The following is a 56,737-nucleotide window of genomic DNA, read 5'->3' as shown; positions in this document are numbered from 1 at the left end:
AAGCCATTAATCGTTTTTAATAAATCTCTTCCTCTAAAAGCGCAGCGCCTCTTACCCTCTTTGTGAATTAATCATTCTACGGGCTTTGCCCGTCACGCAAGCAAGCTTGGTGTCTACAAGTAAAACCCATATCTACCCTTAGCGGTAGACGAAGAGCTTGCTCACGTGAAAAGCGCAGCTTTTAAATGCTTAAATAAAACACTACTCACAAAGAGAAGCGAATGAGGAGTAAATGAGAAGACATAAAAACATAAACCTTTTTAGAACTATCTATTCCTCTAAAGCGCAGCGCCTCTTATCCTCTTTGTGAATAAATCACTTTACGGGCTTTGCTCATCACGCAAGCAAGCTTCGCGTTTACATTGATAGACTCAATGTAGACGTTATTTTTTATGCAGCGCTTCTATTCGTGCAAGTAAGCTTGATGTATCGTATCGGCCGCCACCAAGTGCTTGTACATCAGCGTAGTACTGATCAACCGTTGCGGTCATCGGTAACGTCGCACCGTTGTTTTTAGCTTCATCAAGCGCGATACCTAAATCTTTACGCATCCAATCTACCGCAAAACCAAACTCGTACTCTCCTGCCCACATTGTTTTGTAGCGGTTTTCCATTTGCCACGACCCCGCAGCCCCTTTTGAAATGGTTTCAATTACTTTTTCACCATCAAGGCCTGCTTGCTTGGCAAAATGTAGGCCTTCTGATAGGCCTTGCACTACGCCGGCAATACAAATTTGATTAACCATTTTACATAACTGCCCTGCGCCCACATCGCCTAATAACTGGCTAAAACGGCTATAGGATGCCATTACGGGTTGCACTTTAGTAAAAACAGCTTCGTTTCCGCCTGCCATAACTGTAAGCACGCCGTTTTCAGCACCAGCTTGCCCGCCTGATACGGGTGCGTCTATAAAATCGATATTTTTCAAGGCTGCTTTTGCTGCTACTTCACGCGCTACTTCAGCTGAGGTTGTTGTATGATCAACTAATACAGTGTGTGGTAACATGCCGGCTAAAACACCGTCGTCGCCATATACTACAGAGCGTAAATCGTTATCGTTCCCAACACACATAAACACTATATCGGCTTCACTTACCGCTTCACGTGGAGTGGGCGCAAAGCAACCTGTGTATTGTTCTGTCCACATTTGAGCCTTAGCTGTAGTACGGTTATATACACACACATTAAAGCCAGATTTTGCTAAATGCCCTGCCATAGGGTAACCCATTACCCCTAAACCTATAAATGCAACATTGATTGACATAAAAGTGCCTTATTTTACTGATAACTTAGAAACTAGGCCCCGATTATGTCAATCGGATGGTGAAAAAGCGAATGAAAGTCTTTATAAAATTTCCACAAACTGGAAATTAAGTAGGTAACCTATGGATAGCATTTATCAATTTAACGCACCACTTTATAACAGTGAAAGTTTCCCCCTTAGCCAATTAAAAGGTAAAACCATACTTATTGTAAATACAGCCAGTAAGTGTAACTTTTCTATGCAGTTAAGTGCTCTTGAAAAACTTTATCAAGAATACAAAAAAAGCGGATTTACAACATTGGCGTTTCCGTGCAATCAATTTGGTCAAAATGAACCGCTTGATAATTTAGCCATTAAAGACTTTTACCAAGCGCAATTTAATGTCTCGTTTGAGGTGTTTGGAAAAGTGATGGTCAACGGACCTGAAGCGCACCCGCTTTTTAATTATTTAAAAGCGCACACACGTGGTATTTCACAAAACCGCGCCGTAAAGTGGAACTTTACTAAATTTTTAATTAATTGTGATGGGCAGCTGGTTGCACGTTACGCTCCACGCACCAAGCCCGAAACACTTAAACAGGTCATTGAGGCAAACTTACCTAGCGCGGTGAGCGCTAATAATTTAAATAACGCTAAAATAATACCCAACTTTAATGCATTAAAAGGTGCTTAATTATTCTAAATCAATAAACCGGTGGTTACTCAAGCATGCTTTATTAAACTAGTTTAAGGTTATGTATAATACCAATGCACAATAATACTTAATTATTTTTGGGGCTAAACGTGTTGCTATCTGCGTTAAAAAACTCTCATTTACGACTACATGAATGCAGAAGGTAGAGCAATGCAGGAGCAATTGCCGAGAACAACTAAATAGCGAATTTTTTGCCTTGCTATCAACACGTTTATCCATCCTCAAAATAGATCACTTAATTATGCGGTTTGGTATAAAAAAGCCTAGATGTGAGCCGTTCAAACTAAACTCTAAGCGCTTATAAGATTTATCGTAAAACAAAAAAAGCCCAGCAGTGCTGGGCTTAAGGTCACTTTAGGAGTAGTTAATTAAATGACACTGTAATGATGTTAGAACATACATTTTCAGTTACACATAATTGGTAATCGTACGATGGTAATGTAGCACCACGTACATAATCACGGTAACGGCCGTTGTCTGATGTGGTATCAACCAGCTCACCGTTACGGTATACGCTTAACGACTCAGCGCCCACACGCTCCCAGCTTAAATCTACACGCATGGTATCAAGGCGAGATTTATTAGCGCGCTTAAGTGTAAGCTCAAGCTCTACATCACTTACAACAACCGTTTGAGTTGAAGTATTAGTGTTGCCTTCACTGTCTGTTACCGTTAGTTCAACATCGTAATTACCTGATGCTGCATATACATGCATTGGGTTTTGATCTGATGATGTTGCACCATCACCAAAATCCCAACTCCACTGTGTAATATCGTTATTTGCATCCGTACTTGTATCTGTAAAGTTAACGGTTAAGCCTTGTGTTTCTACATCAAAGCCCGCACGCGGTGGTTGTGGGCTAACTTCGCCAATAGCGCTTAATGTAAGAGACCAAGTATTAATTGTACCTGTATCAGCTGCTGCGGTATCTTCTACGTGTAGCGTCCAATCACCTGTTGCCACTTCACCGTTAAAAGACTCAGACGTAAAGCTTCTTACTATGTCGTCGTTTGAGCCGCCTACATTGCTTTGTAGTGTTACCTGTGTACCTTGTGCTGATACTAACTTAACCACTAAGTCGCCTGAGTAAGTGTGCGTAATATCAACATTAGCGGTTGTACCAAATACAGTTAAATCATCAGGTACATTAATTACTGACACAGCGCCCACTGGCGAGTTATCAGGAATATCAACACTTGCGTTACTGCTGTAAGTAAAGTCGTTTAAGCCAACAGGTTGAACCATTAACTTAACTGATTGCTCTTTAACAATGTCACCCGCTGTTGCAGTCACTGTTAGCTCGTATTCACCCCACTGTGTATCAGTGTCAGTTTCAACGTTAAGCATTACATCATCACCAGGGCGCGCCGTGCTAGCCGACAAATAAGCACCACCTAATGCTGATGATAGTTCAAGTGTTACTTCCTCATCCCACTCGGCAATTGAACCAATAGTAAATGTGTAATTTGTAGCTTGTCCCGCTACAATTTGTTGCGTAAGTGGATTGGCTGAAATTTTAAAGCCAGGTGTAGGGTCTGCATCAATAAGTGCTTGATTCACATTAAGACGAGTACCTGCCACCGTTACACCTTGTAGTGCCGCATTTGCATCACCAGAGCTCATTAGTAACTCTTTAAGCTCTTGCGTGTTTAGTTCTGGGTTAATAGATAACACTAACGCGGCAGCACCTGCAACATGAGGCGTCGCCATTGATGTGCCAGAATAAGATGCGTAGCTCTCACCTGGTGTGGTCGATAAAATAGCACTACCAGGGGCGCCCATATCAACGCTTGTTAAACCATAATGTGAGAACCATGAAATATTATCGGTTTGATCCGTACTTGCAACCGATAATACACTTGCGTTTTCGTAGTTAGAAGGATAATGAGGGTTAACATCGTTATCTATTGTGTCGTTACCCGCTGCGGCTACAAACAGTAAATCGGCCGCTTCGCTTGATGCAATTGCATCTGCTAGAGCTTGGCTATAACCACCACCGCCCCAGCTATTATTTAATACGCGTAAGTTAACACCGGCATTTTTAAGTCCTACCATGTAGTCAATACACTTAATAGCGTCTGATGTTGAACCACTACCTGCAGCATCTAAAAACTTACAACCTACAAGTGATACTTCGTGGTTAACGCCCACAACACCTGTTGCATTATTACCGCTTGCGCCAATGGTGCCAGATACGTGAGTACCATGGCCTTCATCATCCATAGGGTCACCACTGTTGGTAATTGCATTAATACCGTGCACGTCATCTACAAAGCCGTTACCGTCATTATCGATTCCATCTCCTGGTATTTCACTGCTATTTACCCACATATTGCTCGCTAAATCACTGTGACTATAGTCAATACCTGTATCAATTATACCTACTACAACATCGCGGCTACCCGTCGAAATATCCCACGCTTCTACTGCATCAATATCAGCATCGGCAGTACCCCCTGTTTGACCATCGTTATTCAAGCCCCATAACTCGTCAAAACGTGGGTCATCAGGGGTAGCTGCAATACTTACTTGATAATCAGGCTCAACGTATTCAATAGCTTGATGTGATTTTAATCGAGCGATTGCTTCTTTAGTACTCATGCCTGAAATTTTAAACTTAGCTAAACGCCCAGAAAGTAAAGACTTATAGTTATCATCAATTTCATCTGCGTTTACATCTGAAATTTTTGCTTTCACTAACGAGCGGGCTTGTTTACGCATTTGTGCGGATGCATTTTTTTTGTATTTAACAATTAAGGCATCGCTACTTGCTACAACAGGCTGTTTAACACCTGCATCAGGTAGTTTTGCAGCAGCTAAGCAAGGAAGTAAAGCAAGAGTGATAATAGATAATTTTGTTTTCATTGTTCTATCCATAGTTAGTTTAACTTAGTGGTACTAAGTAAGTTTACTTACAACTTCAAATACAAGAGGATCACGTGGCATAGAACTAGAAGACTAAGAAATATGAATTTACACAAGCCAAAAAATAACAAACAACTAAAAATCAACATTTTTAACCAGACTGATTAACAAAAAAACATGCAACACAGCCATTTTTATGAAATAACTCATCGCGTTTTTACCTTTTTAAGGACCAAACATTTTTACTAGTTTTCCTTTCTTTTTTTGTTCCTATATGAATACTTCTTTATAAAACCATGAAATTTAACAAAAATAAAATTGGTAAAAAAAGATGATTTAAGTCTATTGTCAGGAGGAATACAGTGAAGGTGTTCTTACAAAAAAGTTTATTCGCATTATGTTTAATAAAGATGACAGGATTAAATTCCTTTATTTGTAATAACAAACGATTTACAAAATCAAATTAAAGAGTGGATCACACCATTATTTCAGCACGGCATGCTGAGCGAAAATATCTTATTAAAATTTATAACACTTAAGGTATTTGATTTTACTATTTCAAGGAGAATAAATAATGAAGTTGAATAAAACACTTTTAAGCTGCGCTGTTGCATTAGCAGTGGGTACTAGCTTTGCTTCACATGCAGATACACAAAATAAATCAATATCAAGCTCACAGCTAAGTACACAAGTTTCTACTGAGAACTTAGAAAACAGCTTAACCCTAAGTCAGACTTCAAATGAAAATAACGCACTTCTTTATCAAGAGGGTGACAGCAACACCATGGTTGTTATTACTACAGGTAACAATAATGAAACTGAAGTTGTACAAAACCAATTTGGTAATTACGCCGAAGTAACCACAACTGGCGATAACAATATACAGGTGTACTCGCAAGATGGCGTTGCTAATGGCTTTATCTCCGAGGTAACAGGTAACAACAACATGTTATTTGTTAGTCAATTTGGCCAAGGCTTTTTTGTAAATAACGAAGCGATTAACATTGTAACTGGTGATGACAACCTTATTGATGTAGAGCAAGGCAACGGCGGCCACTGGTTCTACAACATGGATATGCAAGGTAATGCAAATGAAATTAGCGCTTTGCAAGAGGGTGAATGGCATGAAGCAGAAATCACTATGCTTACTGGCGACGAAAACACTTTAAGTCTAGAACAAGATGGCTTTTGGAATACCTTTAAAGTAAGTAGCTTACAAGGTAATGAAAACGAGCTTGATGTTGAGCAAAGCGGCGACCGAAATGCTGTAACATTTAGCGATATCTCTGGTGATGCTAATGAGATTGACGTTGAGCAAGATGGCTTAACAAATGCAGTAACGTTTGCAGCTGTTGTAGGTGATGATAACCAAATAGATTTAGATCAAGAAGGTTCGCTTAATACTATTGAGTCAAACTTATTTGAAGGTGCAAACAACGAAGTAACAGCAACGCAAAATGGTGCTGAAAACTTAATGACAGCCGATTTAATTGGTGACAATAATGAGCTAACTTCACTCCAAAGCGGTGACTTGAACGAATCTTACATGGGTGTAATTGGCTCTGATAATGAGTTTTCAACCACTCAAGTTGGCGACTTAAACTCGGTTCACCTTGCTAATTTTAACGGCACAGGTAACGATGTTGATTTAGTTCAATCTGGTGATGAAAATACCATGCTGGTGCAATCGTCGTATCCTGATGTATCGCTTACATCAAACGATAACGATATTGATATTTCACAAACGGGTACTCAAAACGAAGCGGTTGTAACACTTGCGGGTATTTTAGATAGCAACGATAACCAAATCGATATTGCGCAAGATGGTATGTTAAACCTAGTTGATATGATGGTTGAAGGCAGTAGCCATAGTATTGATATTTCACAAGAAGGTGAAGGTAACTGGGTAGGTGGCGTTGGTCAATCAGCCTTTTTAGTGGGCGGTGAAAACGTGTCATTTACAGTCACTCAGGTAGGTAACGACAACCTTGTGGAAGGTTCAGTTATTGGCTACGACAGCACGGTATCTGTTACACAAATTGGTGATGGCAACACTGCAACAATTACACAAATGTAATTATTGAGGTGGGGAGATTAGCCCTCCCCATTTTATTATGAAAATAAATATTCACTTACGTTACTTCCTACTTAGCTTTTTACTTCTTTTTTCTTCGCTCAGTGCTGCCGAGCAAGAACTGGAAATAGATGGCTTACTACTTGATAGAAGCATTAGCCGTTTTGGCCATCAATTTTATTACGAATTTTCGAATTACTGGCGAGACCTCCCCTCCACTGCCGGTTTTAATATAGAAATAAAAGAAACGGTAATACCAAAAGCGGGCACAAAGCTTTCGCTAATTATGAATAATGAACTCGTATATGTAACCTATTTAGGACGTAGATTAGCGCCCCTCGACGAACGCGTTGAGCAAGCTGTTTACACTGTAATAGAAGCGATGGCACGCTCAAATATGACTACATCGTCACCCGACATGGCAGTAAATGGATGGTAAAATGAAAAAAATAGCACTTATAATAATAACAACACTTAGTTTTTCAGCCTCGGCAACTGAAATAATTTATACCCCAATCAACCCAAGCTTTGGTGGTAACCCACTCAATGCCACAATGCTGCTTAGTAAAGCACAAGCGCAAAACAAGCACAAAGCCCCAACTGTTGAAAAAGGCTATGCAGAGCAGTTTCAGGAAACGCTCGAGCGCACTTACTTAAACCAAATGGTACGTGAAATTACTGATATGGCATTTGGGGAAGATGTTGAAAACAGTATTTTTGATCAAGACTCAATATTTATGAGTGGAGACTATCAAATAGAAGTAATAACCAGCACAACAGATACTATAACTGTAAAAATAACCAATATATTAGATGACTCAGTGGTGATCATTGAAGTACCGAGGTTCGGATAATGCATAAACTAATAATAACACTAACGCTTTTAAGCTTAACCGGTTGTGCTGGCATGAGTAATTTAATTCCGCCTTCACAACAAGTTGCTACAACACTTGAACCAACAGAAATATTTAGTGATTTAAAAAACTTACCTAAACCCGTAGGCAGTATCCCTGTGTCTGTGTATTCGTTTAGAGACCAAACAGGCCAATATAAGCCACAAACTAATGTAAGCTCGTTTTCAACAGCGGTTACACAAGGTGCTAACTCTATTTTAGTGCAAGCTTTGCACGAATCTGATTGGTTTACGCCGGTTGAACGCGAAGGCTTACAGAATATTTTAACCGAGCGAAAAATTATTCGAGCTGGTAAATCTGACAATCCTAACCAACCAGATTTACCGCCGCTAACCACCGCTAAAATAATTTTAGAAGGCGGTATTATTAGCTACGATACCAACGTAAAAACGGGCGGTTTAGGCATGGAATATTTTGGTATTGGGGCTTCAGAGCTTTACCGAGAAGATGCCATCTCTATCTATTTACGTGCAGTTGATGTTCGCACCGGCCAAGTTCTATTGAGCGTTGCCACCAGCAAAAAAGTGCTAAGCCAAGAAATGCGTGCAGGCTTTTTTAGGTATGTAAGTTACAAACGACTGGCTGAAGCCGAGGCGGGCTTTAGTGATAATGAGCCAATGAGTATATGTGTGACCCAAGCTATTGAAAAAGCACTCACAGACTTAATTACAAAAGGCATTGATAGAGGGTTATGGGCCAAAAAAGCAGCCTAAATTTAAAGACTAAAAAGGCTACATGATGTAGCCTTTTTATATAAAACACTTTTTGCTTAAACCTAAACTAAAAATATTAAATCGGTTTAACTACTTAGCCATAGGTAATAAAACCGATATATAACGCTGAGCCCAATTTGCCAATTCTACACGGTTGCGCGAATTGGTTTTTTTAAAGGCACTGTACAAATGTGTTTTAACGGTGTGATCACTTATATTAAGCTTATCAGCAATGGCATTATTGCTTGCCCCTTGGGCAATTAAGTGAATAACCGATTTTTCGCGCTTAGTAAGATGCGCATAATCCCCTTTTTTTAGGGTTATATCTTCTTGTAAGCTATTAAACGAAGAGGCCACAGAAAGAATATCTGAAAATGCTTTAGATATAACTTTGCGCGTAAACCACAATTCACCAGACGTTATTCTTACAAGCCCTTTAAATATATCTTCTGGCGCATCTGATTTATAAAACACGCCATTAAAATGATTGAGCAATAAGTTTTTTTCACATACTGCACTGGGCTCTACATTAAATAACACCACTTTGTGCTTTTTAGCTAAGCAAATTAAATCAGCAGGTAGTAAATCTAACCAGTTATTTTTAGCGCCATCTATTAAAAATAAATCAAACCTCTCCCTTTGCTCATTTTTAGGGATAGCGTCATCCATTTTTATATCACCAAAAATGGCTTGCATGGTTTTTAATATGGTCGTGTAGCTTTCGCAGTGAAAAGAAGATTGAAACGTAGTTTTTATAAAAACGGAGTGTGGCTGTAGCATAAATTTCTTCCTTGAAACGTTTATTCCACATTACCGAATTTATAAACAACTTTCAATGCGATTTTGGTATTATTACCACAAAGAAAAGATACGCATTAATTATATTAAACCAATATTTACAATAAGTTAGCTTAATAAAGTGATTGTTTTTTCATATAACACACTGCTCTGATCAGTCCTCACATAACGTATAAAAGCGTGAAGTAACCCCGTTAGTCCAACCAAAGCCCTGCTGAACAACGTATTCCCCTCCCCCTGCCTTTAATTGCGGCATACACACATTGTATTTTTCAAGTAGGCAATGATTAAGTGAAAAATCGTTTTCTACCATCGTTAACCAGTTTTGCATTATACGCTTACTGATACTGCTAAAACCGTAATTATTAAGTCCTTTGACGGCAAACCACTGCAGCGGCGCCCACCCATTAGGACTATCCCATTGCTGTGATGTAGAGGTAACGGTAGTAACTATGCCACCGGCCTTTAAAAAGTCTTGGCTTAGTCGCTCGGCTACATGTTGAGCTTGTTGCTCAGACGCTAAGTTAAAAAATAATGCAGTACTTGCAGCAGCGCTTAACACCTTGGATTGACTCGCTTTGCAATGATTATAATCAACAAAAAAGTGAGCTTGCTCACTCCACATGTATTTATTAATCAGTGAGCGGCGAGCTGTTGCGTAGTCGCTAAACAAATCGGCTTGTTGGCTATTACCTAGCAGCTTATTAAACTTACTAAGCTGTTTTTCTAGGTTGTAAAGTAAACAATTAAGATCAATGGGTAGTATATCGGTCGTTTGTATAGAGCTAAGTGAATTAGGCTCAGCTAGCCAGCGGGAACTAAAGTCCCAGCCTGATTCACACGCTGCACGTATATGCCTATAAAAGTCAGGCTTTCTATGGTCAGCTAAACCCGCTGCGAGGACTAGATCTTCTCTAAGAGATTCAGCCCTAGGAGTTGCCTCATCATCCCAATAACGATTTAGCTTGCCGCCGCATGGCATTTTTACAACTCGCCTTAGTGCCGGTTTCTCGTTAGTAAGCTCTTCTGCACCTTGCATCCAAAACGCATACTCTTTTTGAAGCGCAATAACACACCTTTCAAGCCATGCCACATTATTGGATTTACTGTGTTCGTGCTGCCATAGCAATTCAACCATTAGGGCTAAAATAGGTGGCTGCGAACGCGATAAATAGTAACTGCGGTTGCCATTTGGAATGCACCCATAATCATTTATAAGGTCGATAAAGTTTTGTAGCATATCTTCTACAATCTCGTGTTTATTAGCATCTATTAAGCCAAGCGCTGTAAAGTAGCTATCCCAGTAGTATATCTCCTGAAAACGCCCACCTGGCACAATGTAGCTATGCTTTAATGCTAATAAAGAGTCGGCTTTAGGTTTATCAGCCTCCCGCCTCAAACCATGCCATAAAGAGTTGATGTAGTGTTTAACGCTTGAAGTATCTGGCTCACTTTGCATACGTAGTAAGGGCGTTGTAATAAAGTGCTCATTTACAAACTCTTTTAATTGAGCATGGTTAAGCGGTGCTACTTGCTCATAGTGTTTACATGCACTTTGCCAGCTGGTTCGTGCGGTTGCATCTGCAAATGTTTTACAGTCATCAAAAATATGTTGGGTCTGTACATCTTTAAATAACTGGCTTTCAAAAAAATTCATAACAATCCTAAATCAATTATATGCGGGCAACGTGCTGAGAAATGGCGCGGGTGCGCTGTTTAAAAATAATCACGCTTATAAAAATTAAGCTAATAGGTATTAACGAGAAGTAAAATGCGTACTGACCGCTAAAATGCTCAAATACATAACCTGTGATCATTGAACCAGTTGTGCCTCCAAGTGCTGAAAACACAACAATTAACCCTGTCATAGCTGCATGTTGGTGCTTTTCTAAAGCACTAAGCATTACCGAATTTAACACTGGATAAATTGGCGCCATAAAAAAACCAATAAGGGGCAAAACAAAGGCGGCCAGCGGTGCGTCAAATAAACGAGTAATTGCTGTATTAGGTAGGTTTTCAGTTAGGGGTAACGTTATAATAATAAGTAATGCCATAGCGACTAAGCATCCACACAGCACAAAAAACCAATTGATGTGCTTAAGCACCTGCCCCGCAACTAAACGACCAAGCGCTAACGCCGCTGCAAAAATACTCGCTAACTGAATACTTATAGCCACAGGCAATTGCAAAACTTGGTTATTAAAAGTGGGCAGCCAAGTACCTACCCCTTGTTCAATTAGGACGTATAAAAATGCACTTATAATAAAAATAAGTACCAGGGGCTGATACGTTAACTTAAGCATAGCGATAAAGTCACTTAAGCTCGAACTGCTTTTGTTGCTTTGTAGCGCAGGTTTTATAGGTGCAGCTATAACGCTTAAAATCACAACTAAAGTAAGTGCAGCCAACGCGTAATATACATTTAGCCACGCACTAGGCTCGCCGGGGTTTATAAATGCAGTAAAAATCCAATAGCCGCTTAACACACCCACCATAAAAATACCCTCTATGGTGTTTAATAACGACGAATGGCTATTAGCATCGTCGGTTACTTGGCCAATAATTGAATAAACAGATACCTTGACTACCGCAAAACCACAGCCTATCACTGCAAATAGCAGTTTAAACATATAAAATTCGCTAATCATTGCAGTGCTTAAGCACGCTAATGCAACAACAGCTAAAGCGCCTAGCATTGCGAGCTTATAACCTAATCTAGGAATGAACGAAGCAACTGCAAAAGACATTATCGCAATTGATAAGTCTTTAAACCCTTCTAAAACAGACGCCTCAGTTTTGCTAACGCCCAGTGTATTTATTGCCTGCAAAATGACTGTTCCTACGCTATTTAATAATATTGCGAAAATAAAATAGCTTGCAGCAATTGCGAGTGTAATTTTTGTTTTACTCATAGCTTGCCTTACTTATAGCGCAGTACGCCATAACAATTAAAGCTAACACCTTTAGGTAATTAGCGTGTGTGTTTGTGTCAGTGAACATTGAGTTTAGTGTAGAATAAAAATCAATGCAATCGTTTGCATTTTAAGTTTTTTAAATTAATTTCTATTAGTCATACTTCAGCGCTTACTCGATTGGCGAGTTATTAGCTCTATATCAATAACTTGAGATTCAACTTTTTCACCCATAAATTGTTGAATAAGCTTTTTAACTAAAAGTTCAGCCGCTATTTGTGTATTTTGTTTAATTGTTGAAAGCGAGGGATGGCTAATATCTGCCATTGCTATATCGTCAAAACCAACCAATGCAACATCGTTAGGAATACTGACATAGCGCTCTTTTAATGCCTTCATTGCACCTAAGGCAACCATGTCGCTACAGGCCATAATTGCATCAAAGTAGAGCCCTTTTTCGCGTAAAAGACTATTAATTTCTTGATACGCTGAGCTACTAGTAATATCAATAGAAACAACGTGTTGCTCTAGTTTATGTGTAGATAGCGCAGCCGCATAGCCACGGTGTCTTTCGCTAATTTCGCCGTGTTCTGGGTCGCCTAAAAATAAAATATTTTTTGCACCGTGCTCGATTAAGTGTGCAGTGGCTTGCATTCCACCTAGGTAGTTATCACTGCCTACAATAGGGTAATTACTGGGGGTTTTAGGATCTCCCCACACAACCAAAGGGATCCCCGCTTTAGCAGCCGCCTCTATATTACGCTGATCTTTACCTTGCCCAACGACAATAATGCCATCGGCCCTTCGGCCATTAATAAAATAATTGGCCCAATCATGCTGTGCCATTATTGAATTAGACAATAAAAGCTCTAAACCTTGTTGATTAAGTGCAAGGTTAATTTCGCTAACCACTTTAAGTAAGAACGGATCGCTAATCGATTGTTCGGTTTGTTCATCTAAGTTAATGATAACAGCAACAACATTTGTTTTTTGAGTGCGTAAGCGGCTTGCAGCGGTGTTTAAACTAAAATTATGCTCTTTGGCAAGTTGTTTTAATTTATCGCGTGTTTCTTGTTTTATTAAAGGGTTATCATTTAATGCACGCGAAACCGTAGAGGTAGATACCCCTGCCAGCTTTGCTAGATCAGCTAATTTTATTTTTTTGTTATCCATGAAAACCCTAAGCCGCGTTGTATTAACTAATGTTTAGTGTAACTGACTGACAATATAGCATTATTAATTTTCTCTGGCTTGCCTCACTGGCTAAAAAAACCATACCTCGAGTATTGCGCTCAATATTCACACAATTAAATTCATAAATAATTTACAAATAAATATTGCAAACGTTTGCATTAATCTTTATGGTTTCACCATATACAGCCTGTTTACATAAAAACGTTATGTGCAGGCAGTAAAAAACACACTGTTTAACACACTAAAAACGGGATCACACATGACATTCAATAAAGCAAAAAGTACATTAGCGTGCGCTATAACTTTAGCCTTGGGCTCTCACAGCACCTTTGCACAAGAGCAAGCAGCAGAAACTAAGGTTGAGCGTATTGTTGTTTCGGGCACACCTACAGGCGTTGGCATCAGAAAAATTGATGCAGGCTACGCTGTTACAAATATCGATAGCCAACAAATTATTAAGCTTTCACCAAAAAGCACTGCCGACCTGTTTAAAGCAGTACCCGGTGTTTGGGTTGAAAGCTCAGGGGGTGAATCGGGCGCTAATGTATTTGTACGTGGTTTTCCTGGCGGTGGTGACGCGCCATTTTTAACCTTAAGCATTGAAGGGTCACCTGTTTACCCAGCTCCTACATTATCGTTTTTAGAAAATTCCTCACTATTTAGAATTGATGAAACCATTGAAACTATGGAAGCTTTACGGGGCGGACCAAACCCTGTTTTATCAAACGGCCAACCCGGTTTAACAACTAACTTTAGGCTAAAACGTGGCAGTGAAGACACCGAAGGCTTATTTAAATACACCACATCAGATTACGACTTACAACGTGTAGATGCTGTTATTAGTGGTGAAATTACTGACGATTTATACTTTATGGTTGGCGGATACGTAAAAAGCTCACCGGGTATCCGTGATGCAGGCTTTACCTCTGAGAAAGGCAGCCAATTTACCATTAATATTACTAAAGATTTAGATAACGGCGAGCTTAACTTTTATACCCGCCAAACAGATGACCATGGTGCATGGTACTTACCTACCCCTCTTAATATAGAAGGGATTGACGCAGAGTATACGCAACTTGGTACGTTAAACCGCCAAGCCACTATATTCACAGGCCCTGACGCACAATCACACGATATAGACTTAGGTGATGGCCGAGGTTGGGATGGCCATGTTACAGGCGGTAGCATTAAGCTAGAGCTTGATAATGGCTGGCAACTTTCTGACCGATTTAATATAACTAAAGGAGATGCCAATACATACGGGTTAGTGCCAAGTGGCTCGGCAACCACGGTTAGCGCAGTTGCCGATAATGGCCAAACCGCGTTTGGCGCAGTAAGTAATACTGAGTACACAAGCGATACCCCAATACAACAACTTGGCCGTTGGGTTGTACTTAAAGAAATTAGCTCATTTACTAACGATTTAGCTTTTTCAAAGCAATTTGATGATTTATCAGCCACTTTTGGTTACTACACAGCTACTACATCTGCAAACGATTGGTGGAGCTTAGGTAATACGGCTTACCACGTATTAGAAGCAGGTGGCGAGTCGCTAACTGGCATTGAATGTAATCAAAGTACTGATGGCTGTGATTTTAACTACGATATAAGCTCAACAGGTGATGCGCGCACCCATGCATTTTATGTAACAGCTCAATACAAATTTGCTGAAGACTTTACCTTAGATGCCGGCGTGCGCCACGAAAGCCATGAAGTAGAATACAGTGTTGATGAAGGCCTTGATGGCATTATTACCAAAGCAGTTAACTATGATGAAAGTAAAACATCATGGACTACGGGTATAAATTATTCAATAAACGATGACATGGGTGTATTTGCACGTGTAAACCGTGGTTATAAAATGCCTTACTTTGATGACTTTAGAGATAACTTTAGCGCTTATGAAAGCGGCGAAAAGCTAATTAAAGAAGTAACCCAAGGCGAATTTGGTTACAAGCTAATTTCTGACTCTACAGACTTTTACGCCACTTTGTTTGTTAATGAAGTAAAAGGCGATACATTTGTACGCCGCCCAGGTGTACCTGCAGAAATTTTAACAAACGAAGCGTACGGTGTTGAGCTGGATTATAACTTTAATCATCAGTCGGGTTTTTCGGTTAATTTAAATACCACATTACAAGAAACTGAAATAACCCAAAGCCCTACCAATGAAGGGAATGAGTCTCAACGTCAACCAAAATGGCAAGTGCGTATCACACCTAGCTACGACTTTGAGCTACAAGGTATGTATGCCACATTATATGGCACACTGTCGGCTGTTGATAATCGCTTTGGTAACAACGAAAACACGGTGACTCTTGATGGCTACGAAAAAGTAGACTTAGGTTTAATTTTAGAACCTATGGAAGGCATAAAACTACAACTGGCCATTGATAACTTAACAGATGAGCAAGGTATAACAGAGGGCGACCCGCGTAATGCCGATGCCCCAAATGGCCGCTATATCATGCCACGTACTACGCGCTTTAGTGTAAGTTATGCGTTTTAAATACACTTAATGATAAAGGGAGCTTAGCTCCCTTTATTTAATTTTTTCTTTAAGGTTATTAAGCGCTTCTACCGAAAAACCCCTGTCGTAAAAATGTAAAATTTTACCTTTACTGTCTATTAAAATAACGCGTGTATTATTAGGGTTATTATTACCTGTAAATTTTTGCACAGCTTCGCCATCTTCATAAATAGTGATTACCCCGCCCCAAAGCTCTTTAGGTATACCCTTGCGCATACCGCTGTCTATAAATGTACTAAACATACGCGGGGCCATACCTGCTATGGTAGGCAGTTCGTAAGTGGATAATGTAACCCCTGTCATGTCTAAGCCAATTAACCAACGATCTATGTCAAATTGGCTATCTTGTTTATAGCCAATGAGTAACAAGGTTTTATCGGCTTTAAAATCACTAGGTATGGTTACGCTTTTCTCATCTAGGCTTTGGCCGCTAATGGTAGGAAACTGCTTACCGGTAATTTTCTGATTTGGGTATTGGGCTGAGCACGCACTAAGCATTAACACCATCAATCCGCTGGCTATTATTTTGATCATTTTAAAACCTTACACTGTTATAAATAACATACTGATACGTGTATGAAGTAAAACACGTTTAAACCGTCTGTAATTTTAAATACGCTTTAAACTCTCGAAGTGCCATGGGCTTGGCATATTTCCAGCCTTGGCCGTAGTGTACGCCCGCTTGTTTTAGTATGGCTTCTTGTTCATTGGTCTCTATGCCTTCTGCCACACAGGTGTAGTTAAATTTACGCACCAAGGCCATAATATTGGGGATCATTGATGCCTTTAAGCCTTCTGTTGCTATATCTTGTACAAAGGTGCGGTCAATTTTAAGTTGATGGAAGCTCAAATTTTGTAGATTTTTTAAGTTAGAATAACCCGTACCAAAATCATCTATCGATAAATTAAAACCCGCCTCAACCAAATTTTTAAAATGAGTATGGGCAACGGTTGAGTCTAAATATTCATCTTCTGTTATTTCTAAGCAAATAATAAACCGCGAATCAGTGAGTGCCGGTATATCTTTTAAAAGTGCAATATTGCCTGTTTCAACATCGCACGGAAAAATATTAATAGACACTTTAAAATGGCGCGGTAATGCCTCAACGGTTGTGAGTTCGCAAAGTACTTTTTCAATCATGGCTTGGGTAAAGCGCCACGTTAAATTTGTTTTTCGGATAATAGGAATAAATTGATCAGGGAACAAAACCCCGTATTTGTCTTCAAAGCGAGCCAATGCCTCACAGCCAACAACGTTACCAGTGTGCAAACAAATAATAGGTTGGTAAGTCCAATAAAATGAGCCTTTTTTCAATCCCTTGCGAACGCGCGTCACTGTCGACCGCCTAGCCGCTAAGCTATAATCAATCAACAACCCGCTCGATACACCCGCTAACGATATAAGAATAAGCGAAATAATTAATAAAAATTGATTATTAGCAAAAAATTGACTCCAAGGCAGTTGCACGGCCGCGCAGTATCCTGGATTGTGGGTGCTGCATTTTATAACTGACTCATAAGCTAAAAAGGCATTCGTTTTGACTTGCTTGTAAGTACCTTCAACGCCACCTAAATGAAATATGTTATCGCTGTTTTTGTAAAGCACTTCCCACTGAGTAGACACAATCACTTTATCGTTAAAGGCACGGCTATCAATAATTAAATTATAGTTCCCTTGCCTAACTATAATGACCTCCATTGCTCGGTCACTGAACAAAAGCAGATATAATTGCGGCTCGTACCTTACTCTTACAGGCTTATTGTCGTTAGAGTCAGCTCGGATATAGTCGGGCGGGTTATCTGGGATAGTTTTGGCTAATTTGCCTGCTCCAGTTGTACACAAAAGTTCATCATTTTTAAAAAAACCAATGTCTATCACGTACTGTGCATCAAATAAAGCGCGACGCATTTCAATAAGGTTATCACTATTACAGCTATCAGCACTTAGGCTATTTAAATGTGATAAAATTTTACTTCGCTCATTCACGGCCGCATCTATATGTTTAACAATATAATTTGAATCGCGCGCTAACTGCCTACCAAGCTTTTGTGCAGCAAAATAAAGTAATGTGCTAGCACATACCGCAAAAACGACGATACCGCTTACTGCAGCAATTAACGACCTACGTTGATATTGTTTCATAACGCCTTTTAAAATAAGCAGTGAGTGATTCAGGTGCCATAATAATTGCATACCTGAGCATAAAAGCAATTAAGCTTGTAAAATAATTAAAGCCCCTTGCGCTTTAATTTATTGATTTGTTTAAACTATAACTATAATTTAGAAATTACGCGATTTAGCCGCTCGCAAAGCTGCTTATGGCCTTGGTAATTTAAATGTATACCATCGCACCCAAAAGGGGCGTTAAGGTGTGATATATCAACGTAATTAAGCACATGCTCTTGTGCTATACGTTTAAAGTGGGCGTTTAAGGGCTGTAATTTTTGATGACAATTGAAATAAACATTGCCTAAAGCGTGCTGAGGGTTAATAAATAAAGGGCCGATTAACACTATATTGGGTAACTTGCCATCGGCATAAAAGTGTTTAATAGAGGTAATAAGGCTTGCTAAGCCGCTTGCAATATTTACAGGCGCTAAGTTAAAACGTTTTTTTAAGTCGTTGGTGCCCAGCGCAATAACAATCGTACTCACCTCATACTGCTCTAGGTAGGGCTTTAAATAGCTAATACCGTTTAGGTTGCCTGAAAATGGCGGGTTATTTACCAAAGTACGATTTGGCTGCCCCGCCTCAATTACCTTATATTCAGAGCCAAGCTGCTGATTTAAAAGCATTGTCCAGCGGGTATTTTCATCGTAGCGTTTACCTGTTTCGGGGTTTAAACCCCACGTATTCGAATCGCCAAAGCAGAGTATGTTTTTTGTTATTTGTGTCATCAAAATGGATTAAGTGTATAGCCTTGTTGTTGTAATTGAGCATGAGCAGTCATAGCAGAAAGAGACATGTTTACGCCATCCATGAGCAGTTCAGGCGTTACTTTAAAATGAGTAGCCGATTGTCCACACACATACACTTTAGTATTGTTAGTTAGTAGCTGCTCTATTAACGCTTGATTTTTATTATCAGCGTTAAAGCGTTTTTTATATTCGCTATTAGCTAACACGTCCACACTTGCGCTACCATGCACAACTAATGCAAGTTGAATGTTTTCAGGCTTTACACCATGCGCTACGTGCATGTTAATAAAACGCGCTAGCGAATTTATTGCATTATTTTGCTTACCTTTTTTAGCGCCATCAGCAACATCAAATGCTATTTTAAATACTGTAGCGTCATTAATTTTGTCATGCTCGGTACATCATAATAATTACCAAACCCGTTAATTGGTTGCTCATTAGCATTAATAAACGGGCTAAAAAGCAGCACTAACCCTAGTAAATATTTCATAAAACAATCCTGTGTTTTTTAAGCGTATTACTAAACTACCAGAGACAACCAAAAAAGGCTGCAATTTAAGCAACCTTTTGGGTACTTTTATGGCTGTGGTTAATAAACTGCATGCCTAAATAGCTAAAGGTGTTTTTAAACTGCTCTATAAAACACGCCGGCGCTTCACTTGATGACGCATTAGAAAGCACAGAAAAATACTTACTACGCAGCGTTCGTAACTTTGGTTTTAATGCTTCATCGTCCATGTAGTCGGTTATTCTATCAATAAATAATTTCATTTGTACTGTGGTGCTGTACCAATAAACGGGTGAGGCAAACACCCAATGGTCATACGTTAAAAGTGCTTCGAATACAGTGTAAAAGTCATCGTTTTTATAGTTTTTGTTATAGCAGTACGGCGCTATTTTATAATCATCTAAACATATTACCCGCACGTTATTTTGCTCAGCAAAGCTGTTAACGTGCGCCTGTGTATTACCATTTTTACGTGCGCTTGAATAAATAATAACAGCCCTGCGCTCAAGTTTTTGTTGCATTTAGTTAGCTCCTTTTTTAATGTTGAAAGAAGCTTAAAACCTCAAGTTATATTGAGGTCAAATGGAAATTTAAAATAATGCAAACAGATCAAAAAAAACTAACAGAGGCCAACCTAACCGTGGGTTATGTCGCCAAGCGCAGCGGCGTAAAAGTATCAACCCTGCACTTTTACGAAACAAAAGGGCTAATACGTAGTTGGCGCAATAGCGGTAATCAACGCCGCTACAAAAAAGACGTACTACGCCGAATAGCGGTAATTAAAGCTGCACAAGCAATGGGAATAACGCTTGATGAAATTAAACTCACCCTAGCCACATTACCTGAGCAGCGCACCCCCACACAAAAAGACTGGGCAGCCCTTTCAAAGCAGTGGCAAGCACAGCTAGATGAGCGCATAGCGTATATGCAGCGTTTGCGCGACCGCGTTGATGGCTGTATTGGTTGTGGGTGCTTATCAATGAGCAAATGCCCTATTTATAACAAAAACGACCACTTAGGCGAAAACCAAAGTGGTGCTATTTTGTTAGAGCGAGATTGAGGCCTAAGTTAAGGTTAATCTAAGCCACTTAATCCTTCTTTTGCTGCTCTATATAAAGCCCCTAGGGTAGAATCGAATACCGATTTTATAAAGCTATAAGTCAGCTCTACCGCTTTACTGATTACTTTGCCTGCAAACACCAACATATGCCCTAGTAAACCTAATGTTTGTGTTGCAAACGAGGCTGACGCTTTAGCTATTTTATCAAGCGTTCGCGCCAACATATCGTAAAAAGTGAGCCCGGTTCCAATGGCTGCTTGGGCAGCAACTGCGCTGTAATAGCCCGCATCTTTTAAAAGAGTAATTAATGCCGCACCTAGTTTATCTGCCCAATGTGAGGTAAATGAGGCTTGATTTCTGTCTTCAAATTTTAAACGCACAGGCATGTTTAAAAAGTGATTAGCTTGTATAGTTAAGTTGTTCCAATTATTGCTATTGGCAGTGTTTAAATAGCCTGGCGTGCCAGCAAGAGTATGAGCAGCACCTTTTAAACCTTGTCCACTATCTAAACGTATTTCTTGGCCATTATGCGGAGCATGGGAAAAAGGCCATAAAGGCACTTTAGCCACTGGGTCTGCCCCATGTGTACAGCGGTAAATTTTATCAATTCTTGATGTTGCAGCGCGAGAAAAGTTTTCAAGCCCAACACGTGGCGAACCAAACGTATATAATTTTACAGGAAGTGAATACTCAGCTTTAATCCAATCAGCAGAAAGCGTCGCTAACGCACCTCCTAAGCTATGACCAACTAAATGAACGCACCCCGTTACTTTATCTTGAATATTCGCTGCTATAAACTCTTGCAGCGCAGGCTTCATACTATAAAAAGTCTTATTAAAACCAGCATGAACCATACTGCCATTTGACCCACCACTCACACCAAAGTGCCCATCAGTTAATCCATCCCTTAGTGAGTTAGTACCGCGAATAGTAATAACCGAATCGCCCTGATACGCGCCAAGCCCATGCCCTACTAAGGCAAATCCCGTACTTAAGTTAAATAAGTGAGAGAAAAAACTACCCGTTACGCCTTGTACTGCGCCAGGGTTAACTGAGAAATTAAAATTGTCGCGCAAAGAGGCATGAAGTGTGCGATTGAGTAAATTAGTAGTTTTAATACTTTTTGCTTTATATGCAAGGTTTGCTAATTGTACGGCTTGAGTGGGTGTCAAAGTATTCATATAAGTTCCCTTTAAATTAATAGTTAAAGTTTACATGATGTGTATATCGCAAAAGTGTGGCTTGTATCTTCTTTAATTGGAATATCGTAAGTTTGTGGCTCTTGGCCAATATCACACTCTAAGTGTGCAAGAAGCTCTTTAAGTGTGTCACTTTCTTCATGAATTGAAATAAGTGTGTACCATAAAACAATCCCTTCTGGCGTACCGTTTTCTAAATAAATATGTTGAACTAACGAGTCGTTATCAAACATATTAGCGGGCTTACCTGTTTTTATTGTTTTTTCTGTGAAGGTAAAATAACCCTGTTCATCTGTTGTGGTATCGTCAACGTATTCATCGCCATAGGTAAGTGAGCGCATTACTTTAGTGTTTGCAACTGGCTGCCCATTATCTAATAACTGCCCCTTTACTGGAGCCGATAAATAAAATTCTTGTTTATTAAAAAAGCCAAACATATCTGCACAAGCCTGTGATGTAGTAAAAAAAACAACGGCAATAGAGACTATCACCAACACAAAAATTTTTAAGCGCGATAAAAACAAAGCAAACTCTCTCCCAAGGCCTAGCTATAAACTACTTAATGTATATGGCTAATTAATTACACCAGCCATATTTATACTGAAAAGTAGGGGTCTAATTAGGTACAATTATACTGCATGTTTTTTAATCAAAAAACAATCACTAATCTAATTATAAAATAGTGTATATATTAATTTACCAATGCCACTAAACATGATGCCGCCCATAAGCAAAAAAGCATACATAATACTAATAGCACCCGCTGAGGGGTCGCTCTTTTTATCAATTTCTATGCATGCCGTACAAACAACAAAAAATATAAAAAAGTTAGCAATAACGCCTAAAATAAAAGCATTGCCAAATAACGGAGATACGCCAGCTAAAACGGCACCCAAAATTAGCAGCGAGCCTGAAAATGAATGTTTATCAAACCGACTCTCTATTATTTTTATAGCTAATGTGGCTAGCATTAAAAGTAAAAAGTATAAGGTTGGCCAAAACTGATAATATAAATACCCCCAGTTTAAAAGCTCACCTGAATTTGATGAATAAGCTTGCTGGCCTATGTCGGCTGATAAAGCATTCGTGGCATTTTCGGTAAAGAGGTACGCTACCCCACCAATAATTAATTTTATAATCCAAAAAAATAAAAAGCTGGCAATAGTAAACCCAATAGCGTCATCCCTTGTTAATCGTTTTTTAGCTTTGCTTTTTACAATAATGGCAAGCATTAAACCTAGTAGGCATACACTTCCTAAATAAAGTACCGCCTGCCAAAAGTCATCAGGATAAAATACAGCTAACCCTGGCGCTATAAATAGATACATAGCATCTTCGTTATCTAGTGAACGGTTTTGGGCACTTTGCTCAGATTCTTTAAAAAGTGCTAAATATACAAATAAAGGCTGTAAAAACAGCATTAAAATACTCGTGGTAACAAGGCTCATACATCATCCTTAATGAGAAAAACAAATGCAGCACACGTGCTGCATTAAAGTTAAAAATGTGGGGGCTCAATAATAAAGAGAGGTAGGTGTTATAGATTTATTTTTTGAAAATACGTTTTAAGTTTTAAAAGCCCCGACTCAAGTTCAAATTTTTGTATTTTTGGATTTTTGAATTCAAACCCATTAGAAATATGGGTATTAATCATCGTCGCCATACCCTCAAACCCAGCTGGCGCAGTGGCAACTAAATCGCTCAACAAAGGGTTTATAAGCACTTGATGCTCTTCTATTAAAGTTGGGTTCTCGTATATATCGTAAACAAGGTTAGTTAATGTTTGTTGGTTTTGTTGTTCCATATCATTTCTATAGCGCCTTAGCTTAGGCGTTTATAGCTCCTTTGTGTATCAGTTTTAATTCAATGATTTATTTTTAATTGAGCTTTCTCTTTTGCTAACTGTAATAAACTAACAGCTTGCTCTTTGTCATAAGCTAAAGCGCTGTGTTCAATAACATATTGTGCATGCTCTTTTACTGCAAGCCAATTATGCTGCGATTTATATAAACTTGCTAACTCAAAATGCGCCGTTGTAACTAATGAATCTGGCAATTCTGTATCTAACGCTAAAAATTCTTTGTGAAGGGAAATTGCATTATCAATATCTTGCCCTACAAACATGCCACTTCCATATAACCAAGCTAATGTTGAATAAGCTTCTATCTCTTTTGCCGCAACCCGCTTTTTGGCTTCCTCTAATAATCGAGTCCCATCCCCAGTGTGAAGGCTTAAAGTAATCAATGCTTTCCAGTATCCCATGGAATAAGCTTTTTCACACCACTCCTCAAGATACTCTGGCGCGTTAATTAAGCTTTTATGACATTGCTGTGCGGCGGTTATTACAGTTAAATCTGGGTCATTTATATCTATAGTATTATCCCATCGAGGACCTGCGGCATAAATGGAAGGCGCCATCATAATCAACAATAATAATATTTTATCCATAAAATCACTTCCCTAAAGATTGTTCAGGAAGATGAACAGTATAAGAAGGTACTGGTGAAGGTAAAAATGCACCTTTCCTATAGAAATAAGTCTCTCTAAGCGGCTTTTTTAAGTCGCCCTCACCTTCACAAACTCCACTATCTTTGCAGGTCATCCCACCAATATAGTCAATGATACTTATTCCACTGATTTTTAAATTAAGTAAAATAGAATCAACACCTATATGCCTATTACCAGCATTAAATGCATGGTACCGATGCATAAATGCAACAATACGGGAGCCTTTTTCAATTTTAAGGGTACTACTTAGTATGCTCGCCCACATTTGATTTCTTTGAATATGTGAATCAGTACATAAGCCACCATCAGCGTCCTCCCAACTGCACCTACCATCAATTTTATCCATCACCTCAACAGGCATATCTAACGGAATAATTTTCATACCTAGGGAGTTAGCAGCTTTAACTAGTTCACCATAACCTGTGCTAGCAGCACCATTCCAATACCAATTTTCTCGAAAATGTTTGTAAATCACATCAAAACCTTTACCAGTACGTTGATAAAAATCTATTTTTTCTTTTATCTTTATAGGTAACATTTCCATCGCAAAATGAGTGAAACCCGCAGCTTTAAGCTGTTTTAGAGCCTTTATTGCCTCATATTTATAAGATACTGGATTATGGCTAGACTCGGCAATAATCACTAAGCGTGCATTACCGGCCATTGTTTTATAATTTACATCCGTGTTTATTTTATTCACTGTATTTCCTTATGTTTAATAACTTCGAAGGGCTTTTAAACTAGATATTTTACATTTACTAATTGTGGCCCGATTTATAAAAATGGCTCAGTAGTTACCTGAGCCTTAATTTAATTACTAACCAATACCCAAATGTGGTGAAACCTTAACCGCAGCAATTACGACTCTACTTAGTTTTTCTAACATCCAATATAATATTTTTTTCGCTTGAGCGTATGTAAAGTCAGCAGCTATCACTCCTGGCTTACCGACAAAGTTTAATATGTGTCCTAGTAAACCTTGGCAATCATCAGCGTACTTTGCGGACATTTTGGATATTTCAACCATGCTGCGAGCTAATGCATCATAGATAGTTAGCGTTCCTGCGACTACACCTTGTGCTAGAATGCTTGTTATTTTACCACTTTCTCTTAGTAGTGTTAGTAAGGCACTAGTTATCTTCTCTGCCCAATGAGCATTAAATGATGCATGATGGCTATTACTATATTTTAGGCGTGTCATGGTTAGATTAGATAAAGACCCCTTTTGCATACTCTTATAATCAGGGTAACGAGAAGCAGTATTAATATATCCAGGTGAATCGCCTGCCATTTTATGAGCTGCACCCGTTAGTGAAACACACGTACTTAGCCTATATTCGCTCCCTCCATGTACAAACGGCCAAACAGGTACCATAGGTACAGGATCGCTGCGATGAACAGCCCTATAAATTCCATCTAAACTCGTCTCACTTTGCATCGCAAAAGGCCCATGGCCTACTCTAGGAGATCCAAAAGTATATAACTTAACGGGCACTTTAAATCTTGCTTTTATCCAGCACGCAGCCAAAGTAGCTAACGCACCACCAAGACTATGACCAACGCAGTGAACTGGTCGACCGCCAACCTTACTCAATATTGCTGCTAATTGTGGTTTAATAGACTCAAAAGTTCGATTAAATCCCGCATGAACAGCTTTATAATTTGGCCCAACAGTTAAACCACAGTGCAGATCTGTTAAGGTATCAGCAATACCAGCAGTGCCACGAAAAGTAAGAACAACCTCCCCTTTGTGATCCCCTTCTTTTGAGCCAATACCAAAAAAGCCAAAACCTGTTGAATGATTTAAAACATGCTCAGCTACAGTACCTGATACACCAGTAAAAGCAGACTTTTTTGCATCAAAAACGAAATGTTTACTTATGGCTCTACCTGGCTCAATCTTTGAGGATCGATCAGACACAACGCCAATACTATCGTATGCAAATTCAGCTAATTGTGATGCAACACTAGGTGATAAAATATTCATATAAATTCCCTTTTATCTAAAATCTTTAAAATAATCTTCGCTATCTTCTATCTCATATATTTCAAAATCATGTTCCCATCTACATATACTAGAAGCATCAAATTCCAAATTTGGATTATCATAATTAGGAAAGGTAAAGTTTACTTCTGTAGATTCTAAGTCAGCATTTAAGCTACTTAACTTGTATTTATATTCACTTCGCTCTTTTATGCCATTGAGCTTTGAGCTCCAAAGCTCATACTCTTCACCGCCATGAATTGCAGTAATAAGTTGATAAGTAACCTCATGGGAGAACATATCACCGGGAATTTTTGACTCAACAACAACTTCTGGCATATTAAACGTGCCATCTGAAGCTGTAATAACCTGATCTTCTTTTTCAATTTTATGTGCAAATTTGAGGCTGCGATTAATTAAAACACCTTCAACAGGGTTGCCGTTTAAAGAAATAATCCCTTTAACTTCAGAGCACATGTGTACGTCATATTTTTTTATTAAACCAAACATAGTGGTTCTAAACCTCTGTTTTTATAATTGAGTACCATAATTAGTCTTCAATTATGTCCATTATTCTATCGTAATCCACATCAACAAGTTCAGGATCAGGGGTACCAGTTACAAGAAAGGATAAGTAATCTGTAAAGCTCTTAAACTTAGATACTTCCTCTCCATAAGTTTCGGTTAGAAATAGCCCAACTTCACCAGCGCGTTCTGATTCCTGAGAAAATAAAAAGTAATAGCCTCCTCCTGCCCACTTACCAATAACTAAACCTTGTTGAGGTACAGATAAATATGATGAGTCATGATCATATAAATCATGGTAATACTTTGTTTTTCTGATAGCACAACATAACTTTTCATATCGCTTATTTTCCCCAACCAAACCACTGACTACACCACCAAACCAAAAACAATATCCGTAATTTTTAATGAAGTACTTATAGTCTTTTGGTAGAACTATTTTCAGTTGAGATTCTAGTGCTGATATTTCTTCTGAAGAAACTACACCTCTTTGCATATAATTTTTATTTTTTTTTGCTTTGCCAATAATAGCTTCTATTTCGTCAGACATAATTACTCTCTCTTTTCAATATTGGATAAATTAGGACCATTACCACTAGAATCATAAGGACAATGACCTTCTTCATACCAGTGAAGTTCTTTATTTTTACTTGTATGATAATAGTCAGGTAATAACTCTAAGTTATTTAATTCGTTTGGATCTTCATCAATTTCACATCTAAATATTGGCTTTTTGTGATGAACATTATACCCATCAGGCACATCACCTGTAATTTGCATATCTATAAGTTCATCTTCACTAAAATGCCTATGAGCTACATGGTTGTCATCATTAAGCGCATCTGTTGCATAATTTGATATATATTCATCTCGTTTAGACGGAAACGCCTTTCTTGCTTCAGCCACTTCTCCAACTGTACGTTTATGGTATTTAGTCGGTTTTGAATTAGGGTTGAGTTTTACACGCTTACTGTTAATAACATGCTGCTCAGCAAATTGTGCTGTGCTTATAACCTCTGTACTAATCACTTCACCTGATGTACTCATTTTATTGAGTTTAATTAAGCCATTATCTTCATCAAGGCCTGCAATATCATATACATGCTCTTTTCTATATTTAGCACCCTCTGCTGTATATTTAAGAGTCGATTTTTGTGGGTCGTTAATAACTGCACTTGCAATCGCAATTTCTAGAATTTTATTTTTTGTAGCTTCATCAATACCACCTGAAGAAACTAAATTAGAAAGCATTCTATCAAGCCTTTCTTCACCCTCTTTACACAACAACCCCATTGGATCCACCCAATTAACCGGATTCGGTGCATATTGATAGTGGTTTATCCCACCCACAAGCCCTATCGGGTCTTGGTTTATAAAACGCTGTTGTTTGGGGCTGTAATAGCGATAACGGTTGTAATGTAAGCCGCTCTCTTCATCTAAATATTGCCCCTGAAAACGTATTGGCTGAGTGAAGGTATTTTCTTTATTAAACTCAGGCTCGGCTTCTGGTTCTTCATAACCATACACATCGGCTTGGTTTTCCCATACGACTTCTGCTTTGTTGTTGGTTACAAAGCGTGGGGTGTTAAGTTGGTCTAGGTGGTAGTAGTACACCTCACCTTGTTTAATCAGCGCTACTGGATGAAATTGATTTGGCAAGTTGATATACCAGGTATATTCACCGTGTTGGCATTCGCCAATTAACTGATCGTTATCCCAAATGTAGTCAATTTTGCCCTGCTCAGTGTGCTTGGCGATACGACGACCGAGTGGGTCGTAATCGTATTGGGTGAGCGTGCCGTTGTTGTTAAAACAGCTTAGCTGGTTAAATGCGTTGTATTCACGGCGGGTTTTTATGCCTTTGCCGGTTTCGCGTATTTGGTTACCGAACTCATCGTAGTAAAAGTCGCTGTCGCCAAAGTGTGTTAGGCGGTCTGCTTCGGTGGCACTGTTTATTGTGGTGTTGTTAGTGCCTTTATTGTTTATTACTGAGCCAGCGTTGCTACTATTTTTACTACTATTTTCACTACTATTTAGCGCTAGCTCATTGTATTCGCTATGCGTGGCGTGTGTTAAATCAATAGAAGAGCTGGCTGTATGCTCATTACTGGCTGCATCATGTTCTATACCCTGCTCGCCTGTATCTCTAAGGTCTGCATCGCTTGTGTTTGATTGAACAGTCTGACTTTGCGGGTTACCAAAGCTATCCCACTGGTAGTGTGTGGTTGTATCAGCACGCGAGCTTGCCAGTGTTTGTTGTATTAACTGCCCTAGGCTGTTGTATTCAAAATTGATGTTTTGGCTGCTTACGCCTTCGTTTTTACGGGCTATAAGCTGATTTACACTGTCGTAGTTGTACGTACAGGTATCAAATAAGGCTTGTGCTGGGTGCGTGAGCTGTTGCTGCATTAAACGGTTGAATACATCAAACTGTTGAGTAAGGGTTATGCTGTTACCAAACTGCTGGGTTTTAATATTACCTTGGCTGTCGTAGCTGAGCTGTGCAAGTTCAACAGCAGTACTGTTGGCTTGCTGTAAATGAATAGTACTTAGCTGGCCAAACTTATTGTAGCTGTATTTAAGCGTGGTTGAATCTGGCAGGGTAAGGGTTTGCCTTCTGCCGTATTCATCGTAGCTGTACTCTAGGGTATGCGCTTGTTGCTGGTTATTAACTTGCTCGGCGCACAATAGCCTGCCGCCTTTATCAAAGCGTTGCTTAAGTGTTGATTGCGCATTATGTGCACGAGTAATTTTACCTTGCAGGTTATAGCTGTAGTAATTGGCGTTATTAATTATATGTGAGTCGCTTGCAAGGCTTGCATGCTGCGCAGTTACGCGGCCAAGGCTGTCGCGCTCTATTTTTACATGGCGTTTGTTGCTTTGTGTTACTGAGGCTAAGCGGTTACAGGCATCGTATTTATACTGCTGTAGCGTGCCATCAAACCCAGTTATTTGTGTTGGGTTTTCGTTAGCGTCGTAACTTATGCGGTATACGTGACCGTCGCTTCGCTCGATGGCTGTTAAGTTTCGCTCTTTGTCGTACGTTAAATGCAGGGCGCTGCCATCGGGCTGAATAACACAGTGCGGTTGGCTTAGCCCTTCAAAGTGTTGCTCGGTGGTGTCGCCTTTGCTGTTTTGCGAGCTAATTAACCGCCCTGCTTCGTCGTAGCTAAAGTATTGATGCTGTTTATTTTCAGGCTCGTTTTCATCAAAGGCAATTGTTTGTGTAAGCTGGCCATGCTCATTGTATTTATATTGGGTGAGTAAGCCTGCGTTATTCAGTGTGGCATTTACGCGGCCTAGGCTGTCGTAGCTGTAACGTATTAACTCATCGTTATGATGCTTTGCTAATAGCTCGCCTTGCTCGTTCCAAATAAATTTGGTGATTTGACCATTTTTATTTATATGCTGGGTTAACTGGCCGAGCTTATCGTAGCTGTATAATGTGGTGCGGCCATCACCAAAGGTTTCGCTTTGTAATAAGCCAGCCACACTGTATTTACGCGTAATGGTTTGGCCATCAGGTAAGGTAGTTAATACACGTTGCCCAAGTTGGTTGTAAGCAAAATGGGTTTGGCTACCATCTTGCAGCGTTATTGTTTCTAATTGGCCATAAGGTGTATAGCTATAGCGCGTTGTGCTGCTATCAGGCTTAATTTCACTGAGCTTTTGCCCTTGCGCATTGTATGTATATTGCCAAACGTTGCCGTTAGGGTCGGTATGTTTTACCAATTTACCTTGTGCGTTATGTACAAAGTGCTCTTTGTGGCCTCGAGAGTCTATACAGGTTGTTTCACCAGCCTCTAAGTTATATTCAAACTGATAAGTATAGGTGTTGTTATCGCCCCACTGCTTTATACATTTAGCGCTGGGTGAGTAGCTATCCCACTCAAAATGATGGCTAAAGCCACTGGCTCGGGTACGTTTTGTTAATAAATTAGCGGCGTTGTAGGCGTAGCGCTCAGTTTCGTTTTGCTGATTAGTAGACTGAACAAGGTTTTTGTTTTCGTCGTACTCGTAGCTTGCTAGTAATGGCGATAGCAATTGTTGTTTGTTGTTTTTATCGGTGTAGTACGCTGCTATTTTGCTTAACAAACCTTGCGCGTTGTAGCTAATAATACAGCCGCGCACTTTGTTTACTTCTATACGGTGTAGGCGCTCTTTTGCATCGTAATAAAACGCGATGCTTTGGCCTTTTTCGTTAATTATTTTTTCAAGCAACCATGCGCTTTCGCCTGGTTTAAACGTAAGGTGTTGGTCGTCTGGCGTTACTAGTACTTGCTTACCATTTGTTTGGTAATGCAGTGCAAGGTTACTACTTAACTGATAGCTCGATTGGCCAGGCTTTACTTTTTCAAATTTATGTTTAGCGCCGTGCTCGTCTTGGTACTCTAACCAGTAGGTGCCTTTTTGCTTAGGGCCCACTTTCGGCGGTGGCAAGTAATGCTCTGTAAGGCTTGCCATAAAGTCATGGCGCCAACCATTACCCATTGTTGTGCACACATCAGCATGAGATGAGCGGTACAAACGTCGCCACACTAATTGGCGGCTGCCTGCTAGGGTAAAGTCGATAAGCGGGAGAATTTCTTCGCCCGACAGCATTGATACCGGATCTGAGCGGCACTCTTGGTTTGTAATAGGCTCTTCGCTTGCGGTGTTATTACTTGCCCCACCCGTATTTTTTGCAGGTGCTTGCGTTGCGCTTTTACCCGATGCGGTTGAGCTGGATTTATTGCTCGACTTTTTGCCCGCTGAGCCGCTATTAGTGTTATCGCTTACCTGAATAGCCGACTTTGCTTTTTGGTGGTAACACGTTACTGCGCCACTTATTAAGGCCTGGGTGAGTACACTTGCTGTTTCGCGGGCAGAGGCGCTACGTGGGCAGTTGATGCCTGCACTATTTAGTAAATTAATTACATCAAGACGTTTGGCAGCGTCACCCGTTAACGCACCACCAATTTGGGCTATTTGCTGTTTAGCTGTATCTGGGGTGTTTGCCATACTTGGCGCATAACCTGACGGCGTTTGGCCTTTGCCAGCAACTAGGCAAATGGGGTAACTCGTTCCTTGTAAAACAACCGTATTACTTTGCATTAGTTGTGTACTTCCTCACTTATCCATAAGTATGATGCTGCGGCCTGATATTTTGATTGTTCTTGAGAAATCACTAACGCGTGTTTAAAGTGATTTACAATAGCCGGGCTTGAGGACAATTGATATAAATTGACAAGTCCTTCAAGCGCACCCATTTTACCTAATTTGTAATTAGGTAATTCATAATGTGTATGCTCATTAATTAAACTGCTGAGCCTTTGTAAATTAGTAAGCCATACGTCACTTTGCTGATGTATGCCGTTACCTGGAGCAAAAATAAGGTCTATGTAGTCTTTATTATGCTGTGCAATATTTGAAAATATACCGCCTAGTTGGTCGTGCTTTATAAAATCGATTGAAGGGGCAAGCTCATGGCTTACTTGCATCCAGCCGCTTTTAACCGTTTCAATAGTCGCGAGTGCACCACCCACTCCTAAGTATACCCACTCATTGTTTTTATCGGCTTTATAGGTTGCGTCAATGGCTATAACATTTGCTTTAGCCCATTTTTTTTGCCCCGCCATTTGCACTAACGTATTAGCACCAACAGCACCATAAAATAATAAGTGCTCTACATGCTCAGGGAACAACTGTTTAAAACTTTTTGCTAAAAGCTGCTTTAGCTCATCTTGGTACGCCAGTGCTGGCAATAACCATACAAGTGGCAAGTTTGAGTCTTCTACTTTTGCAAAAAGCTCTTTTGCTTTTACTATGCAATCATAAATACAGGCATTCCATGATTGCCAATTAACACCGTTAGGTGGATTTGGGGTATCTTCATAAAGCAATGTATCTATGTCTTGCGACAAAGGCGTAAAAAAACAGCTTACGTTTACATTAAACGCCTTCATGCTTGCGCCTCTGCTTTTACATTTTTAGCCACCGATTTGTAGTAGGTATACAAATTAAATATTGCTTGGCTATAACAGTCCATTGCCGACATTTCTATTGCGTTTAACTTATGATTAAGTGCTTTACCGGCTACTAACCGTTGTACGCAAAGCTTTTCCTCGTATTTAGGCCAATTTTGCTGTAACTGCTGCTTGAAGGCATCTAGTGCTTGTTGTTCAGCATTAAACGCACTTAATTGAATGTCATAGCTTACGAGTAAGTCGAGCTTATCACCAAGCATACGCCTTATTAGGGCAATAATAGCTGTTGGGTTTTCTACTTGGCTTAACGACATACACGCTAAGGGCACTAGCTTTACATAGCCACTTTGTAATAGCACATGCAACGTATCATCTATTGTTAAAACGTGGCTTGCGTAGTTACTTAACGCGTTTACCTGTTCCCAACTTAGTGATAATAAAAAAAGCGACATTAACGGTGAATTAACAAGCCCACTTTTATATAGCTCATCAAACACATGTTTTAACACTTTTATATTGGCATTAGGGTTAAACGCGCTGATAAGCGCGACTGTTTCGGCTGTTGTTATCTCTTGTTCAGCACTATTAGCTAACGCAAAATAAAGAGTATTTAAATCAATTAATGCAATTAAATTAAAGCTGTGTTGCTGTAATAAAACTTTATAAATAACTGCCTTTGCTAAGCCATGCAAGGACGGGCTGTTTAGCAAAGCGTTTATAAAAGCAAGGTTAATTGTTTGCGGTAAATTAGCCATCACTTCTATGCATGCCTGAGAAATTACATCAAGACTCTGTTCGCTAGTTACTAAAGCACTAAGTTGAGTTAAATCGGGCTGGGTAAAACATTGAGGAGTATTGTTTTTTTTAGCGGTTAACCAGGTTATTTCTAACAGCTTTTTTTTGAGCGTTTTTACATAGCCTACAGAAGTAAAAGGGCAGCACTGCGCCTTACTTATATTGAGCAGTTGTGCTTGATGATTACTTAAGTAGGTAGACAGCAAAATTAGCCACCTATTAATACAGTAGGGTTGCCAACTACAATTTTTCCGCCGTGGGAGCTATCATCACCCATTCGAGCTGCGGGTTTACCGTTAATTTTTACGCTACCAGATCCTGACTTTATGCTGTCGGGTGGGCCAACACATACTAACATATCGCCTTTACGTGCCGCGGGCATTCCACCTATTAATACATTAGCAGAGCCAACCACAACAGGGCCGCCAACATGAGGGACTGTACCTGTTGTTTTAGGGCATACATGCATATGACCAATTGTAGCTGCGGGCTTACCCATAAAGACTCCTTGTCTTATTTACTTTTTAACAATAAACCTAATCAAATAAAGGAATAATTAATAACTTACTTTGAGCAACTAAACCCGATAACGTATCAATTAATTCCGCTTTATTATAATCAGAAATAGATACAGAGCTTTGCAAAGCATATTGATACAAAGCGGCTATAACATCTTCACTATTTAATGCGTTATGTAAATTACTTAAAAACTGATTAGCGTAATAACCGTTCATCGCTTTTAAATGCGTTAATGCAGGATTTAGCAACGGATCATCAGGCCTATTTATTGGCAAACAAATTAAATGAGGTAATCCATAACGACAATATACAACATGTCCATTATTATTAACTCCGTTTCTATACCCTGAGTAAAAGCTATTTATTATTTCCATAATTGCACTAATTTAATTTAATCATACCGGCAGATAAAGTAATGGCACTACCATCAACTTTAACATTACTGCCTTTAATATCTATATTAGTGCCTTCTATAGTTATATTACCGCTACTGCTCATTTTAATTTGTGCAGAGCCAGTTTTAATTACTATTTCGTCACCCGCCTCAATATTAAGTGTTTTACCCACTTTTAATGTGTCGTTTTCACCTATATCATCACTGCGGTTTTTAGCCACTTTAAGGGTTTCATTATTGCCAATATCAACTTTTCGATCGTTGCCAATTTCAATATTATGGTCATGATCTGTTTTGTCGTTTTGGTCATTTTTTACGTAAAGCTGTTTGTCTTTTTCTGCTTGAATATAAACAAGTTCGCTGCCTTTTTTATCTTCAAACCTTAGCTCATTAAAGTTATCAGCCCCGCCTTCTTTAGTAGAGCGTGTTTTGATACCACTTTGTGTTTTTTCGCCAGGTAATGCGTACGGAGGCATTAAATCTGCATTGTAAACAGCGCCACTAATAATAGGTTGATCTGGGTCGCCATTTATAAAGTCTACTAGTACTTCTTGGCCAACTCGTGGGAAGAAAAACGCCCCCCACTTTTTACCCGCCCAGTTTTGCGCTACACGGATCCAGCATGAGCTTTTTGAATCCTTTTTGCCTTCTCGGTCCCAATCAAACTGCACTTTTACGCGCCCGTATTGATCAATCATTATCTCATCAGCGCTATCGCCAGTAACAATTGCAGTTTGTACACCGCTAATTACCGGTTTTTTCTTATTTATTTGTGCTCTGTAAGGGATTTCTTTTGGGACACATTCAAAATGATTTGAATAAACTTCCTCTACCGATGACTGTTGCGAACCAGATTGGTTAGGCACTGTAATTGAGGTCATCATAGAGGTTATGACAAATGTTTTACCCTCAAGGCGTGGGTCTTCGTGCTTTTTAAAGCTAAAGAGTTTACCCACAGTGAATGAGCGACAGTCACTACGACCACTAGAAAGCTTCATGTCTCGCTGTAATGACTCAAGCTGAACAGATGCTAAGTTAGCTGCGCGCGGGTGGCATTCTTGCTCGCCTGTGTATTCAAAAATTTCTGATACTGATTGCGTCGGGAGCTCTGGGTTTGCTTGCTCTCCGTCTGGATAACGTGATGGCTGTTTAAAATCGTAACCAACGCGTTTAAAGCTGCCAGGTGCAATGCTTAAACCACCCTGCCAACGCGATACGTGTGATTCGCTTAAATGGCCAGTTGAATAAACAACTTTCGCTTCGTCACATACCTCGTATGCAGTTATATCATCTGCAAGTACCAGTGTGTGGTTGCTATTGGTGTGCTCAAAAAAGTAAAAAATACCTTCTTGTTGAAAAAGTCGTTGGATAAAGTCAAAGTCTGACTCTTGATACTGAACGCAGTACTCATATTTAGGGTATGTTTTACTGGTTTTATCACTAAAGGCAACATTATGCTGACCAAATAAGTCAGCAAAAATTTCTTTAATAGTTTTCTTTTGAAAAATTCGGCTGTTTTTACGATTGCGCATTGATGCTGCAAACGGGACGATAGTTGCTTGGTAATCTATATAGTTTTTTTGTTCTTCTACATCAGCTGTGCGGCTACCATTTGATACTAAGTGACTTACTATTCCGTGATAGTAACGCTCACCACCGCCTTGAGCATTTTTTACTTTAATAGATACAGGCTTACCTACTAAATCTTCGTGCGCTATTTGTTTACCAATCGTGTACATATTGGCAGACATAACAAATAAATCTGACATTGCCTCTTGGGCAACAAATCGGGTTAAATAGAGGGCATCTTTACCAGCAGGGGTGCTAATTTGAATTACGTTATTATCTTGTGTTGCTTGTTGCATTCCTTGCCTTTCCCATCCTAAAGATCAAAAAAAGCTCTGAGCAAAAGCCCAGAGCCATTATAAGGTAACAAAAATTACATTTGTTGACCTTTAACACCGCTGTAACCGTATACAAGTGGAGCAGTAATGTTATTTTTGTCGTCTGTTGGAGTAACAGTCATCATCATTTCTGTGTAGCTGATAGTGATTGTTTCAATAGGACGATCGTTTTGAACTGATACAGAGTAGCTAGAAATCATTGCATCTGTAAGTTCGATTTTCATGATTTCTTCAACTTTATCACCTTGTTTAGTGATATGGAAAATAGCTGGAAGGCCTTTACCAATAGTTGCTTCTTTGAAAAGATCCGGAGATGCTTTATCTTGAAGTTTAGTGATAGTTACATCGCCAAGACGAGTAGAGCTAGACTCACGGTCCATTGCTGTACCAGTTGCTGCACTAATTTCACGGCTTACGTTCCAATCTAAAGATAATACTGTGATTAAATCTTTGAAAGATTCAGCTGTAGTTTCGCCTTTGATTGAACCGTATTTTAAATATGTATTTGCTTGCATTTGATAATGCTCCTTTTAATTAAACAATGTTATCCATTTAGACTGGATTATTTACTTTGGTTTCCCAAAAATTCCTTTGAAATCATTATCTTTAATACAGCAATGAAAAGGCCTTCAGATTCCTTTCCTTAGATGAAGACAATGTCTCAAAATTCCATGTAGTGATTTAAGGCAACAAAATTATAATACCCTAAAAATAAAGAAACAACCTTAATAGAGAGTTAATTTAAATAAACTTTAATTTAACTCAATATCAAATTCATTATCTTTTACAGCCAACTTTATACTATTTATTTCTTTATCATCAATCATGCTTGAAAGTAAAACTTCAGATAATAAAGGCAATAATTTATTTTGCAAAATAGTGTGTATGTTCCTAGCACCGGACCCTGCATTTTGGCAATTATCAATAATATATTCTATTACGTCACTTTCATATTTAAGCTCAGCGTCGTAATGCTTATTAACGCGTTTTACAATTTTCGCTATTTGTAATGAGGCAATTTCTGAAAGAATATCGTCACTTAGAGGGATGTACGGAATTACATTAATACGACCTAAAAAAGCAGGCTTAAATGATGCGAGTAAATCATCTTGTAATGCTTTTAATAAGCCTTTAATACTTGGCTTACTTTCTTCGTCTTCAAATAAGCTCATAGTGGTATCAGTACCCACATTTGAGGTCATAATTATAATTGTATTTTTGAAGTCGATATCACGGCCTTCACCGTCTTTTATTGTACCTTTATCAAACACTTGATAAAAAATATCTTGTACACCAGGGTGTGCTTTTTCCATTTCATCAAGCAGTACTACGCTGTATGGTTTTCTTCTTACGGCTTCGGTTAATATGCCACCTTCGCCATAGCCTACATAACCAGGAGGTGAACCAAGCAGTAGCGACACTTTATGCTCTTCTTTAAACTCAGACATATTAATAACAGTGACATTCTCTTCACTGCCGTACACCTCCTGCGCTAGCGATAGTGCAGTCTCAGTTTTACCTACACCACTTGGGCCTGCCAGCATAAAAATGCCATTAGGTCGGCTTTCATCTGCTAGTTGAGCGCGAGATGTTTGCACTACTTTAGCGATTAAATCTAACGCGTGATCTTGCCCTACTACGCGTTTTTTCATTTCCTGTGCAAGGTTTAAAATGCCATGTATTTCATCTTCGTGCATTTTACCTACAGGGATGCCAGTCCAATCTGATATAACCTGTGCAATAAGCTCTTCATCCACTTGCCAATGAACCATATTATGTTCAAAAGCAGTTAACTTTTCTTTGCTCTGCTTAAGGTTGGCTAAAATTTCATCTGATGAATTTTCTTGATCTGAGTTAATAGACTCGAGTGCCTTATTAAGCTCAGCAACAATTTCTTTTTCTACTTTAAATTGCTCTGTTAATGGCGCTAACTGCTCTTCAGTAGTTACAAGTTCAGTTTTAAGTGTATCTAATTGCACTGAATGATCTAAACCTGTTTTTTGTTCACGGTGTAGCATCTGCACTTGTGTTTCTATTTCACTTAAACGATTTACAAGTTGCTCTATAGTGTTTGGTGTAGATGCTTGGCTCATTGCCACCCGTGCGCAGGCAGTATCTAATAATGCCACGGCTTTATCGGGTAATTGCCTTGCCGTAATATAGCGATGCGATAAGTGCACTGCACTTTCAAGAGCCTGCTCAGATATAAACACTTTATGGTGTTTTTCCATCACAGGTACTAAACCACGTAACATAGCCACGGTTTTTTCTGGCGTTGGCTCTTCTACTTTCACCACTTGGAAACGACGTGTTAGCGCAGCATCCTTTTCAAAAAACTTTTTATATTCAGCCCACGTTGTAGCAGCAATGGTTCTAAGCTCGCCACGGGCTAGTGCTGGTTTTAATAAGTTAGCAGCATCGTTTTGGCCTGCGGCTCCACCGCTACCAATCATCGTATGAGCTTCATCAATAAATAAAATAACTGGATTAACTGAATTTTTCACTTCGTTAATTAATGATTTAAGACGATTTTCAAACTCGCCTTTCATGCCAGCGCCAGCTTGTAATAGTGCTAAATCTAAGCTGTGAATTTTCACATTCTGCAGCACAGCCGGTACATCTTTTTGTGCGATTCTTAAAGCTAAGCCTTCAACTACAGCTGTTTTACCTACACCCGCTTCACCGGTTAAAATTGGGTTGTTTTGACGACGCCTAGTTAAAATATCTACCATTTGGCGAATTTCGAAGTCGCGGCCCAAAATAGGATCTATTTTTCCGGCTTTTGCTTGCGCCGTTAAATCAACAGTAAACTGATCAAGGCTCGGTGTTTTAGAGTTTGTAGCCGATTGGCTAGCCGTGCTTTGTACTGAGTGATTACGCTCTTGCGATTGAGCGACTATTTCTGGCCATGCATGGAGTAACTGCCCTGGCTCTATTTTATTAAATAACTTACTACAGCGTGTTACCAAGCTCGACAAGGTATCGTCTTTTACAAGCGTATAAATAACGTAGGCACTGCGAATTTGGTTATCAGTAAACTCAATACTGGTACTTAACCAAGATTGCTTTAATAGACTCGTAACATGCACAGATAAACTAGGTGATGACTCGCTACCGGTTTTAAACGCTTCTAGAGATTGATTTAAGTCTTGTTTTACTTTTTCTATATCAATGTCAAAAGAGCCAAAAATAAGCCTAACGTCATCTAGTTGCTGCTCAATCATGGCAAGTAACCAGTGTTCAAGCTCCACTGTAAAGTGGCTTCTGCTATTACAAATTGCAACCGCCGCCTCTAGGCTTTTTCTGCAATCAGGGCTTAGTTTTTCAACTAATTTATTGAGTGTCATCGAAGACATACAGTGTTCCTTTTAATTTTAATTATCCCTTAAACGATAACTTAGTAGGGTTAGATTTTGATTTGTTATTTTGTACCGCTAAAAAAGAATTTGCGCCTAATTGGCAGTCATTCTTAGCCAGCTGAGCGGCGCCTAAATGCTGAAAGTCAGTTTCAATAACTAAGCGGAACTGAATTGAATTTCCAACGTAGTCTTTCGTAATTTTATTTGCTAGTTCAAACAAAGCCCCTTTTGGTAAAAGAAGTTTTGCTTTTTTTGGATCGTTTGATTTTATATGCACTTCAATATTAGAAGAGACATCCCAAACCTTTTTACCTAGCATGGTATCTACACCTAACTGAGCATGCTGCCCTTCAAATAGTACTTGGCTTGCAAGACGAGTTTGCTCTTGTTGGTGAAGTTCATGCCATTGACCAACCATTTGTTTTATTTTCACTTCGCAGCCAAGGTATGAACTGAGCACACTTTGTAAATCAAATGCATTGCGAATTTTTCGGCTGTACAGACCCGAAAAATGCAACTGATGTTCATTATAGTCACCACTTAGGAGCCCCAAAATTTTGGTATATGGGTCTTTATTTTTGTCATTGTTTACATGGTTTAATGAAGGCTTGTATTTTTTCCAAGCTCGGTAATACAAAGAGATCAGACGGTGATTAAACATGTCGTAGAAATCGCGCATGGTCGTGTCTTTATAGCGCAGCCTTTGCATAACCAGTTCACTATAAAATTGCGGTAATGCACCAGAGCAGCCAGTTAACCCCATAAATGAAACCTGCATATTGACCTTGTGCAAACCATCTTCAAAGCCAGTTTCTTCTAATTTGGTAATTGCATTTCCCGGGTAGCCAAACTTTTGCGTTGCTGTAAATTTTATTAGTTCTTGCTTTGGGTTGCTATCGTAACCTACGTGGCGATAATCTAAACCACGCTTTTTAAGCTGGTTTTCAATAATGAAAACCGCTTTATAAAAATCGACTTGAGAAGCTTGAGCCATCAGTTGCTTTATCATAGTAATGGTCTATCACCTACGCGTGCAGGCCACTGATAATATATTTGCTCTTGCTCTTTTAAACGCAAGCTCAAACGTGTGTAACTATTTATAGCGGCAAACTGGGCAAAGAAATGATCCAATACAGCTGCAAAAAAGAACATGCCACTACCCGAAAAGTCATCGTTAGCAAAAGTAATTTCTATTTCGCTGCCAGTTACAAAACTTACCCTGCCTTTTTGAATAACACGTGCAGTTGCAGGCTCAATACTAACGCGATATATATTATCTATAAGGCCTTTGGTTTGAGGCGATGCTCTAAAGTCATATAGACGAAGTACTTCTTTTAATTTATTACACGCATCTTCACCACTAAAAGTATCAAGCGTTAAATGGTTAACAAGCTGCCAGCGCGTTGCATCAGCTAATACGGGTCTCACTGCATGCGTAAAAGGCGCTAAACAACGAATTTTTTTAATCACATCGCCGCGTTCTGGCATCAGCAACCCAAGCTCATCGTCGCCAAATGGCATACTTGCAGGTAAATTACGGTTACTGCAATGTGCGCGTACAATCAGTACAGAGTTACCTTCACCATACTCCATCGCACTATTTTCAAATTTTGCATCTACCAATGACATAAATGTCTCGGTCCCAGACTCTACATATCCGCCCGCCCACGACGCTGTCTCTCTTCTTATATGCCAAAATAAATCTTCATGACCTTGATAATTTGGGTGAGTTTGTCCATAAAATGGTGCAACGACTTGTTTATTACCTTTGTGATCAAACGCTATAACTTCTGAAATACCAATTACTTCTGAAATTTCTGAGTCCATATAACGTGGTGCAAGTTGATACTCGTATTCGCTTATTTCAGGGCGAATTGGCTCAAGCTCTTGTTCGAATAAGTTAATTATTGGCGTGCATCCGAGCAAAAACATATCCTCATCAACCTGTTTTTCAAGCTCACTTGATTCGGTATCAAGGTATATATAAATATCACATTTGTTGGAGTTTTTAGGCAATGCATCACGTATACCTTCAAGTTCAAAAAAACGAAACTTCTCAGGAAAGGTGAAGTTTTCAACCAGTAATCGATACCCGGCAGCAGAGCGCTGAGAGTAAGGGACAACGGATTCGTGTGCTTCAAACCCGACCGCTTTTAATTGGTTTTTTGATAAATATTTGATGCCTTCTTCGCCATTATCTACGGCTAAACCAATGCTGTGTTTAAATAAAAGTTCATAAACTTTAAGAGTATGGTGCCATTGCCCGTTTATATATACACGAAGTTTTTCTAACCCCGTTTCAGCAAGTGATACCCCCTTATATTCACCAGTAAGCTCTAACTTAAATATAGACTTTGCCTTTTCATGCCAACGCGGCTTAGGGGCAACAAAAGGACTGTTATCAAACTGGGCTTTCGTAATTTCAATGGGCCAAAGGTAGGTTTCGTAACAGGTTTGAAACTTACATTGCTTCATTGAATCCACGTTAGTTTCAACCTCACTTGCTCTTGGAATTACAACACCTGCGGTTGAAAGGTTTTCGGCTTCTAGTTTTACTATCGACATAGAAGGGATAGGTGCTTGGTAATCTGGGAGCATTTGACCTAACAAAGCATCTGTTAATTCAGGAAAACTGTCATCTAGCTTTTGCCTAATATTGGCAGTTAAAAATGCAAACGATTCAATAAGTCGTGATACATGAGGGTCTTCAACATGATCTTCACTGAGCTTTAAGCGACCTGCTACTTTTGGGTATTTTTCAGCAAAGTCTTTACCTAAATGACGCACAAATGCTAATTCACGATTGTAATACTTTAATAATTCATCGTTCATAATGATGCCTCAATAATCTTCATACCTAAATTCACAGGCTCTACTTCTGAATCAAAGCTTATAAATTCTGGCTCAGGATCAGCGTATAAGAGCGCATTAATACGCAAGTTTAAAACGCGGTTAACCGGCACTTCCTCATCAGTAAATACTTCAACTTCTAAAAATCGTGGCTCAAATTTTAAAATAGTGTTTTTAACTGTCTCGCATAGCAGTGCTCGGCCTTCATGCGAACTGACCGACATACTTGAAAAATCAGGTAAACCGTACGTTAAACACGATGTAGCAAGCTCACTATATTGTGCAGGCCACGTATGCCATTGTATTCGGGCATTGAGCAGCGCTTCTATGTCTCTTCGCACATTTTTGCGTAGCTCACTTATTGTGATCCCTTCGGTACGCGATGGGGCATCTTGAAAGTCAGGCTCATCATCAATGAGCCTATCTAAAATTGATGCTTGAAGCTGCTGCTTATGTTCTATCATTATTGCTCAAATATAAATTATGCTGCTTCTACAGCATTAATTTTTAAATTAGGAATTGTGATGGCTTCATCATTCACAAACAGCATTTTCATGCCTTTTCCAATAATAAATTCATCTTTTAGTTCAACCCAATCCGTGACCTGACCTAATTTTTCTAGATCCGATTCAGCATTGGCATAGACAAGCGGTAAGTGCGCTGTACCTGAAGGGCCTTCTTTAATCGTTATTTCAACGCGCAGCCAAATACTTTCTAAAACTGAACTTACAGGCTCTACTTTTATCGACTCAATTTCATTAAAATTTGCCAAGTAGAATTCACCATTTGTGCCTAGTACCTCTAAATAAGGGTTTAATGTATCGTCCAAGTCGCGTGCCACAGACTCTGCATCACTTAACGTCTTAACTCTTAAAGCTTCCATTTGCGCAGAAAGCTCAGCTGCTTCGCCTATGTCGCCCTCTAGCAATGCAACATGCATTTTTAAAAACAATGTGTCTATTTCATCAGCATCATGAAATAATTTAGGGATCCCTTTACCTTGGTAAAAGTCTATTCGTGATTGCTGAGCACGGATCAAATGTCTAAGATTTACAGCACCGACAGCAAACTCAGGATTCTTTTGAACCATAAAGTCGAGTTGTTTATCTGCTTTTTCTAGATCACCATTGATGCAAAGTAATTCTGCATAGATACTTCTTATGTCAAAATTCAAAGGCTCATCTTGAAGCTCTGTAGCACATAAAGAGAGTGCTTCAGTTAGTTTTCCCTCGCGAATCGAGCTATGTATTTTCTTCATGGTTATTCCTTTATTTTGTGGTGAGGACTGAGCTCTGTTATTAATTTAATGCTCGAGACCATTTGATCTAATTGAAAATGGGGTTGTAATTGTAAAACAGAAAAAAAATGACCTGGGTTTGCTTTGTTTTCACTTACTTTAATACGCGCATTACTCAGTGGGTATTTACTTCTGATTTGCTCTGATGCAGAGTCTGACGCGGTTGTATAATTGTTGATCCATGACTGTAGGTCACGTTCGCACGCATGGGCATTTATGTAGGAGCCCACTCTGTCCCGTGCTAATATTTTTAAATAATGTGCAAAACGAGATACGCATAAAATGTACTGCAACATAGATGAAAGGCGCGCATTAATGTTAGCTGCACTAGATTCGTAATTTTTTGCTTTTTGGACCGAGGCGTTGCTATAAAAAACAATATGTTCAGTATTGGTTACTGATGAGGCTGGAATAAAACCAAGTTCAGAAAACTGTTTTTCAAATTTGCTTGTCACTAATAAATCGAGTGGTGGTTTTGCTTCTTTTTGGTATGTATCATTTGCAAAACTATCTTTGGCGAGGCCTGTAACTAGCCCTTTTGACACTTTTCCTGGCTCTATGCCTCTAATATGCCCAAACCAGCCACTATCACAGTACGCTCTAACTATTGTTGATACAAACTGAAACGCAGCGTTACCCCATAGCATATCTGTTTCGGGGTTTTTAATTTGTTCTTTAAAATAAAAATCTTGATGGCGTTTACCATCGTTGCTGTAAGGTGCTCTTACTAAAACATGTGGCAACGTTAAACCAACAAAGCGCGCCTCTTCCATTTCTCTAAAGCTTTGCCATTTTACATATTCAGGCTGTTCAAATTGATTAAATAAATCTGCGTAATACCCAAGATCAGAAAAACTATCTGCGCCAAAGAGATTAGGAGATGCTGAACATATAAAGGGAGAAAATGCGGCTGCTGCGGTACGCGAGATTTCTTTAATAGTATCAATGTCGTTATAAATAGTGCCATTAGAAGGCATATTACTAATTTCGTAGTCGCCAATTACCACACCAAAAGGCTCACCACCGGCACTATCAAATTCACTTTGATAAAGTAACTGAAAAAAGTAACTTTGGTCGAAATCTATTGCTTTGCTGACATCCTTAGAGAGGGTTGCCCAATCACAGTTTAATACTTTTATTTTTACTTTATTTTCTTTGTCGTATTGTTCTGTTTGAAGGGTTAACCACCATAGATTACGCCAGCTAGCCTCTATCTTTTGAAAGCGCGCATCATGAATAATACTATTTAGTTGCTGAGAAATTAATTGATCGAGTTCAACAATAATTCGTTGTAAGTAAGGACCAAGCGATTCTTTGGTCCAAGAAATGGGAGAATCAGAAGAGCCTTCAAGCCACAATAACAGTGCCTTATCTAAGTTTTTCTCGTTTAAAAACCTATCAAGCAAAGCATCATTATCGCTAATTCTAGACTGCGACTTTTGATGAAAAGCGTAGTCTTGATTTATAAATGAAAACTCTTCGTGATTCATTTTACTGCATTATCCTTAACGCTAAAGATTAGTTAATTAACCAATCTCTGGAATTTTAGCTACAAGACGTAATGAAGAAGTAAGCTCTTCCATTTGTAGCCAAGGTCTTAACCATGCCACTGCGTTATAAGCACCTGGCTGACCTGGTATTTCTTTAACTGATACTTTCGCATCGGCTAACGGGTAGCGTGCTCTGATATCTTGACCACCGCCCTCTGTCGCATTTACATACGATAGAATCCAACGGTTTAGCCATGATTCAACATCTTCTGCTTCCATAAAGCTACCAATTTTATCGCGCGCCATCACTTTTAAGTAATGTGCAAAACGAGATGTAGCCATTAAATAGGGTAAGCGTGCTGAAATAGCAGCATTAGCCGTCGCGTCAGGCGTTGAATATACTTGCGGTTTTTGACAGCTTTGGCCACCAAAGAAAACGGCATAATCAGTATTTTTGTAGTGACATAAAGGTAAGAAACCAAGTTTACTAAGCTCTGCTTCACGACGGTCTGTTATACCAATTTCCGTTGGGCATTTAAGATCCGGATCGCCATCATCACTTGTGAAAATATGCGTTGGTAAACCTTCAACTTTCCCGCCGCCTTCAGCACCACGTATTGCAGTACAAAAGCCGTATTGTGAAAACGCTTTGGTCATATTAGTAGCCATTGCGTAAGCAGCATTACTCCAGCAGTAGTCGCTATTATCAGTACTTACTGAACGGCCTGCTTTTGGTTCAACTTCAAACTCTTCAAAGTTAAACTCTTCTACAGGTTTAGAAGCAGCACCGTAAGGTAAACGTGATAAGAAACGAGGCATAGTTAGCGATACAAAACGCGAATCATCGCTGTCTCTGAACGAGCGCCATTTTGTGTACTCTAATGATTCAAACACTTTTTCTAGGTCACGAGGCTTAGTTAATTCTTCCCAGTTATCAAAGCCAAATAAAGACGGAGAAGAAGCTGCAATAAATGGACAGAAGCCAGCCGCTGCCACATTCGACATTAAGCTTAACGTTTCAACATCTTCTGGGTGGTTAGTAAATTCAAAGTCACCCACAATGGTGCCATAAGGTTCGCCACCTGGTGTACCAAATTCAGACTCGTAAATCTTTTTAAATGTTTGGCTTTGATCAAATTCAACAGCTTTGCTTAAATCTTTATGTAGTTCTTTTTTCTTCATGTTTAAAACACGAATTTTAAGCGTTGAGCTTGTTTCAGAGTTCATTACAAGGTGGTGTAACCCACGCCAAGAACCTTCTAACTTTTGAAACTCGTCGCTGTGCATAACAACACTAAGCTGCTTTGATATTTTCTGATCGATTAATTGAATTGCTTCATTAAACGTCACAGTCATGTTTTTATTCCATTGAACTGTGCCTTTTAATGCCTCTTCAGTTAACGTTTTAAGTAGCTCTTCTGCACGACTTGCATCAGTTTGCTTAGTGGCGCCAATTGCTTGCTCTAGTAACGATGAGCTTGCCTCAGCTGTTGACTCTAATTCAGTACTTAGTTGCTCTGCACTCATTTTTCAGTCTCCTCTAGCTTAAGTTCCTTAGCAATAGAATCAAGGCTTGAAGTATTACTTAATACTTCTTCTAAAACATTTTCTAGCTCTTCTGAGCGGTCAATCTTGGTCATTAGATCGCGTAATTTATTACGTGTTTCCATTAGCTTACGCAATGGTTCAACCTGATTAACAACCGCAGCTGGCTCAAAGTCATCGATTGATTTAAAGCTAAGGTTAACCTCAAATTGAGAGTCATCATCACTCAGTGTATTTTCTACAACGAGTTTTAACGAAGGGCTCATGCGTTTTAAAACATCATTAAAGTTTTCACGATCAATTTGAATAAAGCGTCTATCTTTTAACGGCTTTAGTGCTTCAGTGTTATCACCTGAAAAATCACCCATTACACCAACAACAAATGGTAATTCTTTTTTTACCGCAGTTCCTTCAGTTTCAACATCATAAGTGATGTGAACGCGAGGCTTACGTACTCGTTTTAATTTATCATGGATACTCATAGAGAACTCCTTTTACTTATGTTTCAGTTTCGCTGATCTTAATGCCAGACAACTTAAAGTACCCGGTCCTAGCATCACTATCTGTTATTAATTCATTTAATAATTCAGGCAGCGATAATTCGCTCCATCGAATCACTTGTTCTATCGTGTATGACATTGGAGAATGCGGTTCGGTTTTTCTAAAAAACGCCGCTATTTCTTTAAGCTTATTTATTGCATTCTCACGTGAATCAATTGCTTGGCTAATGTCCTTTTTAGGCGCCTCAACTGCATTTTGCTCTTCATCGTTTTGAGTGAGTTGCTCTTGCGTTTGCTCTGATATTAACGCCTGTTCTGCTGCAACAAGTTTGTCTGCAGCAATATGATTAACGGCCGCCAAACTTACCTCAAGCGCTTGTTTAATATTTGAGGTAGGTTGCGGCTGCCCCGTCACTTTATCCATCACATCGCTAAGCTTGGCAAACTCAGTAATCGCCTCTTCAATATCTTGTTTTAACGTTACAAAAAATTCTGTACTTGTCTCTGCAGCACTTTTTTCGATTAATTCAAAATCGACCGCGCCCTGTGCTAGCTTTTTCTCTCTTTTCTCATCATTTAGCCTCGAAATATCATAACCTTGCTGATACTCCCAAAATGTAAAAGGGTCTAAGCTAACACTGTCAGTTAAAAGTATGCTCTTAATGGGGATAATCAGAGTCCCCTCACCTGCAGAACCATTTAATCCGCCAAGCGCTGATACTTTGTCCGAAATTTCATCGTCTGCATCAAGGGAGGGATATAGCGCGTCGAAATAATTATCTAATAAGTGGCTGGCCACTTTAAAGCCAAAAGCAAGTCCTTTAAAACCATGAATTCGACAAAGAGCTTCAATAAACCACGCTAAATACTCAATATCTTTGCTTTCTGTTTTTAGCGCGTTGCTGCATTGTTCTAGTAAAGGTAACCAGTCGCGAGCAAGTGATGAAATACCCTCCTCGTCTACTAGCGCGTTTCTTTCTGCGGCACGAAGTTGGTTTCTTAAATCTTTTAAGGCGTAATAAGTCGACGTAGGAGAAACATCCGAGCGCGGGTCTAAGCCTGCGATTTCAGTTTCAGAAATAGGGGAAATATACTCTTCAAATACAAACATTCCGTCGTCCTAATAATTATCCATAAAACTCCAATAAAGCGGAGCGGATTTCATATTACATTCTTTATATTAAAATACAAGCCCAGTTACAATTGCGTTCAAATCATAAGAATTGCAATTATATAAACAATGAACCTGCATTATAAATTAATTAACACCTAAATTTATATCATTATTAAAAAATAATTATTTAGTAAAAAGTGGTATTGTAGCTTCATCTTGAATTTTGTATGTTTCCGATTTGCTACTAAAATTTTCATGACCGTATTTTATTATAATACAGGTAACATTATCACGTGCACCTCTTACTAAAGAAGAATGCATAAGCGCCATACCTGAATCTATAATACTATTAGGTTCTAATGACAAACATATTTCTTCATCAGACAATTCACCTGTTAACCCATCTGAACAAAGTAAGAAAATATCATTAGTATTTACTTCACCTTGTACTACATCTACTTTAACTTCGTCTGTAACGCCCACAGCGCGTGTAATCACATTCGAAAGCGGGTGCGTTTTTGCTTCCTCAACTGAAATTACGCCTTCATCGATAAGATCGTTCACTTGGCTATGGTCCCGCGATATTTGCTGTAATTGACCATTTCGTAGCATGTATGCTCTGCTGTCGCCTACCCATAAAACGTAATATTGATTATCTTTTATAAATAAAGCAGTTACTGTACTGCCCGCTGTTTTGCTTCCTAAGTACTGAGCACTGTATTCATTTAATTGACGATTTGCATCTTCAATAGCTGAAACAATATACGAAACGCTAAGCGTAGCTAATGTCTTCTCTTCTACTTTTGCTCTAATCACGTCAACAACAAGCTGGCTTGCAACTTCACCCGCTTCATGTCCGCCCATTCCATCGGCTACTACCCATAAGTTATGGCTGTTAATTTCGACATGAGAGTCTTCATTTAATTGCCTAACAGCACCGCGATGAGTTATTGCGTAACTTGTACTTAAATTGCTAATCACTATTTTTTACCTGTGTGTAATTCCATTCCCAATGCTTCCATCGGCCATCTAACATAGCTGCAACTTGGTTAACAGGCGGTAGTCCTGAAGTAACGAGCATCATAGGCTTTATATTGCATGAACCGTGAGTCCACCAAACACTATAGTCACCATGCTTTTTATATAAAAGTGCATGAAGGGCGTCTTTTAAAACATCACTTGATAGCTCATCACCTGAGAACTCAAATGCTTCACCCTCTTTATTTTTGTCACTAGAGAGAGAAATACTAAGCTGCTTTTTAGGCTCTGAAAGCGTTCTTATCGATTTAGCAACCTCTTTTCTCCACATGAAAAGGTCAACAGAGCTATCTAGCACTTTAAGTACAGTGTCTTCATACTCTAAGGAGAATACGCCCGAATTTAATACTTCTATTGGCGCAACTTCTAATGTACTGGCTACCGTAAATGGATAATGACGCCCTACTGCATCCATGCTCGGTAACAGAGTTCCCATTACACCTTTATCACCGACAATATTTGGCGATAATGCAAAATGCCATACAGGGCCTGTTAGGTAGTTATCCTGCCAATTGTCACCCAACTGTTCTTTGCTTACAGCAATAGCTGCTTGCAGCCATTGCTCCCAGTGCTCTGAAAATTCTTTCGAAACGCTGTCTTGAACAAAGTCCCCTAAGCTAGGGACTTTGCCAAGGTAGCCTATATTTATAATCGGGTCGGACATGAAAACTTCTCTACACTTTTATTCCAAAATGGATGTCTAATTGATTTTGGCAATAGCTCAACTTTTGCGTTGTTACCCATGAGAGAAAAATGTAACTCTAAATCCTCACGTGTTTTTGCTCTTTTAGCGCTCAACTCATCCAACATGCGATAAAGCGACCATTCACCTTGGTAAGTTGTATTTACAGAACGCCCTCCATTAGGCGGCGTGAATACAACTCGCGTTTTACTTTGTCCACTTGCGCCTGGCCAAACAAAGTTTGTAACTCTTAAGGGACCATGGCGGTAAATCATTGATTGACCATCAATTTCAATCATTAAGCTCGATGTAGTTTTATCCAGCGATAGCGGACGTAAGCCAAACTCAATTCTAGGAGTTGCACTTCCACCATCGAAGAACACAGTTTGAATTTGATGGGCTAGTTCAAACATGGCTAGAGTATCAGCGCTTATGCCAATGTCTTTTTCAAACTTCCACGGACTCGAACTCATATCCACACTAGGCGCTACATAGTTAGTGAAGAAGCTATCAATGGTGCCATCTGGTCCAAAGAAACGTGTAAAGTCTTTCATATTCACTTCTTTTTGTGCATAAGGAGAGAATGGGTATCGGCCCACAATAGCTGCGTTGTACTCACGTAAAACCTGGCTTTTCCAAATCTCATTTAAGTGTCTGTTAGCGCTATTTTTAGTGATATTACTGGTATCTCTGCTTATATCTAATAACCAACTATTAAATGGGTAAGGTAGATCACGGCTTTGGAACTCAAGTTGGCGAATGAAACTTGGTTTACTTTTTCCACTGATTTGATCTTTTATCGATGACTTTAACTGATCGCCTCTATCTAGCTTAGTTAGATATACATTAAGCTCTCTGAGATTTTTCTGAATGTTATCTAATTGCTGAGTATCAATATTTATAACATCTTCAAACGCTTCCTCAACCTGATAACCAGGCAGCTTGATATCAAACTTAGGGGCTTCGTCAGGTAAAAAACGTTTAATTCTATTGGCTTTAGTTTGCATTGCAATTTCAGCAGCATTAGCGGCAACTTTACCCGCTGCTTTTTGGTTCTCTGACACCGGCAGTTTGGTTAATTGCACATTTTTTTGCACAGCCATAATAATGTTTTTAATCGGTGCTTCTGAACCTGCTAGTACATCTGTAATATTGACACCCTCAGCAGGTGAGCTGTACTGATTTAGGCTTAGATCGTCGATAAATGACTGCCAAAAGAAGATATAATCTTGAAAATAACGTTGCTCTAATTTCTTTTCAATTTCTTCTTTAGAAATATCATAAGTGCCCGATGCCTCCTCGCCATATACCCAGCTGCTTGCCATCAAATTGCCAAGCATTTTACTTTTCTCAACATTAAAAATGCCGTGAAAACCGTTAAAGGTATATAAACCAGGAATACTTCGAGTCAGCTCGCCATTGTTTCTGAACGTGAATTTTTGCGCACTTTCAAAACTAATAATGTCTGTTAACCTAAACGGCGGAATGCTGCTATCAAGAAAATCAGCTTGTAGGCGTTGGTATGCTCTTTCGGCTATTGGTAACTTAGTTAACTCAGCTCTAGCTATACGCACTGCTTGATTATCTATTTTTGTTTGACTAACACCAAGCTCTAATAAGGCAGCAATGTGGTTCATCAACTGGCCACGAGTCAGCGCATTTTTATCACCTGGTAGGTTTCTTTCAAGGTATGCATTAAACCAAGCCGAAATATCTTCACTTTCAAAGTACTCAGGTTGGAATAGCATTAAATAGCACTTTAGCGTCTCGTATAAATAGCTAAGGTGCTCTGGATGCGCTTCCATTTCTTTAATTAACGTATTGGCTATATAAGGTTCTAAATACGTTTGTAGAGACCTGTTATAGGCTTGTGTAGATGACTGTTTAATTTCATTAAGCTTATTAAAACCTATCGACTGAGATTCATCGTCATCAACTAACGCAGGATTGTTAGCTGGTAAATTTCTTAGCGCATTGAGCCTGTCGTTTAATACTAATAAGTTACTTCTATCAAACGAGGCTCCATCTAGCTCCTGATAAGTTTCAATGGCTTCATCTGTAGCAGCCATTAAATTATTATTCCATGCAAAGCTAAAGTACCACGAAATAGAAAAACCAATTACCGCAATACTAGCTAAAGAAATACTACCTACTCTCAGCCATTTGTTCTGCTTATCGTGATGTTTGTTAGTACTTGCTAGGTTTTGCTCAGGGAAAATCACACCTTCTAAAACGTTTTTAATAAAGAAGCTTTTCGATTGATTTATATAGCTAGAATCTGCTGAGTTTACATCATTTAAAAAGCTAGCTGGCTTCCCTTCTTGAGTGGCACTGGTCAAATACACGCCCCTAAACATAGGGAGTTCTTCATAGGCGTTAGGGGTAAAAATTTCTTTTAAAAACGCATCGCCTACACCTTGCAGCACACGAAGTTGTCTCGGAAATTCAAAAATTTTGGCTCGTATTTCTTCATTACGCTCGTTAATCAACCTACGATTAAGCATTTCTGTCAGTTTTGAAATTAACGCGTGAAACTCTTTATTAAACGCTTCAACTTGAGTGTCTTTATCTAGGTCTAACTCAAAAGTAACCCCCCAAACTTGCTCGCATTCTTCTTCTGTAAGCTCGCCAAAAAACTCTCTAAAACCTTCAATTAAATCAACTTTAGAAAGAATGACGTACACCGGAAAAGTCATACCCAACTGATTTTGTAACTCTTGTAAGCGCTGTTTAATTGCGCGGGCATGCAGATTACGCTCTGTTTTAGTTTGACTCATGAGCTCAGAAATACCCATGCTGATCATTACACCATTAATGGGGCGCAGCGGGCGGTACTTGCGTAAAAGCCCTAAAAAACCTTCCCAGGCGCGCGAGTCATGCTTTGCGTGGCTACTTTGTGTTGTGTATCGTCCTGCGGTATCAATAAGTACGGCTTTATTAGTGAACCACCAATCACAGTTTCGTGTACCACCTACACCGTGCACTAAATCAACACCTAGCTTATCTTTTAACGGATAGTCTAAGCCTGAGTTATTAATAACCGTTGTTTTACCGGCCCCAGGCGGGCCAATCATAATATACCAAGGTAATTGATATATATTTTTACCCTTAAATAACTTTACATCTTTAAGTAAGTTGATGGCCTCATTCATGCGGTTTTTTAACGTGGTGATCTCTTCATTCACCTCGTTACTGTTCGACTCATCGCTTTCGATTAGCTCATCGGCCATTTTCTCATCGCGTTTGCTTTGTTGCGTTAAGCTATAAATTTTGGTGATAGCAAACACTAAAATAACAAACAAAATTGTTAACAGCCGTGCCGCTACACTCTCTAAAGGAATAAAGTCAGCAACCGCAATAAGCGGGCCGCCGAACCAAATTAATAAAGATAACGCCAAAAAGCCGATAATTAACATGGCTGTTTTAGAAGTGAGTACGTAAGTAATTTTTTTTATTTTGTGTGAAAAACTCATGTCAGCCTCATTAAAATAATAAATCGATTTCAATTCGTCGGTTTAGTGACCGAGAAGCTGAATCTGAATTGCTGGCGATAGGCTCTGCAGCACCTTTACCTTCAGGCCATAGACGGCCACTTAGGTTTGTACTTTTAGCCATAGAATTAGCAACTTGCGTTGCACGGGCTAAAGAAAGGTGCCAATTTGATGGGTATTTATCAGTCCGAATAGGCGTATCATCGGTATGCCCAGTAATTAAAATACGTCCTTTTGTTCCTTCCAAACTAAGTGCTAGCTTTTCTAAAATGGGCTGAATTGACGGTAGTAATTTTGCGTCGCCCTGATTAAATAAGCTTTCGCTGTTTATTGAAATTCGTATGCGGTCTAGGTTTTTCTTTACTGTAACTATCCCCATCTGAATTTCTGTTTGCAGTAACTGCTCAAGTACTAATAGTTGTTTATCTTTTTTATCTATACTTTCGTTTTGCGCTATAGGATGAATCACAGCTAGCTTGTCGTTAAGTGAAGCAACGCCGTCGTTTAGTTTCATGTTGATAAATAAGTAAACCATTAACAGCACTAAACCCAACACTGAAAAAATCACCCAAAGCGGAACTTGATTTCTAAGCTCTACGCCAGCGGCAACACGCTGCTTCCAATTAGGTGAAAGTTTATTGTTCAATGGACCATCTAATTGATTTAAAAGGTGATACATTTGAGAACGATATTCTTCTATTTTAGTATCGCCACCGTTGTCTAATCTGTATTTACCTTTAAAGCCTAAGTTCAAGCAATGGTACTGCAGCTCAATAAATTGTTTGTGTTGTTCAGGTTGAGCCAGTGCGTTATCAAGCAGGGTGTAAAAGTATTCACCGCCAAACGTTTCTTTATGGAACGTCGATAGTAAACTCTCATCAGCCCACTCCATTGAGCTCCATTTAGAATTTAAAACTGATTCATCTAAAATCGCGCACAAGCAATAACGCGAGTTAGTGATTACATCTTTAGAAAGCCCCTGGTTGCGCACTTCAACTTCAAAGCGCTTCACAGCCTCAACACAGCGATGCTTTAAAGCAGCAATATTTGTCATCTCTTTAGCTTGGCTAATAGAAATTACAATTGAAAAACAATCTGTTGCCGCTTCTAAAAGTGGGTTTTTAAAAATTGAAACTTTAGACGTATTAGTAATACTGCTGGCAGCGGGCTCAATAGACATCACTGTTTTATCAGTATCGTTATCAACATTAGGAGTGTTTGAAGTGTCACGCCCTAGTCTACCAGGGCGAGGTTTTATAATGGTTTCATCCATTGAAACTCTTCCTTTAAAAGTTAAGTTCTAATTGCCCAAAGGCTTATTTGTAGTTCAGGGTAATTACCCGATAAGTGGATAGCGATACCACCACTTGAACGAAGTTTTTCCCAATGTTCACCCTGCTTGTTTAACTCAAAGTAATGAAAACCTGCATGGTATGGGATTTGACGCGGTGCCGTTGGTAAGTTGCTAATGGTAATACCAGGAATTTGGTTATTAACTAAGTCGCGTATAGTTTCGACACTACCGATCTTAATTTGTGAGGGCAGTATTTTTCGCAGCTCTTCGTGCGGTACACTTGCTTTAATTGCTAAAACAAATTGTGCCGAATTGAGTATAGACTTATCTTTTAGTGCCCCAAACGAAATACCAAACTTACTTTGTTCTAGTTTAATTTCTGTCGCAGTTTGTTCAATGACATGGCTTAAAGATTGATATAAGAAATTGACTACTTCAGCAAAGACTTTAGCCAAATTATTATGATCGTACTTAGGCAACTTTGGTACTCGTTTATTTGCAGTGCTAAAAGTCGATAACTCACCCGCCAGCTCGATAAGACGAGTATAAAATACATTTGGGTGGATGTTATTCACGCTAAGTAGATTGTCAAAAACAGCATCGTATTTATTAAGGGTTTGCAGCATGATGAAGTCGGCAACCGAAGTGCTTCCTGCATAGCCTTGGCATAAACGCACAGATATACTCTCTGCACGCTGCTTTATCATAGAGCCTATTTCTCTTACTAAACCAAGCAATGGCTTACATTGACCCACTTTTAAAGAGGGAGGTATATATTTAGTATCAAGTTTAATGCTGCCTTCGCTACTTACTTCAATAATGCGCGCAACAGGCAGCAAAATATAACCAGCACTGTCATCAGAAGATAGCATAAGTTTGCTATAAACTTTAGCAACCTGAATAATCTCTTGGGATTGAGTTCCTAGTGAGTCATCACTTACAGTTAAGTCATTTAGCTTATAGCGCGTAACAATATTCTCATCCAATGCTGAAATATTAATACCACTATTTTTGATTGCCGGGATGGCAAGGTATACCACTTCATCGTACACATCTTTATTAACCACTAATGGCTCAGGTAAAGGAGTAGACTGTGGCATTTCAATTGGGAGCAAGTCTGGCGTAATGGCACTTAAAGACTCAAGAGCTAACTGCCCTGAGCCCAATAACTGTGTGTCTATACTTATATCAAGTATGCCCCACGGATCAGATAAATTGCCCTTACATAATTGGTTTATTAAATTAGAAAAATGCTTATCTGATTGTTGAAAATGTTGCGGCCTTAAGAACATCCCTTCAGTCCACGCAACACGAGTGTTGTCACCCATTTTACAAATCCTTTTTATCGCTCTCTCATGTATGTTGCAATTGCTTCAACATTTACATTTATATCGTCATAGCCAGTAGGGTCAACCTCAATAACTGCTCTCCACCTTGCTTGGTCGATATCTCTATAAGCCACAACAACACCCACGTAGCGGGTATTTCTATTAAGGCTCATTTTGTATTTTTGTACTGAGTTTGGTTGTAGTTCTAGCTCATCTTTTTTAAGTAAATCTGGGCCTAATAGTTTTTCAGGTGTTTCGTATAAACTAAAAAAATCCTGAGTATCAAAAATAGTTCTTGAACTTAGTTCAAATATTTTCATAACAACTGGCGACGGTCTCTCTGATGTGTCGGGATTTACATCTTTAGAAACATTAATAATTAAATCAGTTGAAGGCGGAACTATTTTGTTAACGGTGGTACACCCAACCGTCAAAAAGAGTAGGCTAATGCTCATAAAAAAGAGCTTAAATTTAGTCATTATTTACTTTCCTTCCTAAAACGTTTCTT

The 56,737-nt window shown here is 39.2% G+C and carries 48 protein-coding genes and 2 pseudogenes (1 of these 50 running past the window's edge); 7 read left to right on the top strand and 43 right to left on the bottom strand.

What is annotated here, in order from left to right; translation table 11 throughout:
- Positions 1–383: 383 nt before the first annotated feature.
- Complete coding sequence (locus tag CWC17_RS06740) at positions 384–1,265, bottom strand: NAD(P)-dependent oxidoreductase (protein ID WP_138612420.1); 882 nt, start codon at positions 1,263–1,265, stop codon at positions 384–386.
- Between the two features lie 121 nt (positions 1,266–1,386).
- On the opposite strand from CWC17_RS06740, the gene CWC17_RS06735 reads away from it, so the two are divergent.
- Complete coding sequence (locus CWC17_RS06735) at positions 1,387–1,938, top strand: glutathione peroxidase (protein ID WP_138612419.1); 552 nt, start codon at positions 1,387–1,389, stop codon at positions 1,936–1,938.
- A gap of 385 nt (positions 1,939–2,323) precedes the next feature.
- Here CWC17_RS06735 and CWC17_RS06730 read toward each other — a convergent pair whose 3' ends face one another.
- Positions 2,324–4,825, bottom strand: a complete 2,502-nt coding sequence (locus CWC17_RS06730) for a S8 family serine peptidase (protein ID WP_138612418.1) — start codon at positions 4,823–4,825, stop codon at positions 2,324–2,326.
- Between the two features lie 574 nt (positions 4,826–5,399).
- On the opposite strand from CWC17_RS06730, the gene CWC17_RS06725 reads away from it, so the two are divergent.
- From CWC17_RS06725 to CWC17_RS06710, 4 genes are read left to right on the top strand one after another with little or no spacing between them, the layout of a single operon-like run.
- Positions 5,400–6,902: a curlin gene (locus tag CWC17_RS06725; protein ID WP_138612417.1), complete on the top strand. Its 1,503-nt coding sequence runs from the start codon at positions 5,400–5,402 to the stop codon at positions 6,900–6,902.
- Positions 6,903–6,939: 37 nt separating this feature from the next.
- A complete protein-coding gene (locus CWC17_RS06720; protein WP_055018302.1) occupies positions 6,940–7,338 on the top strand; it encodes a curli production assembly/transport protein CsgE in 399 nt (132 codons plus the stop codon).
- Positions 7,328–7,753, top strand: coding sequence for a curli assembly protein CsgF (locus CWC17_RS06715; RefSeq protein WP_055018303.1), 426 nt, complete (start codon positions 7,328–7,330; stop codon positions 7,751–7,753). Before CWC17_RS06720 ends, CWC17_RS06715 begins: the two co-directional genes overlap by 11 nt.
- Positions 7,753–8,526: a CsgG/HfaB family protein gene (locus tag CWC17_RS06710; protein ID WP_055018304.1), complete on the top strand. Its 774-nt coding sequence runs from the start codon at positions 7,753–7,755 to the stop codon at positions 8,524–8,526. Before CWC17_RS06715 ends, CWC17_RS06710 begins: the two co-directional genes overlap by 1 nt.
- A 90-nt stretch (positions 8,527–8,616) precedes the next feature.
- Here CWC17_RS06710 and CWC17_RS06705 read toward each other — a convergent pair whose 3' ends face one another.
- The 4 genes and pseudogenes from CWC17_RS06705 to CWC17_RS06690 form a co-directional block, all read right to left on the bottom strand.
- Positions 8,617–9,306, bottom strand: coding sequence for a response regulator transcription factor (locus tag CWC17_RS06705; protein WP_138612416.1), 690 nt, complete (start codon positions 9,304–9,306; stop codon positions 8,617–8,619).
- Between the two features lie 172 nt (positions 9,307–9,478).
- A complete protein-coding gene (treF, locus tag CWC17_RS06700) occupies positions 9,479–10,981 on the bottom strand; it encodes an alpha,alpha-trehalase TreF (RefSeq protein WP_138612415.1) in 1,503 nt (500 codons plus the stop codon).
- Between the two features lie 16 nt (positions 10,982–10,997).
- On the bottom strand, positions 10,998–12,236 hold the full coding sequence (locus CWC17_RS06695; protein WP_055020051.1) for an MFS transporter: 1,239 nt from the start codon (positions 12,234–12,236) through the stop codon (positions 10,998–11,000).
- A gap of 165 nt (positions 12,237–12,401) precedes the next feature.
- Positions 12,402–13,412, bottom strand: a pseudogene (locus tag CWC17_RS06690) (LacI family DNA-binding transcriptional regulator); the annotation flags it as partial.
- A 277-nt stretch (positions 13,413–13,689) separates the two neighbouring features.
- Here CWC17_RS06690 and CWC17_RS06685 point away from each other — a divergent pair.
- The gene (locus tag CWC17_RS06685; protein ID WP_138612414.1) at positions 13,690–15,939 is read left to right on the top strand and encodes a TonB-dependent receptor; all 2,250 of its coding nucleotides are present in this window, start codon (positions 13,690–13,692) and stop codon (positions 15,937–15,939) included.
- 33 nt (positions 15,940–15,972) lie between these two features.
- On the opposite strand, the gene CWC17_RS06680 is transcribed toward CWC17_RS06685, so the two are convergent.
- From CWC17_RS06680 to CWC17_RS06660, 5 genes and pseudogenes are all read right to left on the bottom strand, one after another.
- Positions 15,973–16,494 carry a hypothetical protein gene (locus CWC17_RS06680; protein ID WP_138612413.1) on the bottom strand — a complete coding sequence of 174 codons (522 nt, stop codon included), beginning with the start codon at positions 16,492–16,494 and terminating at the stop codon, positions 15,973–15,975.
- 58 nt (positions 16,495–16,552) lie between these two features.
- Positions 16,553–18,103, bottom strand: coding sequence for an EAL domain-containing protein (locus CWC17_RS06675; RefSeq protein ID WP_138612412.1), 1,551 nt, complete (start codon positions 18,101–18,103; stop codon positions 16,553–16,555).
- Between the two features lie 131 nt (positions 18,104–18,234).
- On the bottom strand, positions 18,235–18,858 hold the full coding sequence (locus CWC17_RS06670) for a GDSL-type esterase/lipase family protein (protein ID WP_249935900.1): 624 nt from the start codon (positions 18,856–18,858) through the stop codon (positions 18,235–18,237).
- Positions 18,858–19,369: pseudogene (locus CWC17_RS19775) on the bottom strand (DsrE family protein). The gene CWC17_RS06670 and the pseudogene CWC17_RS19775 overlap by 1 nt, the downstream one beginning before the upstream one ends.
- A 65-nt stretch (positions 19,370–19,434) precedes the next feature.
- A complete protein-coding gene (locus CWC17_RS06660) occupies positions 19,435–19,908 on the bottom strand; it encodes a flavodoxin family protein (protein ID WP_138542099.1) in 474 nt (157 codons plus the stop codon).
- Positions 19,909–19,985: 77 nt separating this feature from the next.
- Here CWC17_RS06660 and soxR point away from each other — a divergent pair, with 77 nt between their 5' ends.
- On the top strand, positions 19,986–20,447 hold the full coding sequence (soxR, locus tag CWC17_RS06655; protein WP_138542098.1) for a redox-sensitive transcriptional activator SoxR: 462 nt from the start codon (positions 19,986–19,988) through the stop codon (positions 20,445–20,447).
- 14 nt (positions 20,448–20,461) lie between these two features.
- Here soxR and CWC17_RS06650 read toward each other — a convergent pair whose 3' ends face one another.
- The 32 genes from CWC17_RS06650 to tagH all read right to left on the bottom strand — a co-directional run.
- Positions 20,462–21,628, bottom strand: coding sequence for a lipase family protein (locus CWC17_RS06650; RefSeq protein ID WP_138542097.1), 1,167 nt, complete (start codon positions 21,626–21,628; stop codon positions 20,462–20,464).
- 23 nt (positions 21,629–21,651) lie between these two features.
- Positions 21,652–22,083 (bottom strand): DUF6795 domain-containing protein, encoded by a 432-nt coding sequence (locus CWC17_RS06645; protein WP_249929285.1) that lies wholly within the window; start codon positions 22,081–22,083, stop codon positions 21,652–21,654.
- A gap of 231 nt (positions 22,084–22,314) precedes the next feature.
- Positions 22,315–23,094, bottom strand: coding sequence for a hypothetical protein (locus tag CWC17_RS06640; protein WP_138612411.1), 780 nt, complete (start codon positions 23,092–23,094; stop codon positions 22,315–22,317).
- A gap of 89 nt (positions 23,095–23,183) precedes the next feature.
- Positions 23,184–23,450, bottom strand: coding sequence for a hypothetical protein (locus CWC17_RS06635; RefSeq protein WP_138612410.1), 267 nt, complete (start codon positions 23,448–23,450; stop codon positions 23,184–23,186).
- Between the two features lie 59 nt (positions 23,451–23,509).
- Entirely contained in the window at positions 23,510–24,094 is a 585-nt protein-coding gene (locus CWC17_RS06630) for a hypothetical protein (protein WP_138612409.1), read from the bottom strand.
- 4 nt (positions 24,095–24,098) lie between these two features.
- Positions 24,099–24,854, bottom strand: a complete 756-nt coding sequence (locus CWC17_RS06625; RefSeq protein WP_138612408.1) for a TraB/GumN family protein — start codon at positions 24,852–24,854, stop codon at positions 24,099–24,101.
- 117 nt (positions 24,855–24,971) lie between these two features.
- Positions 24,972–26,141, bottom strand: coding sequence for a lipase family protein (locus CWC17_RS06620; RefSeq protein WP_138612407.1), 1,170 nt, complete (start codon positions 26,139–26,141; stop codon positions 24,972–24,974).
- Between the two features lie 12 nt (positions 26,142–26,153).
- Positions 26,154–26,648, bottom strand: a complete 495-nt coding sequence (locus CWC17_RS06615) for a DUF6795 domain-containing protein (protein WP_138612406.1) — start codon at positions 26,646–26,648, stop codon at positions 26,154–26,156.
- A gap of 40 nt (positions 26,649–26,688) precedes the next feature.
- Complete coding sequence (locus CWC17_RS06610) at positions 26,689–27,213, bottom strand: SMI1/KNR4 family protein (protein ID WP_138612405.1); 525 nt, start codon at positions 27,211–27,213, stop codon at positions 26,689–26,691.
- A gap of 2 nt (positions 27,214–27,215) precedes the next feature.
- The gene (locus CWC17_RS06605) at positions 27,216–31,757 is read right to left on the bottom strand and encodes an RHS repeat-associated core domain-containing protein (protein WP_249935899.1); all 4,542 of its coding nucleotides are present in this window, start codon (positions 31,755–31,757) and stop codon (positions 27,216–27,218) included.
- The gene (locus CWC17_RS06600) at positions 31,757–32,608 is read right to left on the bottom strand and encodes a hypothetical protein (protein WP_138612404.1); all 852 of its coding nucleotides are present in this window, start codon (positions 32,606–32,608) and stop codon (positions 31,757–31,759) included. Before CWC17_RS06600 ends, CWC17_RS06605 begins: the two co-directional genes overlap by 1 nt.
- The gene (locus CWC17_RS06595) at positions 32,605–33,630 is read right to left on the bottom strand and encodes a hypothetical protein (RefSeq protein ID WP_138612403.1); all 1,026 of its coding nucleotides are present in this window, start codon (positions 33,628–33,630) and stop codon (positions 32,605–32,607) included. Before CWC17_RS06595 ends, CWC17_RS06600 begins: the two co-directional genes overlap by 4 nt.
- A gap of 2 nt (positions 33,631–33,632) precedes the next feature.
- The gene (locus tag CWC17_RS06590) at positions 33,633–33,923 is read right to left on the bottom strand and encodes a PAAR domain-containing protein (RefSeq protein WP_055015739.1); all 291 of its coding nucleotides are present in this window, start codon (positions 33,921–33,923) and stop codon (positions 33,633–33,635) included.
- 37 nt (positions 33,924–33,960) lie between these two features.
- Positions 33,961–34,317, bottom strand: a complete 357-nt coding sequence (locus CWC17_RS06585) for a hypothetical protein (RefSeq protein WP_138541750.1) — start codon at positions 34,315–34,317, stop codon at positions 33,961–33,963.
- A gap of 7 nt (positions 34,318–34,324) precedes the next feature.
- Complete coding sequence (locus CWC17_RS06580; RefSeq protein ID WP_055018323.1) at positions 34,325–36,202, bottom strand: type VI secretion system Vgr family protein; 1,878 nt, start codon at positions 36,200–36,202, stop codon at positions 34,325–34,327.
- Positions 36,203–36,276: 74 nt separating this feature from the next.
- Positions 36,277–36,756, bottom strand: a complete 480-nt coding sequence (locus CWC17_RS06575; RefSeq protein WP_024032870.1) for an Hcp family type VI secretion system effector — start codon at positions 36,754–36,756, stop codon at positions 36,277–36,279.
- Between the two features lie 237 nt (positions 36,757–36,993).
- Positions 36,994–39,597: a type VI secretion system ATPase TssH gene (tssH, locus tag CWC17_RS06570; protein ID WP_138612402.1), complete on the bottom strand. Its 2,604-nt coding sequence runs from the start codon at positions 39,595–39,597 to the stop codon at positions 36,994–36,996.
- A gap of 22 nt (positions 39,598–39,619) precedes the next feature.
- Positions 39,620–40,609, bottom strand: a complete 990-nt coding sequence (gene tssG, locus CWC17_RS06565) for a type VI secretion system baseplate subunit TssG (RefSeq protein ID WP_138612401.1) — start codon at positions 40,607–40,609, stop codon at positions 39,620–39,622.
- Positions 40,606–42,432, bottom strand: coding sequence for a type VI secretion system baseplate subunit TssF (gene tssF, locus CWC17_RS06560; protein WP_138612400.1), 1,827 nt, complete (start codon positions 42,430–42,432; stop codon positions 40,606–40,608). The genes tssG and tssF overlap by 4 nt, the downstream gene beginning before the upstream one ends.
- Positions 42,429–42,914, bottom strand: coding sequence for a type VI secretion system baseplate subunit TssE (gene tssE / locus CWC17_RS06555; protein WP_138612399.1), 486 nt, complete (start codon positions 42,912–42,914; stop codon positions 42,429–42,431). The genes tssF and tssE overlap by 4 nt, the downstream gene beginning before the upstream one ends.
- 17 nt (positions 42,915–42,931) lie before the next feature.
- On the bottom strand, positions 42,932–43,708 hold the full coding sequence (locus tag CWC17_RS06550) for a type VI secretion system accessory protein TagJ (RefSeq protein WP_138541754.1): 777 nt from the start codon (positions 43,706–43,708) through the stop codon (positions 42,932–42,934).
- Between the two features lie 2 nt (positions 43,709–43,710).
- Positions 43,711–45,237, bottom strand: coding sequence for a type VI secretion system contractile sheath large subunit (gene tssC / locus CWC17_RS06545; protein WP_055018329.1), 1,527 nt, complete (start codon positions 45,235–45,237; stop codon positions 43,711–43,713).
- A 36-nt stretch (positions 45,238–45,273) separates the two neighbouring features.
- Positions 45,274–46,764 (bottom strand): type VI secretion system contractile sheath large subunit, encoded by a 1,491-nt coding sequence (gene tssC / locus CWC17_RS06540; RefSeq protein ID WP_055018330.1) that lies wholly within the window; start codon positions 46,762–46,764, stop codon positions 45,274–45,276.
- Entirely contained in the window at positions 46,761–47,264 is a 504-nt protein-coding gene (gene tssB, locus CWC17_RS06535; RefSeq protein ID WP_055018331.1) for a type VI secretion system contractile sheath small subunit, read from the bottom strand. Before tssB ends, tssC (CWC17_RS06540) begins: the two co-directional genes overlap by 4 nt.
- 16 nt (positions 47,265–47,280) lie before the next feature.
- A complete protein-coding gene (tssA, locus tag CWC17_RS06530; protein ID WP_138612398.1) occupies positions 47,281–48,393 on the bottom strand; it encodes a type VI secretion system protein TssA in 1,113 nt (370 codons plus the stop codon).
- 186 nt (positions 48,394–48,579) lie between these two features.
- On the bottom strand, positions 48,580–49,377 hold the full coding sequence (locus tag CWC17_RS06525) for a PP2C family protein-serine/threonine phosphatase (protein ID WP_138612397.1): 798 nt from the start codon (positions 49,375–49,377) through the stop codon (positions 48,580–48,582).
- Positions 49,370–50,098: a type VI secretion system-associated protein TagF gene (tagF, locus tag CWC17_RS06520; RefSeq protein ID WP_055015753.1), complete on the bottom strand. Its 729-nt coding sequence runs from the start codon at positions 50,096–50,098 to the stop codon at positions 49,370–49,372. The genes CWC17_RS06525 and tagF overlap by 8 nt, the downstream gene beginning before the upstream one ends.
- On the bottom strand, positions 50,080–53,589 hold the full coding sequence (tssM, locus tag CWC17_RS06515; RefSeq protein WP_055020032.1) for a type VI secretion system membrane subunit TssM: 3,510 nt from the start codon (positions 53,587–53,589) through the stop codon (positions 50,080–50,082). The genes tagF and tssM overlap by 19 nt, the downstream gene beginning before the upstream one ends.
- Positions 53,590–53,599: 10 nt before the next feature.
- Positions 53,600–54,880 carry a type VI secretion system protein TssL, long form gene (gene tssL / locus CWC17_RS06510; protein ID WP_055018336.1) on the bottom strand — a complete coding sequence of 427 codons (1,281 nt, stop codon included), beginning with the start codon at positions 54,878–54,880 and terminating at the stop codon, positions 53,600–53,602.
- Positions 54,881–54,900: 20 nt separating this feature from the next.
- The gene (gene tssK / locus CWC17_RS06505) at positions 54,901–56,229 is read right to left on the bottom strand and encodes a type VI secretion system baseplate subunit TssK (protein WP_138541755.1); all 1,329 of its coding nucleotides are present in this window, start codon (positions 56,227–56,229) and stop codon (positions 54,901–54,903) included.
- 14 nt (positions 56,230–56,243) lie between these two features.
- Positions 56,244–56,708, bottom strand: a complete 465-nt coding sequence (tssJ, locus tag CWC17_RS06500; RefSeq protein WP_055015757.1) for a type VI secretion system lipoprotein TssJ — start codon at positions 56,706–56,708, stop codon at positions 56,244–56,246.
- Positions 56,709–56,723: 15 nt separating this feature from the next.
- Positions 56,724–56,737: the 3' end of a type VI secretion system-associated FHA domain protein TagH gene (gene tagH / locus CWC17_RS06495; RefSeq protein WP_138541756.1), read on the bottom strand. Its footprint extends 1,261 nt past the window's final position; only the last 14 of its 1,275 coding nucleotides appear in the window; the start codon falls outside the window, past its right edge; the stop codon is at positions 56,724–56,726.

This window comes from Pseudoalteromonas sp. S3785 (assembly GCF_005887365.1).
Classification (GTDB): domain Bacteria; phylum Pseudomonadota; class Gammaproteobacteria; order Enterobacterales; family Alteromonadaceae; genus Pseudoalteromonas.
The sequence above is the reverse complement of the archived record's forward strand: the minus strand, read 5'-3'. Positions and strand labels throughout refer to the sequence as shown.

What these genes read in the sequence shown, in the direction of transcription:
- tagF (WP_055015753.1), bottom strand. Translation starts at nt 50,098, where the DNA reads ATGTCCGACCCGATTATAAATATAGGCTACCTTGGCAAAGTCCCTAGC.
- CWC17_RS06740 (WP_138612420.1), bottom strand. Translation starts at nt 1,265, where the DNA reads ATGTCAATCAATGTTGCATTTATAGGTTTAGGGGTAATGGGTTACCCT.
- CWC17_RS06660 (WP_138542099.1), bottom strand. Translation starts at nt 19,908, where the DNA reads ATGCAACAAAAACTTGAGCGCAGGGCTGTTATTATTTATTCAAGCGCA.
- CWC17_RS06585 (WP_138541750.1), bottom strand. Translation starts at nt 34,317, where the DNA reads ATGGAAATAATAAATAGCTTTTACTCAGGGTATAGAAACGGAGTTAAT.
- CWC17_RS06685 (WP_138612414.1), top strand. Translation starts at nt 13,690, where the DNA reads ATGACATTCAATAAAGCAAAAAGTACATTAGCGTGCGCTATAACTTTA.
- CWC17_RS06650 (WP_138542097.1), bottom strand. Translation starts at nt 21,628, where the DNA reads ATGAATACTTTGACACCCACTCAAGCCGTACAATTAGCAAACCTTGCA.
- CWC17_RS06615 (WP_138612406.1), bottom strand. Translation starts at nt 26,648, where the DNA reads ATGTTTGGTTTAATAAAAAAATATGACGTACACATGTGCTCTGAAGTT.
- CWC17_RS06605 (WP_249935899.1), bottom strand. Translation starts at nt 31,757, where the DNA reads ATGCAAAGTAATACGGTTGTTTTACAAGGAACGAGTTACCCCATTTGC.
- tssC (WP_055018329.1), bottom strand. Translation starts at nt 45,237, where the DNA reads ATGAATCACGAAGAGTTTTCATTTATAAATCAAGACTACGCTTTTCAT.
- CWC17_RS06630 (WP_138612409.1), bottom strand. Translation starts at nt 24,094, where the DNA reads ATGGATAAAATATTATTATTGTTGATTATGATGGCGCCTTCCATTTAT.
- CWC17_RS06705 (WP_138612416.1), bottom strand. Translation starts at nt 9,306, where the DNA reads ATGCTACAGCCACACTCCGTTTTTATAAAAACTACGTTTCAATCTTCT.
- CWC17_RS06590 (WP_055015739.1), bottom strand. Translation starts at nt 33,923, where the DNA reads ATGGGTAAGCCCGCAGCTACAATTGGTCATATGCATGTATGCCCTAAA.
- CWC17_RS06600 (WP_138612404.1), bottom strand. Translation starts at nt 32,608, where the DNA reads ATGAAGGCGTTTAATGTAAACGTAAGCTGTTTTTTTACGCCTTTGTCG.
- CWC17_RS06730 (WP_138612418.1), bottom strand. Translation starts at nt 4,825, where the DNA reads ATGAAAACAAAATTATCTATTATCACTCTTGCTTTACTTCCTTGCTTA.
- tssF (WP_138612400.1), bottom strand. Translation starts at nt 42,432, where the DNA reads ATGAACGATGAATTATTAAAGTATTACAATCGTGAATTAGCATTTGTG.
- CWC17_RS06725 (WP_138612417.1), top strand. Translation starts at nt 5,400, where the DNA reads ATGAAGTTGAATAAAACACTTTTAAGCTGCGCTGTTGCATTAGCAGTG.
- CWC17_RS06640 (WP_138612411.1), bottom strand. Translation starts at nt 23,094, where the DNA reads ATGAGCCTTGTTACCACGAGTATTTTAATGCTGTTTTTACAGCCTTTA.
- tssJ (WP_055015757.1), bottom strand. Translation starts at nt 56,708, where the DNA reads ATGACTAAATTTAAGCTCTTTTTTATGAGCATTAGCCTACTCTTTTTG.
- soxR (WP_138542098.1), top strand. Translation starts at nt 19,986, where the DNA reads ATGCAAACAGATCAAAAAAAACTAACAGAGGCCAACCTAACCGTGGGT.
- treF (WP_138612415.1), bottom strand. Translation starts at nt 10,981, where the DNA reads ATGAATTTTTTTGAAAGCCAGTTATTTAAAGATGTACAGACCCAACAT.
- tssA (WP_138612398.1), bottom strand. Translation starts at nt 48,393, where the DNA reads ATGTTTGTATTTGAAGAGTATATTTCCCCTATTTCTGAAACTGAAATC.
- CWC17_RS06720 (WP_055018302.1), top strand. Translation starts at nt 6,940, where the DNA reads ATGAAAATAAATATTCACTTACGTTACTTCCTACTTAGCTTTTTACTT.
- tssL (WP_055018336.1), bottom strand. Translation starts at nt 54,880, where the DNA reads ATGGATGAAACCATTATAAAACCTCGCCCTGGTAGACTAGGGCGTGAC.
- CWC17_RS06635 (WP_138612410.1), bottom strand. Translation starts at nt 23,450, where the DNA reads ATGGAACAACAAAACCAACAAACATTAACTAACCTTGTTTACGATATA.
- CWC17_RS06710 (WP_055018304.1), top strand. Translation starts at nt 7,753, where the DNA reads ATGCATAAACTAATAATAACACTAACGCTTTTAAGCTTAACCGGTTGT.
- CWC17_RS06575 (WP_024032870.1), bottom strand. Translation starts at nt 36,756, where the DNA reads ATGCAAGCAAATACATATTTAAAATACGGTTCAATCAAAGGCGAAACT.
- tssG (WP_138612401.1), bottom strand. Translation starts at nt 40,609, where the DNA reads ATGATAAAGCAACTGATGGCTCAAGCTTCTCAAGTCGATTTTTATAAA.
- tssM (WP_055020032.1), bottom strand. Translation starts at nt 53,589, where the DNA reads ATGAGTTTTTCACACAAAATAAAAAAAATTACTTACGTACTCACTTCT.
- CWC17_RS06670 (WP_249935900.1), bottom strand. Translation starts at nt 18,858, where the DNA reads ATGACACAAATAACAAAAAACATACTCTGCTTTGGCGATTCGAATACG.
- tssE (WP_138612399.1), bottom strand. Translation starts at nt 42,914, where the DNA reads ATGATAGAACATAAGCAGCAGCTTCAAGCATCAATTTTAGATAGGCTC.
- tssH (WP_138612402.1), bottom strand. Translation starts at nt 39,597, where the DNA reads ATGTCTTCGATGACACTCAATAAATTAGTTGAAAAACTAAGCCCTGAT.
- CWC17_RS06550 (WP_138541754.1), bottom strand. Translation starts at nt 43,708, where the DNA reads ATGAAGAAAATACATAGCTCGATTCGCGAGGGAAAACTAACTGAAGCA.
- CWC17_RS06715 (WP_055018303.1), top strand. Translation starts at nt 7,328, where the DNA reads ATGGATGGTAAAATGAAAAAAATAGCACTTATAATAATAACAACACTT.
- CWC17_RS06675 (WP_138612412.1), bottom strand. Translation starts at nt 18,103, where the DNA reads ATGAAACAATATCAACGTAGGTCGTTAATTGCTGCAGTAAGCGGTATC.
- CWC17_RS06610 (WP_138612405.1), bottom strand. Translation starts at nt 27,213, where the DNA reads ATGTCTGACGAAATAGAAGCTATTATTGGCAAAGCAAAAAAAAATAAA.
- CWC17_RS06735 (WP_138612419.1), top strand. Translation starts at nt 1,387, where the DNA reads ATGGATAGCATTTATCAATTTAACGCACCACTTTATAACAGTGAAAGT.
- CWC17_RS06695 (WP_055020051.1), bottom strand. Translation starts at nt 12,236, where the DNA reads ATGAGTAAAACAAAAATTACACTCGCAATTGCTGCAAGCTATTTTATT.
- CWC17_RS06620 (WP_138612407.1), bottom strand. Translation starts at nt 26,141, where the DNA reads ATGAATATTTTATCACCTAGTGTTGCATCACAATTAGCTGAATTTGCA.
- CWC17_RS06645 (WP_249929285.1), bottom strand. Translation starts at nt 22,083, where the DNA reads ATGTTTGGCTTTTTTAATAAACAAGAATTTTATTTATCGGCTCCAGTA.
- tssK (WP_138541755.1), bottom strand. Translation starts at nt 56,229, where the DNA reads ATGGGTGACAACACTCGTGTTGCGTGGACTGAAGGGATGTTCTTAAGG.
- CWC17_RS06680 (WP_138612413.1), bottom strand. Translation starts at nt 16,494, where the DNA reads ATGATCAAAATAATAGCCAGCGGATTGATGGTGTTAATGCTTAGTGCG.
- tssC (WP_055018330.1), bottom strand. Translation starts at nt 46,764, where the DNA reads ATGAGTGCAGAGCAACTAAGTACTGAATTAGAGTCAACAGCTGAGGCA.
- CWC17_RS06580 (WP_055018323.1), bottom strand. Translation starts at nt 36,202, where the DNA reads ATGCAACAAGCAACACAAGATAATAACGTAATTCAAATTAGCACCCCT.
- tssB (WP_055018331.1), bottom strand. Translation starts at nt 47,264, where the DNA reads ATGAGTATCCATGATAAATTAAAACGAGTACGTAAGCCTCGCGTTCAC.